The organism is Tautonia sp. JC769, from assembly GCF_040717455.1.
Classification (GTDB): Bacteria; Planctomycetota; Planctomycetia; order Isosphaerales; family Isosphaeraceae; genus Tautonia.
The window spans coordinates 57,672-115,342 of record NZ_JBFEFH010000020.1; the positions used below are offsets into that span (position 1 = coordinate 57,672).

Here is a 57,671-nt window from a genome sequence, read left to right on the forward strand (position 1 = left end):
CGTGCTGCCTCACATCGACCGGATGGCCGGCTACGTCCCCGGAGAGCAGCCGCGCGACCCGGGCAGCATCATCAAGCTGAACACGAATGAGAATCCCTATCCGCCGTCCCCTCGGGTGGCCGAGGCGATCCAGGCGGCCCTGGCCGACGGCCGCCTGAGGCGCTACCCCGACCCCTCCGGCACCGCCTTCCGCGAGGCCGTCGCCCGGCGTCACGGCGTGACCCCGGACATGGTCCTGGCCGGCAACGGCTCGGACGATTGCCTGACCATCCTGACCCGCGCCTTCGTCGGGCCCGGCGACCCGGTCGCCTACCCGACCCCCAGCTACGTCCTCTATCGGACCCTCGCCGAGATTCAGGACGCCCGGCCCGTCGAGGTCCCCTTCCTGCCCGACTGGACCCTCCCCCCCGACGCCTTCGCCGCCACCGGCGCCCCGCTCGCCTTCCTGGCCAACCCCAACAGCCCCTCCGGCACCATGCTCCCCGCCGCCGAGGTCGCCGCCATCGCCCGGCAGTTCCCCGGCACCCTCGTCGTCGACGAGGCCTACGCCGACTTCGCCGACGAGGACTGCATCGGCCTCGTCTCCGAACTGCCCAACCTCATCGTCTCCCGGACCCTCAGCAAGGGCCTCAGCCTCGCCGGCCTTCGAATCGGCTACCTGATCGCCCGGCCCGAGGTGATCGAAGGCCTGAACAAGGTCAAGGATTCGTACAACTGCGACGCCCTCAGCCTGCTCGGCGGCGCCGCGGCCCTGGACGATGCCGACTACACCCGGTCGATCCGCGACCGCGTCCTGTCCACCCGCCGCCGCCTGGCAGACGCCATCCGAGCCCTCGGCTACTCCGTCCCCGACAGCCAGGCCAACTTCGCTTGGTGCGAGGGGGGCCCGCCCGCCGAGGAGATCTATGACGCCTTGAAGGCGCACAACATCCTGGTCCGCCTGATGCGCTACCCGGGCCGCGAGCCCGGCCTCCGCGTCACCGTCGGCACCGACGAGCAGATCGACCGCTTCCTCGACGTCCTCGGCACCATCCTCCAGGCCCGCTGATCGCTCCTAGTGATCACCACGAGTTGTCGCTGATCACCTCGCCGTCGGCCCGATGCCCGAGCAGGCGGAACACCTCGCGCGACACCGTGTCCTTGACGAACCGGACCGAGCCGTCGCCGAACGCGAAGTTCGCCCCGCCCGGGTGGTTGCTGCCGAACCCGCCGACCAGCAGCGAGGCCGGCGGGATCTCCTGAGGGGCCTCCGGCTGCTGCTCGGTCCCGTCGAGGCCCCCATCCCCCAGATCCTCCGGGCTCATCCCCAGCGGGAATTGCACCATCGCGTTCGGGGGCGTCCCCGTGTTGCGCAGGGTCGCCCGCGTCCCGGACGCCCAGCCGAGCGTCGGCACCCCCGTCGCCCGGTATTCGCCGAAGAAGATGGTGTTCGTCAGCCCGTCGGGCACCCCCTGGGGGGTCAGGGCGCTGTTCAGGAAGAACGCCCCGTGGTTCGTCTCGTCGATCGGCGCCTCGACCTCGTGATGGCACCCGGCATAGCTCATCTGCGCCGGGCCGGCGGGGCCGCCGAATCCGATCCGCCCGTCGGACGGACAGAGGAAGATCCGCTTCTCCACCATCCGGATCGTGTCGTTGGCCGCTGCGTACAGCCCCGTCTCGAAATTCATCTTCGCGAAGGCGTTCCGCTCCTCGATGAAGGGGAGGATCTGCGTCGCCCAGCCATAATGCTTGCCGACCGCGAGGTTCGGGATCGGCCCCGACCCCGGATCATCCAGCACTCCGGGCGGGAACACCTCGTGTGCCGACGCGTAATTCTGCGAGGCCAGGATCAGTTGCATCAGGTTGTTCGTGCACTGCACCCGCCTGGCCGCCTCCCGCGCCGATTGCACCGCGGGCAGCAAGAGCGCGATCAGCACCCCGATGATGGCGATCACGACCAGCAGCTCGATCAGGGTAAATGCACGCCTTCGATCGTTGAACATGATCATTCCCGCGATCCTCTGGTCAAAGCGTCTGGGTTGATTGCGAATGTCCTGCTGCGTCGCGCCCGATCCTCGACGAATCCATCGGCCGGATAATCCGCCCGAACCTGCACCCGGACCGGCTCGGCCCCGTCGTCCCCGGCGGGGAGCCTCGTGATGACCACCTCGGCCGATCGGCTGCCCCCCAGCGACTCGCCCGGGATCCGCCAGGTCTCTCCGCCGTAATCCCGATCGGCCCCGAGCCGGGCCGCCGCCCGTTCCAGGCCCGCCTCCACCAGCCAGTCGGCCTGGCACCGCCATTCGACCCGCCGAAGCTGGTCCGATCGGGCCTTGCTCACCCGCAGCAGGCCCACCACCACCACGCCCATCGTCCCCAGGCACACCAGGGCGACCAGCGCGGCCCCTCCCCGACGGCGAACCGCCCGACCTCTCATGAGTCGTCCCCCCCGTAACGATGGTCCCGGCCGATCGTGGCGTCGATCCGGACGACCCGACGATCCCCCCCGACCTCCCCCGTCTCCTCGATCGCCAGCGTGACGACCCGCCACGCCCCCGCCTCCCGCACCTCCCACCGAACCGTCGCCCTCGGCCGCAGCCGATACGATTCCCGCCGACCCGCCTCGCCCGGCCCCCCTCCCTCTCGGATCAACGAACGCCCGTCCCTTCGATACACCGTCCGCCGGTCGCCCGGCCCGGTCAGGACGATCTGCTCCGCATCCTCCCCCTCCTCCACGCCCGACGCCGCGTGCCCATCGGCGCGGAAGTCGGCCGCGAGCGTCCCCCCCGTGATCGTCGCGGCCAGGTCGTCCTGGCCCGTCCGTTCCAGGCGGAACATCAATGCCGTCAGGCTCGCGGTCGTCCCGAACAGCACGGCGATGATCGTCATCGCGGCCAGGACCTCGATGAGCGACGCCACCCCCGATCGCTTCCCCCCGCGATGCGTCCCCCGGGCGATCATGATCCGTCCCCCTCCCGGCCCTCGGCCGTCGTCCCGCCCCGGGGCATCCGCCAGGTCGTCAGGCGGACCGACCGGGCCGTGATCCCCGGCCGGGTTCGATACCGGAGCGTCACCGTCAACCGCTCCATCGCCGGCCCGTCCCCCGTCTCCAGCCGCCGATCGACCTCAATCGTCCCCTCCGGCAGCGCCCGGGTCGCGTCCGGCGAGAGCGTTGCGACCTCATCGGGCTCGACTTCCCGGCGCACCAGCCGATCGAGTGCATGCTCGGCCTCCCGGATCGCCACCGCGTGCCGGTCGAGGGCGAGCCGCTCCCTCGCCATCCACGACACGGCCTGGAGCGTCGCGGTCATGCCGACCATCAGCAGCACGACCGCCACCGAGGCCTCGATCAGGGTGAACCCGCCCCGGGCCCGCCCCGGCCGACGCCCCACAGGGCCGCCACCAGCCCGATCATTCAACGCATGGACGTTCATGATGCCATCGCCCTGATGATGGTCACAAGCGGGAGAAAATACGTGAGCACGAAGACAAGCACCGGGACCGCCAGCCCGATCACGGCGACCGGGTAGAGGATCTGGCCCCAGACCATCACGCGGTAGCCGGACCGGCGATCCAGCCCGTCGGCCTGCTGCTCGAGCGCCCAGGAGAGATTCCCGGCCCGCGCCGCCGCATCGAGCACCGCGCCGTCGGCCGGCCGGATCAACCCCGTCGCCACCAGCGATTGCGTCCACGATTGCCCCCGATCGACGCGGGCCGACGCCCATCGGATCCGCCTGCGCACCACCCGGCTCGTGTGGGCCTGCGCGATCCGCTCGAGCGCCTCCGGCATCGGCCGGCCCAGCGCCACCTCTCCCGCCAACGCACGCAAGACCGTCGCCCCGTGACGTTTCAGCAGGAGCCGGTCCACCGCGGCAACCCCCCAGTCGATCGGATCGAAGGCGAGGAACGTGATCAACGGTAACGCGATCAGCTGCACGAGCAGCGCCCCCGCCCAGGCCGGCCCGACGGCCGGATGGCCGGTCACCGCGAAGGTCCACCGCGTGATCGCCGGCAGCTCGACCCCGAAATCCACCGCGATCGCCTCCAGCTTCGGGGCGACCCAGAACATCATGAACCCGACCACCACCTGCATCACCAGCACGACCCCGATCAGGTAACTCAACCGCGATCCCAGTTGCGCCCGGAACGGCTGCTGTTCCCGCCGCCGACGGCCGAGGGATCGCAGGGCCTTCCCCAGCACCGGACCATCCCACCCCATCCGGAGCAGGACGATCCCCTGGCGGGGGAACGACCCCTTCACCCGGGCGAACGCCTCCCCCATCGGCATCCCCCGCTCCATCAGGGCGACGACGGCCCGGGCCTGACGCTCCAGGACGCCCCCGCAGAGCGCCCCGCACGCCTCGATCCCCGGCTCCAGCGGCAAGCCCCGCTCGACCGCGTTCGAGACGACTTGCAGCATCGGCTCCGACCGGATCGAACGGCCCCGGACGAGCATCGCCACGCCCCCGGCCACCACCGCCAGCACCGCCATGACGACCAGCAGGATCGCCACCCCCAGCCCCGCCGGGATGGCCAACCGCACCAGGACCGCCACGACGACGATGAGGATCATCGCGTCTCGCAGCGACATCGCCCGCGCCTTCGGCAGGGGGCGGCCCGGCTCCCCCGCCGGGATCAGGCCCGGGAGGAGTGGCCCCACCTCGCCGGAATCGGGATTCGAAGGAATGCCCATCGGTGATCGTCACCCCAGCATGAAGAAGGGACCGCCCGTCAGTTCCGCAAGTAATTTGAGCGTGGGCATATAAAGCCCCAGCACGATCAGGACCACCCCGCACAGGACGGCCGCCACCGCCATCGCCGACAGGAAGACCCCCAGCAAGGTCGCCTGCGACCGCGCCCTCGCCAGGGAGATCTCCGAGGCCAGGCGGAGCGCGTCGGGCAGGACCCGGTGCGTCTCGGCCCACCCCAGCAGCCGGTCGAACCCGCTCGGGAACAGGCGATACTGCCGGGCGGCGTCGAGCAGCGACCGGCCCTTCTCGACCTCGTGCGACGCCCCGACGCATGCCGACATCAGGTCCGGGTCACGCACCCCGCGGCCGGCCAGCACCAGCGCCTCGGGGATGGTCAGCCGGGCGTCGATCAGCATCGCCAGCAGCGCCGTGAATTCGGCCATCGCCGCGTTCCGCCAGATCCGGCCGAACCCGGGAATCCCGTTGGCCATCCGCCTGCCCCCCCGCAGGGTCGCCCCCCGGGCGAATCGCCAGGCCAGCAAGACCACCAGCAGGCTCCCCACCGGGATCGCCCACCCCGTCGCGTCCGTCCATCGCGACAGGCTCACCAGCACGAGCGTCAAGCGGGGGAGCTGCACCCCGAAGTCCTCGTACACCGACACGAGGTCGAGCGCGACGAAGCGGGCGATCACCTGGAAGACCAGCGCGAAGGCGCAGAGCAGCATCGTCGGATAGGCGAGCCGGATGAGCAAATGCCGGAACAATTCCCGGTCGGCCCGCTCGAACCGCACGGCCTCCAGCAGCAGCTCGTGCGGACGCCCCGACCGCTCCGCCGCCAGCACGAGGCCCGGCAGGTGGTCCGGCATCCGATCCCGCTCGGCCGCGACCGCCTCGCCCAGCGACGCCCCCCCCTCGATCCGGTCGGCCAGGCGATTCAGGCTGTGCGAGACCCGGGCCGATTCCGATTCCCCGGCCAGGGCCCGCAACCCCTCCGGCAAGGTCACGCCGGCCCCGATCAGACCCCCCACGGCCTCGGCCAGTTCCGCCGCCTCGCGACCGCTCAACGGCGATTGCGACGCCGACGACTCGGATTTCATCGGTTCAGGTCGAGGGTCGGACATGTGTCAAGATTCCGGGGTCGGCCGATGAGAGGAATTGCCCGAATCGCGCCCGAGGGGCGGGCGATCGCCCGCCCCGGGCCCGGTCACTTCACCGTTTCCAGGAGCTCCGTGAACGGGATGAACAGGGTCAGCCCGTAGAGGAAGACCGCGGTCCCCCCGACGCCGACCAGGAGAATCAAGGGGATGACCATGCGTTGCACCTCCCCGCGCGCCGCCGCCCGCTCGCGATAGGTCCGCGCGGCGACCCGGAGCGCCCGGGGCAGGTCGCCCCGCGCGGCCCCCGCGGTCATCAACCAGCCCAGCATCGGCGGGAACGCCCGCGAGGCCCGCGCAGGGGCCTCCTCCTCGGCCCGCTCGCCCCGCTCGATCGACCCGGCCAGCCGTTCGCTCGCCTCCCGCATCCGGGCGTCGCCGATCACCCGGCTCGCCAGCCGCAGCGCGTCGGGCATCGGCACCTGATTCTCAAGTAGGAGCGCGAGCAGGTCTGCGAACAGCCCGCTCCGGGTCAGCGAGACCATGGCGGTGATCCCCGGGGCCAGGAGCCTCGGCCCCCTCCCGGGCTCGGCCCCCAGCGCCGACACCCGCCCCGCACGCAACCAGGCCCAGGCCAGCGCCACCAGGGCCGCCAGGCCCATCGGCCCCCAGAGCCAGGCCCACCGCCCGATCCCGCTGAGCAGGGCGATCGAGCCCGCCGAGGCCCCCAGCGACCGGAACCCGACCTCCAGCCGAGGGGCCATCACCGTCACGAACGCGATAAACAGCCCATAGGCCAGCAGGACGAGGATCGCCGGGTAGATCAAGGCGAGCGTGATCGTCCGGCGCAGCTCCGCCCGGCTCCGGACGAAGGCCGTCAGCCCTTCCAGGGCCGCGGTCAACCGGCCCGACCGCATCCCCGCCTCGATGATCGCCCGGTACAGGTCGGGCATCGGTCGCGATTCGAGCGCCAGCGCCTCGGCCAGCGAGCACCCCTCGGCCTCCATCCGCGTGCCGATCGCCGTGGCCACCCGGCCCAGCCGCCCCTTCCAGTCGCGGCCCAGCCCCGCCAGCCCTTGCTCGATCGGCACCCCGGCGCGGACGATCGCCGCGATCTCCTCGTTCAAGGCGATCAGCTCGTCCAGCGAAAGCCGATCGATCGCTCCCCGGCTCGACATCGTCGACAGCCCTCCCCGAACGGCCCGATGCTCGTCCACCGGGGGGATTCTACGACAGTTGTCACAGGCTGTCGAGGGGCGTCTCGGAAATTCCGGGATCTCAAGGGATTCAGGCGCCCTCGGCCCCGACGCTCCGGATGGATCGCGTTCAGGGTCCGGGCGCGGGCCGACCCGAGCCCGTCGGCGTCTGGACGCCGAGCACCCGCCGCACCTCGGCGGGGCTGGTGACGCCTGCGGCCACGGCGGCCACGGCACGATCCCAGAGGCGGATCATGCCCGAGCCCCGCGCCGCCTCCTCGATCCGATCCACGTCGGCCCGCCCCAGCACGGCCCGGCTCACGAGGCTCCAGCCGGGCAGGAGGAACTCGGCGATCGGCAGGCGGCCCCGGTAGCCGGTCCCCGCGCAGGCGTCGCAGGCCGAGGCGGCCCGGGCCGAGTCCAGGGGGAGGCCCAGCATGGCCGGGTCGTCCCCCGAGATCGGCCTTGCGCAGGCGTCGCAGAGCCTCCGGACGAGCCGCAGCGCCACCACCGCCCGCAAGCCGCTCCGCAGGAGATACGGCTCGACCCCCATCTCGGCGAGCCGGCCGATCGCCCCGCTCGCCGACCCCGCGTGGAAGGTCGTCAGCACGAGGTGCCCGGTCAGCGCCGCCTGGAAGGCCATCTCGGCCGTCGAGGGGTCGCGGATCTCCCCCACGGCGATCACCTCCGGGTCCTGCCTCAGCAGCGACCTCAGGCCCGACTCCAGCGTGAAGCCCGCGGCCGGGTTCACCTGCGCCTGCACCACCCCCGCCACCGCCGCCTCGATCGGGTCTTCCAGCGTGACCAGGCACCGATGCCCCGCCGCCGAGGTCGCCAGGGCCCGCAGGCAGGCGTAGAGCGTGGTCGTCTTGCCGCTCCCGGCCGGGCCGGACACGACGATCAGCCCGGACGTCTCCTCAAGCGCGGATCGGAACGAGGTGAGCAGGTCCCCCGGCAGTCCCAGCCGATCGAGGTCGACCAGCCGCCCCGACCCCGCGAAGAATCGCACCACCGCCCGCTCCCCCAGCAGCGTCGGGAACGTGCTGACGCGCACCTCGGCCTGCCCCGGCCGCGAGGCGATCCGCCCCTCCTGGGGCACGTCGGTCCGGTAGGTGAGCAACTGTGCAAGCACCTTGAGCCGCGCCACGACGTTCGGCGCGACCCGGACCGGGAGCAGGGCCATCGGCTGCAAGACGCCGTCGATCCGGTGGCGGATGTCCAGCCCCTCGGCGGTCGGCTGGAGATGCAGGTCGCTGGCCCCGGCCGCCCGGGAGGACCCCAGCAGCAGGTCCACCGCCTCCGTCGCGAACTGCGGGGAGGCGGGGTCCAGGCCGGCCAGCGCCCGGGCCGGGTCCGATGCCGGCGATCCTCGGTCGGGGGGGGCTGCCATCGTCGCGATCAGCCGTGATGTTCCGGGCCGGGCGCGACCTCATGAGCGTTCAGGCGTGCCTCCAACGCCTCGAGCCGGGCCGACAGGGCCGCGACCTTCGCCGACAGCGTGGCCGTGTCCTCGGCCCGGGCCAGCCCCAATCGTTGCGTCACCTGCTCGACGCGCCGGTCGATCTCCGCCTGGAGATCCTCCTGCGCGGTCGAGGCACGATGTTCGAGTTCGGCCTGGAACTTGGCGGCCTCCGCCTCGCTCAGGTCGGCCTGGCGGGCGACCTCCTTGCCCAGCTCCTCGATCTTCTCCTTCGTCATCGCCGCGAGGCCGACGCCGGTGAACAGGGTTCGCTTCACGAGTTCGAACATCGCTCCATCCTTTCGCGTGATTGTCCGTGGATCGGGCCGAGGCGCTCGGCCCCATCCCCCGGCAATGTCCGACCACGCCGCTCGGGCCTGATCGCGATCCCAGAAGCCCGCCGGGGCAGGCTTCGAACCCCTCCGATTGTCTCATTTCCGGACACGCCACGCGAGGGGCTCCTCCCCGTCGCCGACGGCGTGAATCTCGGGTCAATTCCCTGTACACTCGGTCGATGCCGTCGCGCCTCACGCGCCCCTCCCGCCCCCGACCGCCGAGCCGACCGTGACACGCCCAACCCTCTCCCCTTCGCGGTCGAGAGGGGGGCCGCAGGCCGGGCGAGGGGAGTGCTGGTACGGACGCCATGCTTCGCGATCCGGTCCGGGCCCCTCACCCCGGCCCTCTCCCCGAGAGCGGGGGGAAGGTGGCAGACTCAACCCTCGCCCCCTTCGGGGGAGAGGGTGGCCGCAGGCCGGGTGAGGGGGGCCCCGTTCATCGCTCCAGGCCTTGCGTCATCGGCCTCGGCCCCCTCGCCTCGACGCGTGGGAGCGGCAGTCCCCAGGGTCGGCTCGAACCGCCACACGCCGGCGAAGGCTGCTCCATCACCACCTCGACACGCCCGACTCAACCCCCCCGCGACCGCCCAAGGACCCCCTCCCATGGCACTCCCCGACGACTCCCCGGCCCCCCCCCAGGTCCCGGCCGACCTCTCCTACGGGGGCTACTGGGAACTGCTCGGCATGGTCCCGCTCGAACCGGCCCGCCCGGGGGGGCCGGGTCGCGTCCGGCTCGTCGTGGGAGACCAGCACCTCCGCAGCCTCGGCCTCATGCACGGCGGGGTCGCGGCGTCGATCCTCGATTCGTTCATGGGACGGGCCGCCTTCACCCACTCGCCGCCGGGCCATCACCTGGTCACCTTGCAGCTCAACGTCCACTTCATCGGGGCGGCCCGGGTCGGCGACGCCCTCATCGCCGACGGCGAGGTCCAGCACGACGGCCGACGCACCGCCGTCGTCCGCTCCGAGCTGCGGACCGAGCAGGGACGCCTCATCGCCACCGCTTCGGGCACGTTCATGCACCTGCCGACCGATCCGGGACCCTCGCTCGACGCAAAACCCTAGGGGGATGATCAGACCTCCAGCCCCACCGCCCGCATCAACTCCAGCGCATTGCTCTTCCGGACGACCCCGGGCCGCATGATGTAATCGAACCGCATCTTCCCGCCTTCCAGGTGGTCCTCGAAGTGGACGTTCTCGGCCCGGTGGCCCAGGCCCGCCACGATCTCGGCCAGCGCCAGGTCGTGCGTCGTCACCAGGCCGATCGCCCCCCGGTCGAGCAGGCCTTTGACCACCCCCTGCGCCCCCGATCGCCGGTCGTGCGAGTTCGTCCCGTGCAGGATCTCGTCGAGCAGGAAGAGCAGGGGGGGCGGCGTCGAGGCCAGGTCGACCAGCGTCCTCAGCCGCGTGATCTCGGCATAGAATCGCGACCGCCCCGCCTGCAGCGAGTCCTGCACCCGCAGCGTCGACCCCACGCTCATCGGCGACAGCCGCAACCCCTCGGCCCGGACCGGCGCGCCCGCCAGCGCCAGCACCACGTTCACCCCGACGGATCGCAACAGCGTGCTCTTGCCCGACATGTTCGAGCCGCTCACGAGCAGGACCCTCGGCCCGTCCGATCCTCCCAGGCTCACGCTGTTCCGAACGTTCTGACCGTCCGGGATCAACGGATGCCCCAGCGCCTTCGCCTCGATCACCGGCCCTTCCGCCTCGTCCACGATCTCCGGGAACGGGTCGAGCGGCCGCTCATAGGCATACGCCGCCAGCGCGCACAACGCCTCGAACTGCCCCACGGCGTCGAGCCAGCGCCCGATCGACCGGCCCGACCGGTTCCGCCAGCGCTCGATCGCCAGCCCGAGGTGGACCACCCACAGCACCAGGAACGCCAAGGGGGCGAACAGCTGGTTCCGCCGGAAGTCGAGCAGCATCACCAGCCGGGCCAGCCGGGCAATCTGCCGCGACGGCGGCTCGTGCTCGCCGCCCTGCGCGTCCCGGATCGTCAGCAGGCGGGCCGAGGCGAACGGCTCCTGCTCGATCCTCGCCAGCAGCGATTCGAGCAGGCGAAGCTCCTCGGCCCGCTCATCCACGGCGCCGAGCGTCCGGGCCAGGTCGTCCCGGATCGATCGCGAGAAGATCAGGGTCGCCGCGATCGTCGCAAGCAGCGGGAGGCCCCCCATCCCCGCGATCCAGGCCGTCAGGGCCGCCAGGTTCAACACGGCCAGCAGCCAGGCCCCGATCCGCAGCACGGGCGACTTCAGGGCCGCCGGCGCATCGGCCCAGGCGATCAGGGTCGTCGGGTGCAGGCCCTGCTCGATGTCGTCCCCCAGCAGGGCCAGATCCTCCCGCAGGTCGAGCCGGTCGCGCAGCTCCCGCACCGCCTCGTGCCGCGCCCTGATCTCGTCCGCATCGGCCGGGTGGTGCAGCCAGGCCGCCAGCGTCGTCTTCCCCGACCCCGTCCGGGCCGTGCACAGCCGCTCGAAGACCGACCCCGGGCCGAACAGGTCGAGATCCGCGTCGAACGGGTGATCCTCCTTCAGGAAGCGAGTCCCGGGGTCCCCTTTGCCCGCCCATCGGTCCTCGATCCGCGCCAGCCCCGCCTCGTAGAAGGCCACCCGCCGCTCCGCACGCCGATGCGAGCGCCCGACCGCGTCGTACGCGATCACCAGCCCGGCGAACACGACCGCCGGCGCCAGCAACCACCAGGGCGACCCCCATCCCAGGCCGATCGTCACGACCGCCAGCGCCAGGCCCAGCGCGAAGACCAGCAACCGCCCATCGGCGATCTTCCGGTGCCGGTCGCCCAGCCGGTCCGCCTCCTTGCGTCGGGCGTCGCGGCGTCGGACGTATTCGGCAAGCGGGTCGGAACTCCCGGACGGGGACGAGTCGGGGGGACTCTCGGCCACGGTGCGAACTCCCAAAGGGGGCACAGCTGCTCCGACGCCATGACCCCAATCATGACCGGCTCTCGCCCGACGCAGCGCGAACTTCTGAATTGGATCGACGAGCACGACCCGCGACGCCAATCCTCACGGTCTCGGCCCACCAGCATTCCCGACCATCTTACCAGGACCCGCCCCCCGTTGGGATGCCCGCCTCACCGCCCCTGTCGGCTGCCGTCACGTCCTCGAAAACTCACCTCCCGCGTTCGAACAAACCGCCGGGCATTGCGATGCGGTATCCGATGCGTCTTCGAGGACCCGAAGGCACCGTAAAAACACCGGATTAGGGCCTTGCAATCGTCCCTACCTCACCATCGGGTAGAACCTCGCCAGCGTCTCCGTCGTGACCCCCGCCGCCGCCCCGATCGTCAACGCCCAGTTGCGTAGGCTCTGGCCCGCGATCCCGTGGCTCCGCCACCGCCTCGCCGACACGTCGATCCGCCTCGGCAAGAGCGCAATCCTGCCCAGCTTCCGCAAGCGGAGCATCACGTACACGTCCTCCATCAACGGCAACTCCGGGAACCCCCCGACCCGATCGAACGCCCAGCGCGGGATGAAGAGCCCCTGGTCCCCGTAGGGCACGCCCAGCATCCCCGCCCGCAGGTGCGCCGCCGCGTCGATCGCGCGGAAGGCCCGCTCCGGCCCGTCGACCCGCATCCGGAAGCACCCGCCCGGCACTTTCGGGCACCGGGCGACGAACCGCCTCAGGACCCCGATCGCCCCGGCCTCCAGCCGGCAATCGGCGTGCAGGAACAGCAAGACCTCTCCCGAGGCCGCCGCCGCCCCCCGATTCTGCTGCACCCCTCGGCCCCTCGGCGAGGCCACGACCCGAGCCCCGGCCCGCCTCGCCAGCTCGGCCGAGCCGTCGGGGCTGCCCGCGTCGGCCACGATCACCTCGTCGGCCCCCTGGCCGGCGAGATGATCGAGGCACTTCCCGATCGTCCCGGCTTCATTCAAGGTCGGGATCACCACCGACACCCGGGGCAGCAGCTCGGCCATCAGCGTTGCAGGTCGTACAGGTCGCGCGGCGAGTCGTGCAGGACCTGCTGGAGCAACGCCGGCAGATCCTCCTCCCTGGCGAATCCCGATTCCACCTGATGCGCCAGCGCCGAGGCGATCGCCCGCTTGATCACCTGGAGTTTGCCGTACGCCCACTCGACCGAGTACGCGTCGCTCAGATACGCGCAGAACTTCGTCATCGGCACCACCTGCGACCGCAACGCGAAGTGCCGCTCGATCAGGCTCGGGAAGAAGGTGTGCCACCAGTAGCCCGACGTGTACACGTTCGGGAATTGCCGCGCCAGCACCGCGACCTCCTGCGAGAGCACGTCGGAGGCCATCATGATGTCGAACCGCGCGTTGCCGAACTCGTGGAAGGTCCTCGCCATCTCGCTCGTCCAGTCCGTCTGGAACCGCGGGATGCTCTTGCCATCGCAGATGAAATATTCGGCGCCGACGGCAATCTGGACCGCCTTGCGGTGCTCGTGGTGCCATTCCAAAATCGCCCAGGTGACGGCAGCAACCAGGGCGTCCACGTCGGCGTCGGTCGTGTCCTTCACCGTCTCGATCCGGGCGAGGATCGCGTCGATCGTGGCCGGATCGGGCCGATGGAACCGCTGCCCGATCGGCAAAAACGTGTTCGTGAACCGGACCGGCCCGCTCACGGTCCGATCGAGCCAGTCCTGCACCCCCTGGAACAAGGCCCCCGACGACCCCGGCCGCGTCCCCAGGGCCTCGCTCAGGGCCTCGAAGTAATCCAGCTTCCGGGTCCGGCCGGTGAAGAACGGGTCGAGGTCCGTCGCAACCCCCGGGCAGAACAGGTAATGCGCATCGAGCATGAACAGCGCATCGGGCGCAATCGTGCTCGACGCCTCCCCCTTGTTCCCCAGGCTGGTCACGAAGGTCCGAATATTGCAACGCTCCCGGAGGACGTGGGCCGGCCACGCCGGGTCCTTGCCCTTGGCCTCGACCCGATCGAGCAGGTCGCGGTAGTTCGCCTCCGTGACCTCCGGCTCACTGAATTCGTACAGATCCCAGAGGATCCGGTAGACGCACCACGACATCGCCGTGTTCCGCATCCGCTTCAGGTACGGGATCATCCGGCGGATGCGTTCGTCGGCCGGCAAGCTCGGGTCGAGGTCGCTTTTCGGCATCCCGACGGCGATCAGCTCCGTCTGGACCCAGTGGTAGCCGAACAGGGCGGTCAGGTCCGTCGCCGAGGGCCGGTCGCAGTGGATGTGCGTGTGCGGGTCGATGATCGGCGTGGCGTCGATCAGGCGCTCGATCGACTGGGCCAAACCAGGGAGGCTCGTGAACATGGGGGCGGATTCCGTGAAGTCGTGCCGGCTCGAATCGACGGCCGTTGCCGGGGCCGCGAGCATTCTCGGACGATCCCCCTCGCCTGTCAACGAGACCGCGACCATGCCCTCGGCGAGACGATCCGGTATAATGCAGTGGGACCGCTCCAGCGCCCGCCCACGGACCCGGACCTTTTCCTCCAGTCGCCGAACCGGGAGCGATTATGCGGCGCGATATTGACGAGGCCCTTCGGGGCTGGCCCTACGACCCTGAGTTCGACGAAGTCGAGGCCCGAGAAATCCTGGCACGAGACGGCCGCACCGTCCTCCAGATCCGGGTCGACCTCGGCGTCCTCCAGATGGAACTCGACGGCCGACCCGACGGCGCCCGACCCCGCGGCTTCTTGACCTACCTCGATTACCTGCGCCACCGGTCCAAATTCCGGCGGCGGCGCCGATCGCAGGCCGCCGCCGACCCCGGCCCCGTCGGCTGGTCGATGACCCCCGAGCACTGCGCCGAGGCCGACCGCGAGCTCGTCCAGTTCTACCACCGCCGCGTCGCCTTCCTCACGCTCCAGCACTACGAGCGCGCCCTCCGCGACGCCGAGCACAGCCTCAACCTGATGGACTTCATCGCCGACTTCGGCCCGACCCCCGAATACGTCGAGCGTCACGAACGCCTCCGCGCCGGCATCCTCTTCGACCGCACGCAGGCCTCCGCCGCGCTGGCCCTGGAACGCACCAGCCCCGAGGAGGCGATCGACGCCATCCGCGAGGGAATCGACCGCCTCGAACGCCACGCCCGCACCCTCTTCGACATGGACGAGGCCGACGAACTCGACGCCTTCGACCTCCCCGGCGAGGTCGAGACCCCCACCGTCGCCTACATCGAGCGCCTCCGCCGCCTCGAGACCGAGGTCCGCCACCACTTCGAGGTCCCCAAGACCCTCCGCGAGCAGCTCGACGAGGCCGTCGAACACGAAGACTACGAGCGCGCCGCCCACCTCCGCGACCAGATCCGCTCCCGCAGCCGCTCGTGACGCCTCGTCTCGCTCCGACCGATCGCGAGCCTCAATCCCCGCCCACCCTTCCTCATCCCTCTCCCCCGCCCGCGGGGGAGAGGGTGGCCGCAGGCCGGGTAAGGGGGGCTGGTTCGAACGCCACGCCTTGCGATCGGCACTCAGACCCCTCACCCCGGCCCTCGCCCCGCGCGGGGCGAGGGGGAGGAATCTGCTGCGACCCTCACGCACATGAGCGAATGATCGAGCGATCTCAACCCTCGCCCCCGCTCGCGGGGGAGAGGGTGGCCGAACGCCGGGTGAGGGGGGCCTCATCCGGCGCTCCTGGTTTTGCGTCCGATCCTTGCATCGACCGCCGGTTCCGATGCTCCGGGAAGTTCCGGCGGACGCAATCCGATCAATGCCCGCTCCCCAGCGGCCAGGCGACATCCGCCGCCTTCACGATCGGCCCTTCCACGCAGACCCGCTTCAGGTCGATCGTCCCGTCCGCCATCCGCATCGGCACGACGCAACTGAAGCAGGCCCCGAAGCCGCACGACATCTGATTCTCGAGCGACACATCGCACGGGATCCCTTCCCGATCGGCGATCCCCGCCAGCACCGCCAGCATCGCCGGGGGCCCGCAGCCGACCAGCTTGCTCGGCCGGTTCCCCGACTGCAGCCGCTGCATTAACAGGGTCGTCACGAACCCGTGAAACCCCGCCGAGCCGTCATCCGTCGCCAGCGAGACGCGGATCCCGGCCCGCTCGAAGTCCTCGACCCCCGCCGCCAGGTCGGCACTGCGCACCCCATACAGCAACTCGGTCGACGACGCCACCGGCCCCGACCACCCGGCCGGCTCCGCCCCGTAGGATTGCTGGCCCGTCCACCAGCGGCCGAGCGCGAGAAACGGCGTCTGCCCGATTCCCCCGGCGACGAACGTCACCGGGCCGCCGTCCTCGGGAGGCGCGCCGAACCCGTTGCCGAGCGGCCCCCAGACCTCCACGGTCTCCCCCGCCCGCCGTTCGGCCAGGGCGGCCGTCCCCCGGCCGAGCACCAGGTACACGATATCGATCGCCTCGGGCGTACCCGACACCCCCGCTACCGTGTCATACAGCGCGAACGGCCTGCCGAAGAACGGGTCGGTCGCCCCCCGTCGCGTCGGCCGGATCATCACGAACTGCCCCGGCACGATGCAACGCGCCATCTCCGGGGCCAGCAAGCGGATGCGATACGTCCCCCGAGCAATTTGGACGTTCTCGACGATCTCCACCGCTCGATGCGTCACACAGGCCGGAACGACCCCATCCATCTGCCGACTTCCTCCGAACGCCAGGACCCTTGCAGCCGATCGTCAGGCCCGAGCCCTCTCCCCGCTCGCCCGCGAGGCAGCGTGTGACCTCGGGGTAGGTGAACATGTCTTTACGCTCTGAACCCTCTCCCCCGCTCGCGGGGAGACGGAGAGGGTGGCCGCAGGCCGGGTGAGGGGGGCTTCGTCCGTCTCACAACGCCTCGCGTCCTCTCTCCGGCCCCCTCGCCCCCGACTCGGGGGAGAGGGTGGAAGTTGATTCACCCCTCTCCCTTCGCGAGCGAGCGGCCGTCCATCAGGGCCGGGTGAGCGTGTCGGACGAACACCCGCACCGCACACCCCGACGCGCCACCCTGCCCCGACACGAACCGACCCGATCACTCGCCCGCCGACCCCTTCGACCGCCGCGACTTCGGCAACGGCTTCGGCCGACGCTTGGCGACCTGGCCCGGCGGCTTGATCGCCGGCCGACGGCCGCCGGCAGGGCCGTTGCCGCCGCCGATCGGCGGGCCTCCGGGTCCCCCGCCGCTGCGTCTGGCGCCGCCAGGCCCCGAGGTCCCCCGGCTCCTCGGCGGCCCGCCGCTCGTCGACGGCGCCCGACCCCGCCCGGCCGGCGGTCGCGACCGGGGCCCGGCAGGCCGGGGCGGCCTCCCCGACGGGGGCGGCCCGCCCAGGTCGCCGCCATTGAAGATTGGCGGGATCAGGACCTCGTCCGGGCCGTCCTCCAGGTGCGCGGGGCGCTTCCCCTTCGACCCGGTCGGCGGCGGGGCGAACGAGCCGACGGCCCCTCGCCTCGGGACGCCTCCCGGTCGTCGGCCCCCCTGGTCCCGGTCGCGGCCCCCTTGCGGCGGCGGCCCGCCCGGGCGCTTGCCCCGCGGCCCCCCGCCACCGCCGGCCGAACCGACCAGGTGGCCCATGCCCGACCGGGGCCCTGACGACGCCGGCCCGCCCTCGGACCGTCGCCGAGGCGCCTCACGCCGCTTCGCATCGCGCGGCCGGATCGATTCCCCCGACGCGACCCGGCGGAGCATCGCGATCTCGTCCGGTTCCAGGTAGCGCCACTGCCCGGCCGACAGCCCCTTCAGGGTCACCGGCCCGACCGACACCCGGGTCAGACGCATCACCTTGTGGCCGAGCTTCGCCAGCATCCGGCGCACTTCGCGGTTCTTCCCCTCGGCCAGGGTCAGCTCGATCATCGTGGCCTCGCCGTGATTCGATTTCTCGTTCACGAAGCGGGCCGATCGCGCCCTCGCCTTCCCCTCGGCCAGCCAGACCCCTTCCACCAGCTTGTCGATCACCTCCGGACCCGGCTTCCCGGCGACCAGCACGCGATAGACCTTCTCCACCCCGAACCTCGGGTGCGCCAGGCGGTTGGCCAGCTCCCCGTCGTTGGTCAGGAGGATCAGGCCCGTGCTGTCCTCGTCGAGCCGGCCGATCGGATACACCCGCTGCGGCAGGTCGGGCACGATGTCGATCACCCGGGGCCGGCCGGCCGGGTCGGAATTCGTCGTCACGAACCCCTTCGGCTTGTAGACGGCGAGGTAGACGGTCTTCTCCTGCCGGATCCGCTCGCCGTCGACCGTGATCGTCACCTGGTTCGGATCGACCCGCGTCGCCAGGTCGCGCACGACCTGACCATCCACCAGGACGCGCCCCTGGAGGATCAATTCCTCCACCGCGCGGCGCGACCCCAGCCCGGCCGCGGCCAGGACCTTGTTCAGGCGATCCCCCTCGCTCGGCGCCGCCGATCGCGACGGGCCCGAGAACGACCGGCGCGGCCCCGCGTTCGGTCGCGGCCCCGACGACCTGCGCGGCCCCGACGACGAGGGCAGGGGCCCGGTCGGCAGGCCGGCGGGCCGGGGTTTCCGGGGTCTCTGCGGTCCCGACGGGCCGCCCGATTGGCCGGCGCGTCGAGGAGGCGGGCCACCGCCTCGGCGGGGTGGTCGTGGTGCCATGGCGAATTCACTTCCTGCGTCGGCGGACGCAAATCGAGAGGAATGCACGATGCGAAGCGCCGCCGAGCAAGCCAAAAAGACCGGCGGGTCGTTCCTCATTCGTTCGTTCGGTTCATCCAGTATACGATCGCCCCCGAGAAAGGTTCCAGGGAATTACCGAGAAGTCTCCGGCGCCCCCCGACGCCCGGATCGGCCGGCCCACCCCCCCCGAAACACCCCCGCCCGGAAATTTCCCGCAGGCCAATCGGTTGAATCCCCCGCCTCGGCTTGATATGACGAGAATCCCGGCCCTCTCGGGATCGCCACCCGATCCCGGAAGCTCGACGGAGGGCCGATCGCCCCTCGCCTCCCCCCATCGCCACCCCACGGAGTCGCCTGCTCATGACACGCACCATCGCCCATGTCCTGGCCGCCTTCGGCCTGACCCTCGGCCTCGCCCTCTCGGCCAACGCCCAGGACGAAGGCCTGAAGGTCGGCGACAAGGCCCCCGACTTCACCCTGAAGGCCTCCGACGGCAAGACCTATTCCCTCTCCGACTTCAAAGGGGAGAAGGCGGTCGTCATCGCCTGGTTCCCGAAGGCGTTCACCGGCGGCTGCACCAAGCAGTGCACCGCCTACGCCGAGCAGGGCGACCAGCTCAAGGACCTGAACGTCGCCTACTTCACCGCCAGCACCGACACCGTCGACGAGAACACCCGCTTCGCCCAGTCCCTCAACGCCGACTACCCGATCCTCAGCGACCCCGACGCCTCGACCGCCAAGGCCTATGGCGTCCTGATGCCCGAGCGCCCCCTCGCCCGCCGCGTCACCTTCTACATCGACAAGGACGGCGTGATCCAGGCCATCGACTCCCAGATCAACACCGAGAACGCCGGCGCCGACACCGCCAAGAAGCTCAAGGAACTCGGCATCGCCGAATAACGAATCGCCCCGCCTCTCCCCGAGGCCATCCCAGGTCCGACCCATCACGCGGGGGAGCCGCCGGTCCGCAGGGCCGGGGCTCCCCCGCGTCATTGATCTATTCGTAGGGTGCCGTCGAGTCCTCGAAGACGCACCGATCCGCCTCCGAATCCCCTCCCCGCGCCCCCGGAACGACGCCCCGAATCCGTCGGGACCCTTGTCGCAATCATCGGGCGTCCCGGCGGGGGCTTGAGTCGGCCGGTCACTTTGGCGATGCTACGACCTCCCACGATGCGACTGCAAGGACTCGAAGGCGGAGCAATCATGATCGTCGGTGTCGTCAAGGAGCAGTTCCCCGGAGAGCGCCGCGTGGCCCTGATCCCCGCGTCGGTCCCCTCGCTGAAGAAGGCCGGCTGCGAGGTCCTGGTCGAGGCCGGCGCCGGGTCCGAGGCCGGCTACCCCGACCCGCTCTACGAGCAAAAAGGGGCGACCCTCGTCGCCTCTCGGGATGAGGTCTTCGCCCGGTCCGACGTGCTGCTGAAACTGCTCGGCCTCGGCGCCAACCAGGATCACGGCCGCGACGACCTGGCGCGCTACCGCCCCGGCCAGACCGTCATCGGCTTCTTCCGCGCCCTGGGTGCCCCCGAAGCCGTCCGGGAGGTGGCCGCGACCGGCGTCAACGTCTTCGCCATCGAGATGCTCCCCCGGATCACTCGCGCCCAGAGCATGGACGCCCTCTCGTCCATGGCCACCGTCGCCGGCTACAAGGCCGTCATCCTCGCCGCCGACACCCTCCGCCGCATGTTCCCGATGATGATGACCGCCGCGGGCACCATCTCCCCCGCCCGCGTTTTGATCCTCGGCGTCGGCGTCGCCGGGCTCCAGGCCATCGCCACGGCCCGCCGCCTCGGGGCCGTCGTCTCCGCCTTCGACGTCCGCCCCGCCGTCAAGGAACAGGTCCAGAGCCTCGGTGCCCGGTTCGTCGAGCTCCCCCTCGAATCAAGCGATGCCGAGGACACCGGCGGCTACGCCAAGGCCCAGGGCGAGGACTTCCTCCGCCGCCAGCGTGAGCTGATGGCCAGGGTCGTCGCCGAGAGCGACGTCGTCATCACCACCGCCAACGTCCCCGGCCGCAAGGCCCCGGTCCTCGTCACCGCCGAGATGGTCGAGGCCATGGCCCCCGGCTCGGTCATCGTCGACCTGGCCGCCGAGCTCGGCGGCAACTGCGAGCTGACCCAGCCCGGCCAGACCGTCTCCCCTCACGGCGTCAGCATCGTCGGCACGGTCAACCTCGCCGGCACCGTCCCCTATCACGCCAGCCAGATGTATTCCAGCAACATCACCACGTTACTGCTTCACCTTTTGAAAGACGGCCAGCTCGCGATGGACACGTCCGACGAGATCACCCGCGAGACGCTCGTCGCCCGGGGCGGCGAGGTCGTCCACCCCCGGGTCCTCGAGGCCCTCGGCACCGCCCCCGGCGAATCAGGGAGATCATGATCCCATGGAAATCCTCGTCTTCTCCCTGACGATCTTCGTGCTCGCCCTCTTCGTGGGCTTCGAGGTCATCACGAAGGTCCCCCCCACCCTGCACACGCCGCTCATGTCCGGGTCGAACGCGATCTCGGGCATCACCCTGGTCGGCGCGATCCTCTCGGCGGGCCTGCAATATTCGACCCTGACCTCGGTCTTGGGCGTGCTGGCGGTGGCGCTGGCGACGATCAACGTGGTGGGCGGATTCCTCGTCACCCATCGCATCCTCGGGATGTTTCGACGGAAGAGCTGAACCGTGTCCACATCGCTGATCAACCTGGCCTACCTCGTCGCCTCCGCCCTGTTCATCCTCGGCCTGAAGGGGCTCAGCCACCCCCGGACCGCCGTCCGGGGGAACCTGATGGGCGCGCTGGGCATGCTCATCGCCGTCGTCGTCACCCTGCTCAATCAGGAGATCATCGGCTTCGGCGGCATCCTCGTCGGCCTCGCCCTCGGCTCGATCGTCGGCGCCGTGCTCGCCGTCCGCATCCCGATGACCGCCATGCCGCAGCTCGTCGCCGTGCTCAACGGCTTCGGCGGCGGCGCCTCGATCCTCGTCGCCGGGGCCGCCCTGATCGAGGCCGTCGGCCTGACCGAACGCGACGTCACCTCCCAGCTCACCATCGCCACGGCCGTCTCGGGCCTGATCGGGGCCGTCACGCTCTCGGGCAGCTTCGTCGCCTTCGCCAAGCTGCAAGAGCTGATCTCGGGCAACCCGATCCTCTTCCCCGGCCGCCACGCGGTCAACCTGGTCTTGCTCCTCGCCACGATTGCCCTGGCCGCGGCCGTCGCCGTCTACCCCGACCAACCGCTCGCCTACTGGGGCCTCGTGATCGTCGCCTCGACGCTGGGCGTCCTGGCCGTCATCCCGATCGGCGGGGCCGACATGCCGGTCGTGATCGCCCTCTTGAACTCCTACTCCGGCCTGGCCGCCTGCGCCACCGGGTTCGTGCTGAACAACACGATGCTGATCATCGCCGGGTCGCTCGTCGGCGCCTCGGGCCTGATCCTCACCCGGATCATGTGCGACGCGATGAACCGGTCGCTCACCAACGTCCTCTTCGGCGGCGTCGGCGCCGTCGCGGCCCAGCCGGGCGGCGGCAAGGGAGACGACGTCTACGCCGGCCGGGTCAAGTCGGCCGGATCCGAGGAGATCGCCATGATCCTCGAGATCGCCCAGCGGGTGATGATCGTCCCCGGCTACGGCCTGGCCGTCAGCCAGGCGCAGCACTCGGTCCGCGACCTGGCCAACCTGCTCGAATCGCGCGGCGTCCGGGTCGATTTCGCCATCCACCCCGTCGCCGGCCGCATGCCCGGCCACATGAACGTCCTGCTCGCCGAGGCCGACATCCCCTATGAAAAGCTCCTCACCATGGACGAGGCCAACCCCCAGTTCGAGCAGACCGACGTGGCCATCGTCATCGGCGCCAACGACGTCGTGAACCCCGACGCCCGCACCGACCCCACCGGCCCGATCGCCGGCATGCCCATCCTCGACGTCGACAAGGCCCGCACCGTCATCGTCGTCAAGCGCTCCCTCTCCCCCGGCTTCGCCGGCATCCCCAACCCCCTCTTCGCCGCCGACAACACCCTGATGTACTTCGCCGACGGCAAGAAGGCCCTCGTCGACCTCATCGCCGCGCTCCAGAGCTAACCGGCTCTTTCGTTCCGGCGCTCCGAATTTTCTCGTAGGGTGCCGTCGAGTCCTCGAAGACGCACCTCCGGATTCCAACGCGGATCGGTGCGTCTCCGAGGACTCGACCGCACCCTACAGGACGACTCGACCGACCCTTGCAATCCCCCTTCCCATCCTCAGGCCCACCTTGCCCGATGCCACCCCATTCGGATAGGTTGAACTGATGTTGATCTCCCTCCCGGGGGCCGGCGGGTCGTGGGTCGATCGATCGGGGGGGACGAGTCACGGCGGAGGTCTTGCATGATGCGGGGAGTCAATCGAGGCTGCGCACCGTTCCGATCGGGCCTGCAACGCTCGCGCCGCGAGTTCCTCCGCGCCGGGGGGCTGGGCCTCCTGGGCATGAACCTCCCTACCCTCCTCAACGCCCGGGCCCGATCCGCCTCCGTCATGGCCCCGCCCTCGAGCTTCGGCAAGGCCAAGGCGTGCATCCTCCTGTTCATGTGGGGCGGCCCCGCCCAGCAAGAAACCTGGGACCTGAAGCCCGAGGCCCCCGACCAGGTCCGCGGCGAATTCAAGCCGATCGAGACGAACGTCCCCGGCCTGATGATCTCCGAGCACTTCCCCCGCCTGGCCACCCGCTGCGACAAGCTCGCCGTCATCCGATCCGTGCACCACCGCGACGTCAACCACACCACCGCCACCCACGAGCTGCTCACCGGCCGCCCCATCCCCCGGCCCGGCGGCGGCCCGATGAACGAGGACTGGCCCCACTACGGCGCCGTCCTCGAACACATCGACCACTTCAACCGCCGCTCCCCCTTGCCCCCGTACGTCCAGTTCATGCCCGTCAGCACCGACGGCGCCCCCCGCTTCGTCGAGCAGAGCCACGGCCAGGGGGCCGGCTGGCTCGGCCCGGCCCTCAACCCGTTCTCGATCGACCACGACCCCAGCCTCCCCGATTACGACGTCGGCGACTTCCGCCTCCCCGCCGAGGTCGGCCCGACCCGCCGCGACGTCCGCCAGGGACTCCTCCAACTCGTCGAGCAGCAGGCCCGACACCTGGAGCAATCTCCCCAGGTCGACGCCATGGCCTCCCACTACCAGCGCGCCCACGCCCTGCTCACCGACCGCCGCGCGATGGACGCCTTCGACCTCTCGAAGGAAGACCCCCGCCTCCGCGAGCGCTACGGCATGCACGCCCACGGCCAGGCCGTCCTGCAGGCACGCCGCCTCGTCGAGGCCGGCGTGCCGCTGACGACCGTCTTCTGGCAGAACGACGGCATCACCAACGTCAGCGTCTACTGGGACACGCACAACCGCAACTTCGTCGACCTGAAGGACCGCCTCATGCCCCCGGCCGACCAGGCGTTTTCCGCCCTGCTCGACGACCTGGAGGCCCGCGGCCTGCTCGACGAGACCCTCGTCGTCTGGACCGGCGAGTTCGGCCGCACCCCCAAGGTCGGCCAGTCCGTCGTCGGCGGCGCCGGCGCCGGCCGAGACGGCCGCGACCACTGGGCCCACTGCTTCTCCACCGTCCTCGCCGGCGCCGGCATCCAGGGCGGCACCGTCTACGGGGCCTCCGACCGCTGGGCCGCCCACCCCTCCCGCGACCCCGTCACCCCCGCCGACATCGCCGCCACCATCTACCACTGCCTCGGCGTCGACCCCGAGCTGGAGCTGGTCGACACCCTCGGCCGCCCCCTCGCCCTCTGCCTCGGCCGGCCGATCCAGGGTATCCTCTCCTGATCGATCGATTCATCCCCCGGGCTTCGGGTCGCGGCGACGAGGACGAGGCTGAACGATGACGCCCCCCCCACTTGCCATCGACGCGGTCCTCGCCGCCGAACCTTTGGTGCGGCCTCACGTCTCTCCGGCACCCTTGATCCGATCCTACTCCCTGGAGCGGGCCCTGGGCCTCTCCCCCGACCGCCGCGTCTGGCTGAAGGACTTCGGCTGGACCCCGTCCGGGTCGTTCAAACTCCTCGGCGCCCTCAACTGGATGGCGCACCACCTCGACGCCATCGGCGACCGCCCCGTCGCGGCCCACTCGTCCGGCAACTTCGCCTCGGGAATCGCTTACGCCGGCATGTGTTTCGGGCGACGGGTCATCGTCGTCATGCCCGAGACCGCCCCCCGCGTCAAGTTCGACAGGACCCGTGCCTTCGGCGCCGAGATCCGCACCTACGACATCTCCCGCGACCACGAAACCGGCGAGCGCGACCGCCTGACCCGCGCAATCGTCCAGACCGAAGGGGCCGTCCAGGCCTCCCCCTACGACGACCCGCACGTCATCGCCGGCAACGGCGTCGGCGGCCTGGAGATCGTCCGTGATTTGAAGCACGCCGGGCGTGACCTCTCCACCTTCCTCTGCCCGGTCAGCGGCGGCGGCCTCATGGCCGGCATGGCCCTGGCGATCGCCGACGGCTTCCCCTCCAGCCGGATCATCTCGGTCGAACCCTCCGACGCCGACGACTTCCGCCAATCGCTCGAACTCAACCGCCGCGTCCGCCTCGACCACCCCCGGAGCATCTGCGACGGCCTGCTCTCCTACGACGTCGGCGAGCACAACTGGCCGATCCTCCGGCGCCTCGTCACCCGTGCCGTCTCCGTGCCCGACCCCGCCACCCGCGCCGCCATGCGATGGCTCTACGACCAGCACGGCCTCCGCGTCGAGCCTTCCGGCGCGATCGGGGTCGCCGCCCTGCTCGACGGCCGCGTCGACCCGGGCACCTCCGGCGACCTCGTCGTCGTCCTCAGCGGCCGGAACGTCGATGACGCCTCCTTCCGCTCCTGGATCGACGTCGACGCCCCTCCCGCCCCCGCCTGGAAGGTGGCCACCCCTTGATGGGAACCACCGAAGCCCCCCACGCGAGTCGCCAGCGATCTCGGGTGGCCCGGGATCTCGGGTGGCCCGGGATCTCGGGTGGCCCCGGACGACTCGGGTGGCCCGGACGACGCCCCGCGTCGTCCGGGTCGCGCAGCGACACGAGGCGCCGGTGCTCGCCCGGCGGCCTCGACAGCCCAGGTCCGATCAATTGCCTCGTGCGGCGTTGTCCCCACCTTCGCATTCGCCTCCATCCCATCGAAGTATCACTATGAGCAATAACCCCTCCGTCACCCGTCGCGCCGCCCTCGGCGGCCTCGCCGCCCTCGCCGGCAGCCTGGCCGGGACCTCGCGCGGGGCGACCCCGACGCAGGGCTTCCGCCTCGCCACCTTCTCGACCGACGTCACCATCCCCCTCGGCCACCCCTGCATGGGCGGCGGGGTCGAGCCCGCGTCCGAGGTCGTCGATCCCCTCCTGGCCCGCGGCATAGTGCTGCTCGGCCCCGATCGCCCCCTGGTCGTCGTCGCCGTCGACTGGTGCGAGATCCGCAACGACGCCTTCGACCGCTGGCGATCCCTCCTGGCCGATGCCGCCGGCACCACCCCCGATCGCGTCCTCGTCAACAGCATCCACCAGCACGACGCCCCCGTCGTCGACCTCGCCGCCGAGCGTCTCCTCCGCGCCCACGGCGCAAAAGGCAGCATCTGCGACCCCGACTTTCATGAACACGCCGTCAATCGCGTCGCCGCCGACCTGAAGGCAAGCCTCCCCTCCGCCCGCCCGGTGACGGAGATCGGCCTCGGCAGCGCCCCGGTCGATCGGGTCGCCTCCAACCGCCGCTACCTCCTCTCCGATGGGACCCCTTCCTTCTCCCGGGGCAGCGCCACCCGCGACCCCTACGCCCAATCCCAGCCCGAGGGAGTCATCGACCCCCTCCTGCGCACGCTCAGCTTCTGGCACGACGACCAAGCCCTCGCCGCCCTGCACGCCTACGCCGTCCACCCCATGAGCACCTACGGCCGCGGCCTCGTCTCCAGCGACTTCGTCGGCCTCGCCCGCACCCGCCGCCAGGCCGATGATCCCAGCGTCTTCCAGATGTACTGCTCCGGATGCAGCGGCAACGTCACCGCCGGCAAGTACAACGACGGCTCGCCCGAGCACCGCGACATCCTCGCCGACCGCCTCCACCGCGCCATGATCGCCTCCTGGCAATCGACGGTCCGATCCCCCCTCGAACGGGTTTCTTTCCGCTCCGTCCCCCTCGTCCTCCCCCCCCGAACCACCGACGCCTTCGCCCCCGACGCCCTCCTCGACCGCCTGAAGCACGACCCGAGGCCCTTCGGCCAGTGCCTCGCCGCCCTCGGCCTGAGCTGGCAGCAGCGCTGCGACTCCGGCCGGCCGATCGACATGCCCGCCCTCGACTTCGGCCCCGCCCAGCTCGTCCTCCTCCCCGGCGAGTCCTACGTCGAATTCCAGCTCCTCGCCCAGCAGCTCCGCCCCGACCAGTTCATCATGGCCCTCGGCTACGGCGAGTGCGCCCCCGGTTACATCCCCACCGACCGGGCCGCCTCCGAGTCCGACACCAACCTCTCCGAGTGGTGCTGGGTCGCCCCCGGCGCCGATCCGATCCTCCGCTCCGCCCTCGCCGAGGCCCTCGACGCCTCCCGCTGAACGAACGTTCCGGCCCGGCGTCGACCCCGCCCCGGCCGGCTCCCGGAGGCGACGGACGCGTCCGTCAGACGGCGTTCGGCTCGGTGGGGGACCGGAGCGCATCGATCTGGGCCGTGTACGCCTTCACCAGATCCTTTCGGCCGAGCAGTCCCACCAGCCGGTTCGGCCCGTCGGCGGCGACCACGGGCAACTCGTCGACGTTCAGCTCCGTCATGCGCTTCAGGGCCGTGTGCAGGTCGTCCTCGGGGGTGACGGTCAGGGGGGGGCGGGCGATGTCCTCTGCGATGACCAGCATACTGAGGTTGTCCATGCCCAGCAGGGCGAGGCGCACGTCCCTCAGCGAGAAAATCCCGGTCAGCAACCCCTCGCGGTCGACCACCGGGAACAGCGTCTCGCTCGACCGCGCCACCCGATGCACGACCTGGCCGAAGGGGGTCGCCTCGGGCACGACCTCCAACCCTTCGGTCCGCACGCGCACCTGATCGACCCGGATCCGCTCCAGCACGTCCACCACGAAATCCCCCTGATGCGCCGGGCTGTCCACCGGCGAGGCCACCTGCTCCTCATAAATCGTCCACCGCCGCGAGAGCCCCACATTCAGGCCGCACACCAGCATCAAGGGGACGAGCAGGCTGTACGACCCGCTCATCTCGCAGACCATCACGATCGAGGCCAGCGGCGCCTTCGACACCCCCGCGAAGAACCCCCCCATCCCCACCAGCGCGAAGGCGGCCGGGTCCAGATCCCAGTTCGGCAGCGCGGCGTCGAGCAACTGCCCGAGCGCGCCGCCGAGCATCCCGCCGATGAAGATCGACGGGCCGAACACGCCCCCGCTCCCCCCCGAGCTGATCGTCAACCCCGTGGCCACCGTCTTCAGCAACGCCAGGACCAGGAGCAACAGCACCCCCATGCCCGGCCGGAAAACCTCCTGATCGGGCATCGCCAGCGAGGGGGGCAGGCCGATCGCCCCCCACTGCACCCAGCCGTAGCCGCCAGTCAGGAGCTGCGGGAAGGCCAGCGCCATGGCCCCCAGCAAGAGCCCGCCGACGGCCGGCTTCACGTGCTTCGGCAAGCGCATGGGGCCGAACACATGATCGCGCATCCCGTAGAAGATCCGCACGTACAGCCAGCCGACCCCCGCGCACGCCAGCCCGAGCAGGGCGAACAGCGGCAGCTCCGGCAGCCCGTGGAACTCCAGGTTCGGCACGAGGAAGATCGGCCTCGGCGTGATGAACAGCGCGAAGGTCGAGTACGCCACGATCGCGCTCGCGAGGCACGGCAGGAGCGCCGCCGACTCCATCGCCGCCGTCATGTAGAGGACTTCACATGCGAATAAGGCCCCGCCCAGCGGCGCCCGGAAGATCGCCCCGATCCCCCCCGCGGCCCCCGCGAGCATCAAGAGCCGACGCTCGTCGGGCGTCAGCCTCAGCAACCGGGCCAGGAACGAGCCGAACCCGGCGCCGACCTGGGCGATCGGCCCTTCCGATCCCGCCGAGCCTCCCGATCCGATGGTGATGATCGACGACAACCCCTTGATCAGGGGCACCCGCCCCCGGATCTGACCGCCGCCCCGGTGGAAGGCGCGGACCAGGGCGTCGGTGCCGTGCCCTTCGGCCTCGGGGGCCCAGGTGAAGACCAGCACCCCGGAGACCAGGCCGCCGAGCGTCGGGATCAGCAGGACCAGCCACCAGGTCCCCGGCAAGGCGATCGGGTGCGGCCTCCCCTCGCCCGTCGGCGGCGGCTGCAGCCCCATCCACTCCCCCAGCAACCCCCGCGAGACCTCCTCCAGCAGCAGCAGGAACGCGACCGCCCCCAGCCCCGCGACCAGCCCCACCAGCGGGCTGCACACCGCCACCCGCCCCGACCCCGGCGTCGCCCACCGGGTCGCCAGGTGGTTCATCAGCCGGAGCACCACGTCGAAGCGGCCCGAGGGCCTGGGGCCGGGATCAGGGGCGTCGTCGGAGCCGGGATCATCCATCATTAAATGCCTTGGTTTGCATTTTCTTGGTCGGTTCGCGGTCGAGGATCGGACACGGTCGGCGCGGCCCTCGCGCGCGATCGACCGTCGGGCCGATCGCGGCGCCGGGCTCTCGCGAATCCCTCCCCGCCGCCGGGCCCGCCCCCGATCCGGCGGGGACGTGCCCATCCTACAGTTTCGCCCCCGGGCCGTCGATGAGCCTCGGACCCCCGCGCGTCTCCCCCTCGCCGGGGCACCAACCCGCCCCCCGATCGATCCCCCCGGGCACGCTCCCCGGGAAGCATCTGGCACGCGCCATCGCCGCTCCGTAGACTCTTTGAACTTTGTTGCGCAAACGCACGAGGAGCCCCGAGGCCGCCCGCAATGGAACTGACCGACCTGAACTGGCCCGCCGTGGCCGCCCTCGACCGAGACACCCCGGTCGTCTTCCCCATCGCCGCGCTCGAACAGCACGGCCATCACCTGCCGGTTTTCACCGACAGCCTGCTCCTCGGCGAGGTCCTTCGCCGCGTGAAGGAATCCCCCGTCGCCGACGGCGTCCTCTTCGCCCCCTTGCAGTGGCTCGGCAACTCGCATCACCATCTCGACATGCCCGGGACCCTCTCCGCCTCCCCGAGGCTCTACCTCGACCTGCTCCGCGACCTCGCCGAGAACCTCCTCGTCCACGGCTTCCGCCGATTCGCGTTCCTCAACGGCCACGGCGGCAACATCGTCCCCTCGCAGCAGGTGATCTTCGAACTCCGCCAGACCCACCGCGAACGCGACGACCTGCTGCTCACGGCGCTCACCTACTGGGAGAGCGCCGACCCGGCCGCCTCCATCCCCGGCCTCTCGCAAACCGCCATGGGCCACGCCTGCGAGTGGGAAACCTCCATGATCCTCGCCATCCGCCCCGACCTGGTCTCCCCCGACTACCGCGACGTGCCCGAGGTCCCCTTCGGCGCCGGGGCCTCCCCCGCCTCCCGAGGCTGGACCATGCGCGATCGCAGCCCGATGGGCCACATCGGCCACCCGGCCGCGGCCTCGGCGGAGAAGGGCGAGGCCCTCTTCCGCGCCTTCGCCGAGGGAGTCGGCGGTTATCTCCAACGAATGATCAACTGCTCAGGTGACTCGTGGAATCTCTGACCCCCCCCGCCCTCGGCGCCCGCGTCTGGCTCATCTGCGGCGTCCTGCTGCTGGCCACCATGCTCAACTACATGGACCGGCAGGCCCTCGCCGTCACCCTCCCCACCCTCAAGGCCGAGTACGCGCTGACCGAGGGCCGCGTCGGCATGATCGAAGGCTGCTTCGGCTACGCCTTCGCCTTCGGCTCGATCCTCTTCGGCCTCCTCGCCGACCGCTGGGGCCCGCGCTGGCTCTACCCGATCGTCCTCATCGGCTGGTCCCTCGCCGGCGTCGCCACCGCCGGCGCCGGCCAGCCCTGGATCATCGATTGGTTCGAGACGACCGGCGACGCGCCCGGCACCGGCACCTATCGCTGGCTCCTCCTCTGCCGGGTCGTCCTCGGCGTCTTCGAGGCCGGCCACTGGCCCTGCGCCCTCTTGACCGTCCGCGCCGTCCTCCCGCCGCAGGGGCTCGCCCTGGGCAACGGCATCCTCCAGAGCGGCGCCTCCATCGGCGCGGTCCTCGTCCCGCTCTACATCGAGGCCGCCGAGCGCGCCGGCTTCTCCTGGGAATTCCCGTTCTGGTCGATCGGCCTCGTCGGCCTCGCCTGGGTCCCCGTCTGGCTCATCGTGATCCGAGGCCAGCAACTGCGCCTGCCGCACGGCTATTCCACCGCCCCGGCCCCGACCCCGGGCGACCGCGGCATCCTCCTCCGCCGGCTCGCCGTCCTCGTCGTGGTCATCGCCTCCCTGACGATCAGCTGGCAATTCCTCCGCGCCTGGCTCGGCCTCTTCCTCCAGGACTACCACGGCTACGGCACGCTCGCCACCCGGGGGATCATGTCCGCATATTTCATCGTCGCCGATGTCGGCTGCATCCTCTCCGGCCTGCTCGTGGCCCGGCTCGCGCTGCGCGGCTGGCGCGTCTCCAGCGCCCGACGCCTCGGCTACCTCCTCTTCTCCCTGCTCGCCCTGTGCGCCTCGCTCATCCCCTTCGCCGGCGACGGTGCCCTGATGGTCACGCTCCTCCTCATCGCCGGGGCCGGCATCCTCGGGCTGCACCCGTATTACTACGCCTTCACCCAGGAACTCTCGGCCCGACGCATGGGCATCCTCTCCGGCGGCCTCGCCGCCTGGGGCTGGGTCGCCTCCAGCCTCTGGCAGATCCGCATCGGCAGCCTCATCGAGCAGACCCGCAGCTACGGCCTCGGCCTCGTCATCGTCGGCCTCGTCCCCCTCGTCGGCTGCCTCGCACTGCTCCTCTTCTGGCCCCGCTTCGATCCCAAGCCTGATCCCTCCTGATCCCCGGCCACACGACCGATGCACGAAAGACGATTTCCCATGATCAGACTTGCCGCGTCACTCATCCTCCTCGTCGGCGCCGCCCCCCTGCACGCCCAGACGGTCGACCCGACCTCCGTCCTGGGCGACACCGCCATGCCACCGCCCGACGACGTCTCGCAAACCTTCCCCTACGGCATCACGGGCAAGACGCCGCCATCGCTGACCAAAATCAATTTCGAAGGCCAGGTCCCCCACCACAAGCACCGGATCAACCTGCGCGTCTTCCAGGGCTGCCCGCAGATCGAAATCTCCGAGGGGGGCCGGCTCTGGGCAACCTGGTTCGGCTCGAATACCCAGGCCGAACGCGCGCCGTTCCACGAGGGCCAGTTCTCCGTCATCGCCACCTCCGCCGACGACGGCAAGACCTGGAAGGAGGTCTTCGTCTTCGACCCCAGCGACCTGCTCGGCGCCGGGGCCTCCGACCCGTTGCTCTGGAAGGACCCGGAGGGCAACATCCGCTTCATCGGCCTCAGGAACATCGACTTCAAGGGCCACGACGACGACTTCGCCACCTCCGCCTGGGAATTCACCATGCTCGACCCGGAGGACGAGCACACCGAGTGGAGCGCCCCCCGCCTGCTCGCCAACACGAACATCTCGGTCATGAAACCCTTGATCTTCCCCGACGGCACCATCCTGCGCTCGATGGACGACTTCAAGCTCGTCGGCACGCCCGACGCCGTCCGCATCCGTTTCCTCAAGGAGGACGCCGACGGCGACCCCCTCTTCGTCTCCGAACTCCCCGCCGATCCCGACGCCTCCTTCGCCGAGCAGATGCCCATCATCCGCAAGGACGGCAGCCTCTTCACCTTCTACCGCGCCCGCAGCGGCCAGAAGTTCGCCGAGTCGTTCGACGGCGGCAAGACCTGGGAACCGGGCGGTTACTTCCCGATGCAGTTCTCGATCAACACCAAGTGCATCCTCAAGACCCTCCCCTCCGGCCGCGTCCTGCTCGTCGCGAACGACGTCCAGACGAAGGACGACAACGGCAAAACCATCTACGTCTACCGCGATGAACACGGCCAGGAGCGCGAGATCGAATCGCCCCGGACCCCCCGCACCCGCATGACCGCCTACCTCAGCGACGACGACGGCCGGACCTTCCCCCACAAAATCCTCCTGTGCGACGACGGCCAGATCAGCTACCCCTCGGCCACGATCGGCGACGACGGCTCCCTCTACATCGTCTACGACCAGGGCCGCGGCACCATCGGCCAGCACACCATCTTCCTCTCGAAAATCACGGAGGAAGACATCCTCGCGGGAGAACTCGTCGATGGCGAGAGCTTCCTGAACCGGATCGTCAGCCGCCCCAGCGACCAGGGCGGCGGCCGTCGCGAGGGCGACACTCTGTAGGCCGGACCGCGCTTGCCCGCCCCCTCGTCGGGGGGCGGCGATCCCCCGGCTGCGTGGCGTGACCACGTCCTCGTGGCCATCTCAGGTCGGGAGTCGGCCTTGAGCATGACTGGAATGGCTCCCGGCAACGCGCCCCGGTCGAGTCAGCCTTCGACATCGGGCCCCGCTGCGCGTCGCCCCGGCCATCCCCGGCCTCCCGTGCGTGTCACCGCGTCTCCTCGTCGGCGGCCTCGTCGTCGACCTGCGAAGACTCCTCGGTTTCGAGCATCAGCAACAAGGCCAGTGCCTGTTCCAGCTCCGCCGGCTTGAACCCGAACGGGCCCCGGCCGCTCTTGAAGACGACCTCCCCCTCGCGGTCGATCAGATAGAGCCGCGCGGGCATGCCGCTGTAGAGCGTCCCCACCGGGTCGGAGATTTCGTCGACGACCATCGGCATCCCCAGGTCGAGCGTCCGCTGGCAGAGGCGGGCGACCTCGACCCGGCCGGCGTCGTCGGTCGGCTGGGGCAGGGTGTACCCCTGCCGGAAATTGTCGAACATATGCCAACCGTCCGTCGGGTGCGCCTCCCTCACATAAACCAGCAGGAACCCGGCCCGGTCCCGATAGCGTCGGAACAGCTTCTCGATATTCCCCGCCTGGCTCCGGAACGGGCCGCAGGTGAAGTTGCCGAAGATTAGGACCACCGGCCTGTCCAGCCGTTCCCGGTAGGCCGAGAGCGTCACGTCGCGGTCCCCCTCCACCGATCCCAGGGTGAAGTCGGGCGCAGGTTCGCCGACGGCCGGCCCGGGCCAGATCGACCCGATCTCCTGGGTGAACAGTCCTCGAATCAAGGTGGATTTGCTCGGCCCCTCCGGCGAAGGCGGCGGCCCCTCTCCCTTGATCCCCGGTTCCATCATCAAGCGATTGAACGTGCCTTGATTGAAGACCCCTTTCAGCTCGTCCCGCGAGAGGAACCCGAGATCCCCCCGATCCAGCCTCTCGAACAGCGCCAGGAACTCGGCCCGACCCACCTTCCCGTTCCCATCGGTATCGGCCAGATAGAACAGGGCCGTGCCCGGCCCCCCCGCCAGCGCGTGTTCCGACCAATCGAAATCCTCCCCGGTGATCAGCCCGTCTTCCGTCCGGTCCACCGCCGCGAAGTCCTCCCCCGTGCCCGGCCACTCCTGCTGCGTCACCAATCCATTGGCGTCCTGATCAAGTCGGCCCCGAACGTCCTCCCACGAGAACCGCGCCCCCCCCCGTCGGCCTTCGGAACCACCCATCCGACGCATTCAGTTGGCTCCCCCGCAAGATATCCGCAAACATCAAGAACCATTCCGGCTGCTCCGCCGCCGGCATCCGCTCCATCCGCCCCGCCAGCCAACCCCCCAGCCTCCCGGCCAGCTCCGAATCCCAGAAGTCCCTGGCCGCCGGAGCCATCTCCGGAGCCGCCGACCCTTCCCCCTCCGCATCCTGGGCCCGGGCCTGACCGTTGCACATCAGCACGATCCATCCCATTCCAAGCAACGCGAGCCGCCGAGTCCTTGAAGCAACCCCGATCGGATAACGCTCGTTCATCGCTCCCCCCTCACCCTCGCCCGAAGGGCACTCCGCCCCGATCCCCGTCCCGGACCAATCCATACGTTACCGACCCTCCCTCCCCCATCGCTAGGGACCCTCCCCTCGGCGGGGACAGGGAGCACCCGGCATGGGGCGGAGCCGCATCGATATCGGTGCTCAATTATGCTGTTGTGCAAAATCATTGATCGATGTGTGGCCGGGGCAACGCGCAGCGTGCCCCGGGGTCAGGGGCGTCCGAGCCCGGGGCACGCTGCGCGTTGCCCCGGCCACACGCTGTTGATTCGTGCGACGCCTCAGGGCTCAACGAACGACGACAAGTTCCGGCCTTCGCTCCCGGAGTCGCTCCAGAGCATCGTCGCTGATCGTCGGATTCCCGGCCAGGAAATGGACCTTCCGGAGACTGCGAATCGTGCCGAGGGTCTCCAGCCCGGCGTCGCCGATGTCGGGGGCCTCAGGGCGGGAGGGGCCTCGGGCGCCGCCGAAGGTGATCTCTCGCAGGCGGGGGAGCCCCTTCAAGTGCTCCAGGCCGGCGTCTCGGATCGCCAGATCGTCGCTGAGCGACAAAACCTCCAGGCGATCCAACCCGCCGAGGTGCCTCAACCCCTCATCGGAGAAGCGAGGGCCCGTGAAAATGCTCAGCGTCTTCACCCGGCGGAGTGGCGCGAGGAGACGCAGGTCGTCATCCGCCGCACCGTTGAGGTGGACGGACACGACCGTGCCGAAGACGTCGGGGCCGAGTCGGTCGAACAGCCAACTCGGGGCCCATCCCGGCTTGACGGCACCGTTGTGCGCGCCGTTCGTCTCCTGCCAGTCGTACCGGACGAAGCCGTTGGACCGTTCGATCTCCTCGACCGCCTCCCGCTGGATCCGGGCGGAGTTGATCAGCCAGCCCCAGCAACCCCCGATGAGCAGGACGAGCCCCATCAGCACCCGAACGCTCAAGCGAAAGGCACGACGCCTTTGCCGAAAGTTAAAATTCTCATGAGAATTCATGCTGATAATCTCCGACACGAAAACGCAGCCGCACGAAGGATGTCTCGATCCGACTATTGGCCTGCATTCGAACACTTCGCCCTCGCGACACGGGTCGTGCCAAATCGCAGGGTCGAGACCAGAAACAGGCGAGTGAGCCGGGCTCCCCTATACCGTCCCCCAGAAAATATCCCGCTTCCCCCGGAAAAACGCAATTAAGCCTCCCTCATTTCCTGATCTTATCAGACAGGGGCCTCCGCTCATGCCGCCCCCCCGTACCTCCCGTTGACCTCGCATCCTGGCGCATTCGGAAGACCACCATCATGGCCACCACCCTGTCGCAGACGATCGCCAACCGCCTGAACGCCCTCCTGTCCACCGGGCCGAAGTCCACCGAAGGCAAGGCGCGGTCGAGCCGGAACGCCCAGACGCACGGACTGTCGAAGCTCAGCAGCCGACCGCCGGCCGAGATGGCCGAGGCGATCGCCGAGCGGACCGACCAGTGGCGCGGCGACTACCGCCCCGAAGGCTCCGTGCAGCAGTGGCACTTCGAGCAACTCGTGGCCGAGTCCGTCCGCCTCGATGCCTGCGTGGCCCGGATCTCCGTCGCCAGGGCCGAGCAGGCCGATCGGGCCGTCGAATCGTGGGACGACGACCGCGCCGCCGAGGTCGCCGCCCTCGCCGCCAAACTGCCCCACCAGCCCGACCGCATCCAGGCCCAGTTGCTCCGGAGCAAGCACGGCGTCCGCTGGCTCCTCGACCGCTGGGCCGAGGTCGCCGAGGCCGTCACCCGGCTCGACGGCTGGCACCCCGACACCTGGCAACGCGCCCTCGACCTGCTCGGCGTCCCCGCCTCGGCCCGAGACACCTCCGGCCCCTGGGACCTCCACTCCGACGACCCGACCGCCGCCCCCGGCCTCGACCTCATCGCCCGGGCGACCGCCGCCCTCCGCTCGCGGCTCGATTCTTACCTCAATGCCCGCGACGACCGCGCCCAGGCCGACGCCGCGCTCGGCCTCGACGCTACCGACCCGCCCGCGATCCGACTCCTGGAACGCTACGCCGCCGACGCCCGCCGCCAGTTCTCCCGGCACCTCGACGCCCTGCGACGCCTGCAATCGCTCGTCCCCTCGACCGCCGCCACCGCCGAATCGCGGCCGACCCCCGCCGCCCCTCCCGGCCCCCGGCCCGATCGCACCCGACCCGTCGCCCAGGCCCCGGCCGCCCCGCCCCCGGCCGACCCGATGCCCATTCCCCCCGGCCCGACCCCGCCGGCGCGAAACGAACCCAAATCCGGCCCGAGCCGCCGCCCGGCCCCGCTCCTCCCGAGCCTCCCCGGCACCTCCGCCCCGTTGAATCGCCGCGCCCGCCGTGCCCAGGCCGCCGCCGCCCGACGCTCCTGACCCGCGTCATCCCAATCGTCCGGATCAATGGTCTCGCTCCGTGCCGCGTCCACCCTCGACCCTTGCGTTGCTCCTACTTCTGGGTGGCCCCGGTTGCTCCCCAACCACCCCTTGCACCATTTACGTTTGTTCGTCATTCAGAAAGCGATACATCGAATAATGATGAGGAGCGTTGCCCGAGGTGCCGGGTGCCCCGGGGGCCGCGCAGCGGACCCCGGGCCGGGGGGCGGCGGGCCCATGCGACTCCGCCCGGGGTCCGTTGCGCGGAACCCGGGGCACCCGCCGAGACACCGTGAACCCACCGATTCGGACCGAATCCGATACGCCGACCGGTCCCTGGCCGCTCCGCACCGTCTTCCGCCCCTCGCCATCGCACCCTCATTCCGGTTCAACTTCTGTTGTGCAACGAATTGACGTAAGGCGCCAGAGGCTCTACACTAACCCTCCCTTGCCGTCACCCGTGGACGCACGCATTGTCGTCCGCGAGCCGGTTTCCCCCGCCCGCGGCTTCCGCCCCACCGCCCGATTTCCCTCCGAATCCCGAGTTGCCGCCGCCCCCCTCCGCCCCCCGGCGCGAGGCAAGCCCCGCCCCGGGCGCGAGCACTCAACCTCCCCCCCAAGGAGTCGGACTCGTGATCTCCTCCAGCATCGCCGAACTCGTCGTCAAGGTCCCGTTCCTCATCCCCTTCACCCGGGCGATGATGAGCGGCCTGATCGGCGTCTCCGTCCTCGGCTGGGTCGTCAACCAGGCCGGCGACCCGAACGGCGAGGCGGTGATCCACGTCTCGGAATCGGACGTCGATGTGTCGGTCGGCGGCGTCGTCTACCGGATCGACCAACGCCGCTACGAGCCGATCATCTGCAAACTCCCCGCCGGCTCGTACGAGCTTTCCATGCGCCGCGACGGCCGGGTCGTCTTCGCCGAGCCGTTCGACCTCGACCGCGGCTCCCGCGTCATCCTCACCGCCTGGGACCCCTCCGCCACCCCCGGCCCCCCTCGGCCCCAGCCGGAGCCATGACGCCCCGGCTGCCCCGCCGGGCCGACCGTCGCCGACGCCGCTCCCGGCCGCCCGCGACGCGTCCCACCCTCACCGAATCGTCACCGGCGAATACGTGTCAGCGTAGAACGAATCCCAGAAGGCGAACGGATTGCGCGTCTCCCGATCGATCCCCTCGATGAAGTGCTCAAGTGAAACGGTCATCCGGTACTTCCCCGGCGGGCAGTCCAGCGGGATTATCTTGTAGGAATTCGCATGCGTTGAATCCCCGATGGTGAAGGGGGACGATTCCCAGGAGACGATCGGCTCGGCGGGGAATGGCTGCTTCGCGTCTCGGAAGTCGAACCTGATACGGTACCAGGCCGGGCGGTAGTTGCGAATCTGGTACCTGACGGGGAAGAGCAGCTCCCCCGAGTCGTTTCGCACACCATGTAAGAAGAGAGTGGGAATGTCGGCCCGGGCCAGGCCAATCTTCATGCCGTTCTCCTCGGGCGGGAAGGGAGACATCGGCAGGATCAAGGCGGCCAGGGCGATGGATGTGAATATGGACATCGGAGTTCATTCTCCGGGGTGAGGATGGAGGAGTCCCCTGATCGGGGGGTGGCCGGCGCCGGGTCGCGTCGCGTCCAGCCACCCCGTCGAGCGGGGCGCCACCCAATTAGCCGCGCCTCACTCCGCCTCCGCCTCGCCGGCCGCCTCCGGGGCGATCCGGACGACCTCGGCCCCGCCGTCCGAGAACCGGACGGGCACCGTCCATGAGTACTGCTTGACGGTGCAGAAGCCGCCGACCTCGGCACAGGCGAAGATCGAGGCCGAGACCTTCAGCGTCAGCCCATCGCCGGGCGCGAAGGCTTTGGCCAGGGGGACCGGAATGGGGATCGAATCCCCCTCGGGCAGGACCGTCTCGCCCGTGTCCGAGACGCCGTCGGCCAGGGCGTCGGGCGCCTCGGGGGCCTCGACCAGGAACAGGACCGGCGAGTCGGGCTGGAGCTTGAAGCCGGGGATCGTCAGGCCGAGGTCGATCGTGAACGACTCGCCGGGCCGGACCTCGGCCTCGGGCACGTCGATCGCGGTCGCGTTGGCGAAGGTCGGCTTCCGCTTCGGCGGCTCGGGAGGGTTGATCCCCTCGATCGCCAGCGTCCTCACCTCCTCCGACTCCAGGTCATAGGCGCGGATGGCATGATTATTCGTGTCGGCGATGTACAGGGTCGAGCCCCCCAGGGAGATGCCCCCCGGCTGGTAGAAGGTCGGCCCGGAGTCGGACGATCCGGCCTCACCTGTCCCGACCAGCGACGTGACCGAGCGCTCGTCGGGATCGCATGCCTTGATCTTGTTGTTGTACGTGTCGGCGACGTACAGGGTGCCGTCGCCGTAGGCCAGGCCGAGGCAGTGCTGGAGCCGGACCTCGTCTCCCGTGCCGTCGATGTCGCCGAACTCGAACAGGCCCATGCCGACGACCGTGTCGACCTGCGGCTCCTGCTCCCCCGAGAGCGAGACGCGCCGGATGCCCGAGACCTCGGAGTCGGCCACGTAGAGATACGTGCCGTCGGTCGCCAGGCCGCTCGGCTGGGCAAACGCCCCGGTGTCGTAGGAGCCGTCGGTGATGTCCTCGCGGCCCGACCCGGCCCAGACCGACACCAAGCCCGACTCCAGGTCCAGCTTCCAGAGCTGATGCGGCCCGGCCATGGCGATGATGAGTTCCGAGGTGCCCGGCACCTGGATCAGGTCCCAGGGGCTGTTCAGGCCCTCCGCCGTCCCCTGGAACTCGCCGTTGCGGCGGTACGACTGCTCGCCCGTCCCGGCGATCGTCTCGACGGTCCGGCTCTCCAGGTCCACCTTGCGGATGGCGTGGTTCTCGGTGTCGGCCACGTACAGGGCCCCGTCGACCAGGCGCGTCCCCTGCGGCCGGTTGAACCGGGCCGCGGCGAAGTCGCCGTCCTCCAGCCCGAGCTGGCCGTTGCCGATGACGAACTGCCCCTTGCCGTCCAGGTCGGTCACGACGATCCGGTGGTGGCTCGTGTCGGTGATGAACAGCCGGTCGTTCTCCGGGTCGGCCGTCACCTTGCCGGGGAAGAGCAGGGGGCCGTCGCTCGGCCGGTCGCTCTCGGCATAGACGACGAACGGGGTCTCGTCCAGCACCCCCTCCTCGCGGTGCTGGGCCACGAGCTTGCCGATGATCTCGTCGAGCCTGTCGTAGTGCCCCTCGCCGCTGATCGACCCCCGGAAGTTCCCCTTCGCGTCGATCAGGGCCAGGGTCGGCCAGGCCCTCACGCCGAAGCGCCGCCAGATCGCCATGTCGGCGTCATTCACGACCGGATGCTTGACCTGATACTCCCGGACCTTCTGGCGGATGTTCTCCGAGTCCCGCTCGGCCTCGAACTTCGGCGAGTGGACGCCGATGACCACCAGCTCGTTCGGGTACTTCTTCTCCAGCTTCTCCAGGTCGGGGATGATGTGGTGGCAGTTGATGCAGCAGTAGGTCCAGAAGTCGAGCAGGACGACCTTGCCCACCAGGTCCTGCGTGCTGATCGGCTTGGCCGTGTTGATCCAGTCGATCCCGCCGGCGAAGAGGTCCTGCTTCGCGGCCGGGCCGAGGTCGTCGGCGTCGGCGGCCTCGGCCTCGTCATCCTGGAGCGGCAAGGCGGCGGCGTTCACCGAGGCCCCCGGCTCCTGGGGGGGATTGGCTCCCGGGGTCCTCCCGGCTTTCGGGACCGCGTAGATGGTGATGCCCGCGGCGATGGCCAGCGTCGCGGCCATGGCCGCGACGGTCCGGGGGGCTGAGCGAAGGACTCTCCGTGTGGTCATCGTCTGCGGCCTCTCCTGGTGCTTCGGTCGGTCGGTCGTGCCCGCGGCGGCCTGCCCGGCGGGGCCGGATCGGGTCTCACCGGACGGTTCCATCACTCCCGCTATTGTAGCGGTTCCGGCCCGCCGCGGCACGGGCCCGGCCGAAATCGAGCCGCGGCTCCGCTGGTCCTCCGGGGGGCCCCGGGGTATACTGACAGGTCATCCGTCCTGCCCCCGTGTCGCTGTCTCACCGGGCGGTCTTTGCTCAATCCAGTCGGCCGGCTCTCTCACGAGGTCCCCCCTGTCATGGACCGCTCCTTGATCTGCACGTCGTCCGCGTCGTCCAAGGACCGCGACCCCTACGGGGAGATGAAGATCTTCGCCGGGTCCGCCAGCCGGGGCCTCGCCCAGTCCATTTGCCGGCACCTCGGCGTCCCGTTGGCCCAGTCCGAGACCAAGGTCTTCAGCGAGGGGAACATCTTCGTCCGCGTCCTGGAGAACGTCCGGGGCCGCGACGTCTACATCGTCCAGGGGACCGAGCAGCCCGTCAACGACAACCTGATGGAGCTGCTCTTCTGGATCGACGCCTTCAAGCGGGCCAGCGCCACCCAGGTCACGGCCGTCATCCCCTTCTTCTCCTACGCCAAGGGGGACAAGAAGGACGAGCCCCGCGTCTCGATCCGCGCCCGGGTCATCGCCGATGCCCTCGAGGCCGTCGGGGCCGACCGCGTCCTGACGATGGACCTGCACAGCCCCCAGATCCAGGGGTTCTTCAAGATCCCCGTCGACCACCTCTACGCCGGCCCCGTCCTCACCGCCTACTTCCGCAAGCTGAACATCCCCGACCTCGTCGTCGCCGCCCCCGACGTCGGCTTCGCCAAGGCCGCCCAGCGCTACGCCGACCAGATGCATTGCGACCTCGTCATCGGCAACAAGAACCGGCCCGACCACGAGGAGCGGGCCGAGATCCTCGACGTCATCGGCAACGTCCAGGGCAAGAACGTCCTGCTCGTCGACGACTTCACCATCTCCGGCGGCACCCTGATCGAGATGGCCCACGCCTGCAAGGCCCGGGGAGCCCAGGACGTCTACGCCTGCGTCTCGCACGGGGTCTTCTCCCGGGGCTCGGCCGAGAAGATCTGCAACAGCCCGCTCAAGCAACTGGTCCTGACCGACACCATCGGCCACTGGCCCGAGCCCCTGGCCGAGAACTGCCGGCGGATCAGCGTCTCCCGCCTCTTCGCCGAGGCCATCCTCTCCATCCACCAGCGCGAGAGCGTCAGCCGCCTGTTCGACACCCAGGTCGAGCCCGAGCTGGTCGAGGTCTGCGACGACACCGAGACGACCCTCGACCACCGCTCAATCGCCGGCGCTCGTTGACGCCTGCCCAGGCCACGCCTAGCATGATCCTTGGGAGGGGCGGTCGGGGATCGAATCCCCCCCGCCTTCATCCCGTCTTGCCCCCGCCGATCCGACCCCAAGGACGCTGCATCCATGGCATCTGACCGACCCCGGACCCTGGGCGAGTTGAAGCAGAGCGGCTACCGCGTCGAGTCGGTCAAGGACGAGATGCGCCGCAACCTCATCGCCATGATCCGCCGCGGGGAGCCGTTGTTCCCCGAGATCCTCGGCTACGAGGAGACGGTCGTCCCCCAGATCCAGAACGCCATCCTCTCGAAGCACGACATGCTCTTCCTCGGCACGAGGGGCCAGGCCAAGACCCGGATGCTCCGGCAGCTCGTCCGCCTGCTCGACGACGCCATCCCCATCGTCGACGGCTCGGAGGTCAACGACCACCCGTATCACCCCGTCAGCCGCGAGGCCCGCGACAAGCTCGACAGCCTGGGAGACGCCACCCCGATCGCCTGGGTCGGCCGCGAGCAGCGCTATCAGGAGAAGCTGGCCACGCCGGACGTGACCATCGCCGACCTGATCGGCGAGATCGACATGATTAAGCACGCCGAGGGACGCTACCTCTCCAGCGAGCTGACCATGCACTTCGGCCTCATCCCCCGCACGAACCGCGGCATCTTCTGCATGAACGAGCTGCCCGACCTGTCCCCCAAGATCCAGGTGGGCATGTTCAACGTCCTGGAAGAGCGGGACGTGCAGATCCGGGGCTACCCGGTCCGCCTGGAGCTGGACCTCTGCATGGTCTTCTCGGCCAACCCGGAGGACTACACCAACCGCGGCCGGATCGTCACCCCCTTGAAGGACCGGATCGGCTCGGTCATCCGGACCCACTACCCCCTCTCGCGGGACGTCGGCATCGCGATCAACGACCAGAACGCCTGGGTCGACCGCGTCGGCGAGCAGGTGGCCGTCCCCTTCTTCGTGAAGGAGGTGGTCGAGGAGGCCGCCCGGCTGGCCCGGACCTCGTCGCACGTGAACCAGGCGTCGGGCGTCTCGGTCCGCATGTCGATCGCCAACCTGGAGAACGTCGTCTCCAACGCCGAACGCCGGGCCTTGGTGAACCGGGAGCCTTGGGTCGTCCCCCGGATCGGCGACCTCTCGCACGTCGTCCCCAGCACCCGGGGCAAGATCGAGCTGACGATGGCCGACGACGACGGCTCGGAGGACGTGCTCATCGGCCGGATCGTGGGCGAGGCCGTGAAGAACGTCTTCGCCGAGCGGTTCAACCCGAAGGAATTCCGGGCGGCGGTCGAGCACTTCGACAACGGAGGAGGTGTCGAACTGGCCGACACCTTGCCGACCCGGGAACTCCTGAAGCGGATCGAGAAGATCCCGGGATTGCTCAAGAAGGCCGAGGAACTGGCCAAGGACTCCCTGCCCGACCTCTCCGACCCCGACCTGCACCACGCCACCATCGCCGCCTCGGCCGAGTTCATCCTCGAAGGGCTTCATGTGCACAACCGCTTGAACAAGAACGTGAAGGCGGGCGTGGCGTCATACGAACGCTGATCTGATTACGCCGGCATCCCTCGACCCTCCCCTCGGCCGCGGACCAATGAGGCCCCCATGCCCCAGTACGAATACTCCAAGTGGGACGGGTCGCAGGAGTTCCGGCCCCAGTCGGCGGAGAAGGCGTTCGACGAGCTGAGCGAGTACCTGCTGCATTATGGCGACCAGGTGCTCCGCCAGCTTGACCGGTTCGACGACGACGACAACCCCGAGATCGTGGACTTGCTCCAGCAGGAAGGCTTGATCGAGCGGGACCGCGAGGGGAAGTTCGTGGTCGCCCCCAAAGGGTTGCGACGCATCCAGCAGAGTGCGCTCACCGACCTGTTCCAGACCTTCAACCGCGACGCGATCGGCAAGCACGACTCCCCCCACAAGGGGGACGGCACCGTGCGGCACGAGGACTCGCGGCCTTATGTCTACGGCGACTCCCTGGCCAACCTGAACCTGCACGAGACGATCAAGAACGCCTACACCCGCCAGGGGGGGGGCGTGCCGATCCGGGTTGAGCGCGACGACTGGGTCGTCTACGAGACCGAGCACCAGACCCGCGCCGCCACGGTCGTCCTGATCGACATGAGCGGCTCGATGGGCCGGTACGGCAAGTACGGCATGACCAAGAAGGTCGCCCTGGCCTTGCAGGCGATGGTCCGCGCGCAGTACCCGACCGACTCGCTGGAGATGGTCGGGTTCTACACCCTGGCCAGCAAGATGACCGAGCGGGAACTGTTGAACTCGGCCCCGAAGCCGGTCGGCCTGTTCGACCCCCGGGTGCATTTGAGGATCAGCCTCGACGCGCCGCTCCCGAGGCAGGTGCAGCACTTCACCAACATCGACGCCGGCCTGAAGCTGGCGCGGAACATGCTGGGCAAGCAGGCGGCCGAGAACAAGCAGATCATCGTCATCACCGACGGCGAGCCGACGGCCCACATCGAGGGGCGCGAGGCCGTGCTCATCTATCCCCCTGCCGAGAAGACCGCCGCCGCCACCCTGGCCGAGGCGAGGCGGTGCGCCTCGGCCGGCATCCGCGTCTCGTCATTTGCACTGATCGAAGATTACTTCTATCTGGGCCTGGTCAATTTCGTCGAGGAGATGGCCCGCGTCACCCAGGGGGTCGCCGCCTACTGCTCGGCCGACGACCTGGGCAAGTACGTCTTCGACAGCTTCGTCGGCGGCCGCCGCCAGCGGAAGATGACCCGCTGACGGATGGGGTCGCTCGCCGTGGTCACTCCCAGGCGTTCGGCCTGGGGTTGGCGACCGGGGCGCGGAGGAAGCCGGAATCCTCGGGGGCGTCGTAGTCGATGGAGGCCAGTTCGGGGGTTTCGATGCGTACCGAACCGCGGATCCGGCTCTCCAGGGCGACGTCGAGGATGCCGCCGGTCAACTGGGTGCGCTCGGCGGGGTAGGGGGGCCGGCCGGTCCGGAAGAAGTCCTCGATCCGCAGGACCAGGGGAGTGAAGAAGTCGGCGCCGGGCGGGGCGGGGAGGTAGACAAGCGTGGAGACGTCGGTGGGCGTGCCGTCGTCGTTCGCGACCCGAGCGGCGATGGTCGTGTCGTCGACGTGGCCGTTGAGGATGAGGACGGTCCCCTGGAAGCCGTCGGCGTATTCGACCAGGAAGGCGACCGGCTGGAGGAAGGTCGGCCGGCCTGCGGGGTGGACGAAGTCGCGGGTGTTCTGCCGGACGTCGCCGGGGTTCCGGGTGTAGCTGCGGCTCAATGCCTCGTCGAGCAGGTCCCACGACCAGCGGCCCGCGTCGCCCGCCTCCCAGACGGCGTCACCTTCGAGGTAGGTGACGGCCACGACCCCCTGGGGCTTCCCCTGCCGGTCGCGGCGTTCGACCATGCACTGGAGGGTTTCGAGGGCGTGGAATCCGAAGATCTCGATCTCGCCGCGAGAGGCGACCAGGGCATCGTTCCAGGTCTTGCCCAGGGGGACCTCCAGGTGCGGCAGCCGCCAGGTGACGGGCAGGCTCGAACCGGCCATGAGCGGCACCCCGAGTTCCCGGGCCGAGGCGACCATCTCGGCCGCCTCCGACCGATCGTAGGAGAGGTGCTTGTCGATGAAGACCGGCACCCCGCGACCCGAGCGGCGGACGACGTCGAGCACCTCGCGGAAGTAGGCACCTCGCGGGTAGAGCTTCTGGAGCTTCGCGTTGATCGGGTAATCGCCGTGCTCGGCGATCAGCAGCACGGCATCGACCGCCAGGTCTCCCGAGCCGAGCGTCAAGGCATCCTCGATCGTCGGGCTGAGCCGGACGCCGTACTGCTCGGCCTTGGCGCGGCCGAGATCGCCGACCCCCGAGGGGGCGACCCCGCCCGGGAACTGCTCGATGTAGAGGCTGCTGACCTCGACATCGGGCCGGTAGTGCCCGCGGCCGTCGTGCACGACGAATCCGTCGAGGAATCGTCCGACGATATGATAGGCGTGAGAGAGGTAATAGTACGTTGATGCCAGGGCGGCGACCTTCAGGCGGCCTTGCTTCGGTTCAGGAGCGGGGCCGCCCAGCGCGTGAGGGATCGCGGCGGGGCTGGGCCGGTCGGCCGCGGCGGCGGCCCCCGCGGCGGGCAGCATGACCGAGAGGCTCGCGGCGTTCAGGAATCCTCGACGGGTCAGGTCGTCTCGCATCAGCCCCTCCAACCAGTCAGTGAGTCAGTCAGTCGTCCGGGAACCGGCCAGGCCGTCGTCAAGAGCCATGACGATGGCCGCTCGGGTCGGCGGCGTCAAGCGTGGACCGAGGATCGCAGCACGTTTGGCCTGGGATTGGCGGTCCTGCCGAGGGTGAGTCGACGCCGCAACGAGTGCCGGGGAGGTGCGTCTTCGAAGACTCGACGGCACCCTACTCCCGGGTCCCGTCGGAATCGGTGGATTCACGGTGATTCGGCGGGTGCCCCGGGTTCCGCGCGGCGGACCCCGGGCGGAGTTACTTGGGCCTGTCGCCCTCCGGCCCGGGGTCCGCAGCGCGGAACCAAGGGCACCCGGAGCCCACCAGGGTTGACGGGAAGCGGTACTACACGGAGTGTCGGCCGAGGCGGATCGCGATGCCATCGACCCGGGAGACCACCCGGCCGATGAGGGCGGCGGCCAGCGTCTCCCGCTGGTTCAATTCCCGGATCAAGGAATTGAGATGGGCCGGATCGACGGCCAGGAGCAGGCCGCCCGAGGTCTGGGCGTCGAACGCGAATTCGAGGCGGGCGGATTCGAGATCGGGCGGGAGGTCGAGCCGACCGGAGAGGAACGCGCGATTGGTGGCGCTGGCCCGGGTGAAGTTTTTGGGGACGGCCAGGGGTTCGGCCCCTTCGATCACAGGGAGGGCATCGAGGTCGAGCTCGATGGTGACGCCGGAGCCGTCGGCCATCTCGGCGGCGTGCCCGGCGAGGCCGAAGCCGGTGACGTCGGTCAGGGCATGGATGCCGCCGGAGGCGCGGCCGGCCTCGATCGCGTCGGCGTTCAGGCGGATCATGCCGGCGATGGCGCGGTCGAGCACCTCGGCCGGGCAACGGTCCTTCTTGGCGGCGGTGGTGACGAAGCCGGTGCCGAGCGGCTTGGTCAGCACCAGCAGGTCGCCCGGCCGGGCCCCGGCGTTGGTCAAGACGTCGTCCGGGTGGACCAGGCCGGTGACGCTCAGGCCGAACTTGATCTCGGCATCGCGGACGGTGTGCCCGCCGACGACCGAGGCCCCGGCCGCCGCCACCCGTTCCCCGGCCCCGGCGATGATCTGCCCGAGGATCTCCAGGGGGAGCTGGTCGTCCGGGAAGGCGGCGATGTTCAGGACCGTCAAGGGTCTGCCGTTCATCGCATAGACATCTGAGAGTGCGTTCGCGGCGGCGATCTGGCCGAAGACGTATGGGTCGTCGACCAGGGGGGGGAAGAAGTCGACGGTCTGGACCAGGGCCAGGTCGGGCGCAATGCGATACACGCCCGCGTCGTCGCACGTTTCGGTGGCGACGAGCAGGTCGGCGGGTCGGGTCGGTGTTGGCAAGCCGCGCAGGACCTGCGCGATCCCCTCGGGGGAGAGCTTGCCTGCTCACCCGGCGCAGTTGGCGTAGTCGGTCAGGCGTTTCTGTCGTCCGAACATGGCTGGCTCAAGGGGCTCCGCGGCCGGTGGTCCCGGCATTGGGGCGAACAAAAAGGGTCGGGTCGTCGGTCGGCCGAGTGCGCCGGTTGCTCAGCGAGGGAGCAGGCGATCGACCTCCTCGATCAGCGTGGTCTCGTCCGGGAACTGGCCGGTCTCGAGCTTCGAGTAGACGAGGGTCGAGCCCACGGTCAGCTCGAAACACCCCCCCTTCGAGGGGACGAGGGTCAGCCGTTCGATCCGTCGCTTGAAGCGGGGGAGCAGCAGGGCCGTCAGACTGAGGGCCTGGGGCTCGTAGTTTCAGAGGGCGCAGTATTCGAGCGTGATGGTCACGGGATCGGTCTCCTCGGGTCGGGGGAACGGGGCCCGAGACTCCTGCGTCTCGGGCGGTCGGGTGGGTGGATCGATCGGATCAGTTGGGATTCGACCTCCGGGCCAGCAGCCACCGGCGCGCGGTCGGGGAGACGGCGGAGGGTTCGTCGGCCGCGTCGTGTTCGGGCGAGGATTCCGCCAGGCTCATGAGGTCGGCCCAGTGGCGGAGCGAGGGGACGTGGTGGAAGACCAGCTTCAGGCTGACGGTGATGGGGATGGCCAGGATCAGGCCCATCATGCCCCAGAGGAACCCCCAGAACAGGCAGGAGATGAGGACCGTCGTGCCGTTGAGGTCGAGCGACCGGCCCATGACGTAGGGCATGACCAGGTAGCCCTCGACGGTGACGATGACCAGGAAGACCGAGGCGACGATCAGGCCGTCGGCGATGGAGCCGCGCTGGCCGAGCGTGACCAGGACCGCCAGCCCGCCCCCGGCCACGCTGCCGACGTAGGGGATGTATTTCGTCACCGCGGCGAACACCCCGAGCGCCACGGCGAACTCGATCCCCAGCAGCATCAGGGAGGCGGCCGTGGCCACCCCCAGGCCGATGTTCAGGACGGTCCGGGCGAGCAGATACGCCCGAATTTTGCGCGTGAGGTTCTTCAGGGTGCGCTCGACCGCCTTCGACTCGCCGGACTCGACCGAGATCAGGTGGACCAGCCGCGGGACGAGGGCGTCCCCCTCGGCCAGCAGGAAGAGGACGAGGAAGAGGACGATCACCCCGTAGCCGACCCAGGTGGTCAGGTCGGAGAGCCGGTAGTTCAGGGAGTTGAGCAGCAGCTCGCGATTGGTATAGCCGAGGATGTCGATCGTGCCCGGCTCGGGCAGGACGTTGGCGAGATAGGGGTGGTCCTTGCCGGCCTCGTTGATCAGGTCGCTGACCTTCGAGGCCAGGCGTTCCACGTCGGCCGGGAAGGTCGCGGCGGCCTGGACGAGGCTCTCGGCGGTCAGGCTGGCCGCGTACAGCCCGGCCACGGCCAGGAGCAGGAACAGGATGACCGCGGCGCCGAAGGGGCCGACCGGCAGGAGTTTCCGCAGCAGGTGGGTCGCCGGCGACAGCAAGGAGGTCAGCAGGATCGCCAAGGCGATCGTGACCAGGATGGGCTTGAGCAAGTAGAGCGCGGCGATGACGGCGAGCGTGGCCAGGATGGTGAGGGATGAGCTGGCCGGCTTGGTCGTGGAATCCATCCGGCCTCCTCCCGCGCGGACCTGTTCGGAATCAGCAACACGATCGCTTCACAATTCAATCTTCGGGAAGACGGGCCGGCAAGACAAGGGCTCCCCGGAGAGTCGACGCAATCTTGGGGGCGGGGGGACCGCTCTTTCGTCCCGGGCCGGGTGGCCGGCGGCCGAGAGCCGGGGCGTCAGAAGGCGAACGGCCCCTCGCAGACGCTCTGCCCGACGGGGCGGCGGTCGGAGGGGACCTCGCGGCGGCGGAGGTCGTCGGGGAGGGTGTCCGGGTCGCCGGGGCGGCCGAGGGCGATCATGGCGGCCACGTCGAAGTCCTCGGGGACCTGGAGCGCGGTCCGCGCCTTCTCGTAGTCGAACCCGGCCATGCCGTGCACGACCAGGCCCATGGCCGCGCCTTGCAGGGCCAGGTTCTGCCAGGCGGCCCCGGCGTCATACAGATGGACCGGGTTGGGCGCCCCGGTGTTCGAGAAGAACTTGTGGGCGACCACGACGACCAGGACCGACGCCTTCTCGCACCAGCCCCGGTTGCCCGCCGCGAGCAGGTCGAAGAAGGTCTGCCAGTGGGCCGATCCGTTGTGGGCGAAGAGGAAACGCCATTCCTGCTCGTTGCGGGTGGAGGGGGCCCAGCGCGCGGCCTCGAAGAGCCGATTCAGCTCGGCGGCGGTGATCGGCTCGCCCGTCATGGCGCGGGGGGACCAGCGCTTGAGGAAGAGCGGCTCGATGGGGTGGTCGGCCTTGCGGACGGTCAACGGGTTGGGAAGCTGTCCCATGAGTGGATCGGCTCGATGGTAAGGGGGCCGGGGTGGGGGGCGGCGGGCTTGACGTGCCTCGCCGCCGCGATCGGATCGGAGGCGACTCGCGCCCGGGGACGCGTCTGGGTCAGTCTGCTTGGCCCGAAGTGGTTATGACGAAGAGGGATGCGGCCTCCTCGGCCGACAAGGCCCGGTCGAAGACGGCCACCTCGTCGAGCTTCCCTTCCAGGCCGGCGAACCCGTCGCTCCGGCCCCCGAGCACGAGCACGTCCTCGGCCTCGGCGCGGGTGACGGGGAGCTGGGCGTCGATCTCGGGCTCGGGATCGCCATTGAGGAAGACGCGGACGCGGTCGCCGTCGCGGACGAGGACGACGTGGCACCATTCCCCTCTCGGTAATTCGCTCCGGCCGACGCGCAGGTCGCTCGCCTCATAGCCGTTGAAGACGAAGAGGCGGCCGGGCTGGAGGTCGTGATGCGTGCCGCCGATCCCCAGGTGGTCGCCGGGGGTTTTGGGAGTGCCCTGGGGGCCGACCGACGCCAGGTACCCGGTGATGGCCCGGGCGTCGTGCGGCAGGCCGTTCCAGAACCAGAAGGAGAGGCTGTAGGCGTCTTCCAGTTCGATCGAGTCGGCCACGAGCCGGCCGCCGGCGCAGTGGATGGCGCGGTTCGGCCCCCGGTCGTCGGGGCCGAGGAAGGCGGGGCCTCCGGGGCCGGTCAGGGCCAGGGCGATGCCCGGCTCGACGCGGGCGGGGGCGGCGCCGGTGATGTTGGTCGGCCGGTCGCCGTCCAGCTCGTCGAGGCGGTAGTAGGCGATCGGGCCGAGCCCGACGACCGCTTGGGCGTACGAACCCCCTTGAGGACGGGCGGCTCGCCGGGAGCTGCCGGAGACCTCTTCGAGCAGCTTGACCAGGGAGGCGACGATCTTCGGCTCGGCCTGGACTTCGAGGCCCGCCGTCCGGGCCGGCCAGGTGGTGTAACCGCCGAGGGCATGCTGCTCGGGGGGGGGGATGTAGCCGTCGGCGCCGTTGGCCAGCTCGATGTTCATGGTGATCGGCAGGGGGCTGGCCGCCTTCAGCTTCAGGCCGGTGATGCCGTAGACCTCGTTCGGGATGGCCGTGATGCCGAGGTCGCCGATGCGGAGGGCCTGGAGCTTCAGCTCGCGCTCGGGGACGTCGAGCAGGTGGAACTGTTCCAGGGCGTAGACCTCGGGGATGGCCCGGGGTTCTTCCGATTCCATCTGCGAACGGACCGAGCGGGCCCAGGCCTGGCGGTCGTCGTCGGGCAGGCGGCGACCGAGCGTGAGGGTGGCCTCGGCCATGGCCAGGGTGATGTCGGATCGATAGGTGATGTTTTGAAGGGCGCCGAGCGCGACCTCGGCCACGGCATCGGCGTAGGCGATTACGTCGCGATCGGGAGTCGGGGAGCCGTAGTCCATCCACATCAGGTCGCCGCTGGTGCCTTGCGACATGGAGACGACAAGGTTTTCACCGCCGCCGAGGGCCTCGGCCACGGTGGAGGCGAACCGGCCGAAGTAGTCGGAGGAGATGGCGTCGGTGCCGTAGTAGTGCATCGAATAGTTGGCGAGGACGCCCATCGGCGTCCCGTCGGCGGCCTGGATGGCGAGGACCGAGAGCGCGGGGTCGACCGGGCCGGAAGGGCCGATGGCGTCGGGGTTCTGGTGCCCCGGGTGCATGTTGGCGCGGACGGTCGGGTGGCCGAAGGGGTCGGTGAGCATGCGGTCGGACCGATAAATCCATCGACGGCAGAACGTATGATCGAAGTCGTCGACGACCGCCGCGCCGAGCTTGGCCGGTTCGAGGCGGTCGGCGGCCGTGACGATGGCCTCGGCGATCTTCGAGGGGAGCGACGCGGCATAGGCCGGGTCGACCGGGCAGCCGAGGCATCCCATGGCCGCGGGGGCGGTGTGGGTGTGGGTGGCCGAGACCAGCATCCGATCGGCGGGGATGCCGGCGCGGTCGCTGGCCCGGGCCTTGGCCTCGTCGATCAGCTCGCGGGGCATCATGCACGTATCAACAATGCAGAGGGCGATCCGGGTCTGGCCGTCGTCGAGGACGAAGGCCCGGGCGAACAGGGGGTCGCGGACCTGGTCGGCGTCCCTCCTCAGGAAGCCGCCGTTGATGATGGCGGGGAGGGTCTCCGGGGAGATGTCGAGGGCCGCGACCCCGGCCCGGAGGTCGGCCGCCTCGGCCGGCGCCCGGGACACGCCGAGGCAGGCGACCAGGACAGCAAGCGAAACACCGTATCGCATCCGATTATGCTCCGATCTAGAGAAAAGGCGATCAGCCTGCGATCCCCGGCCGGGCGGCGCGCACCTCGCCCGGCTCCTCGGAGAAGCTGTCGAGGCATCGGCGGAGTTCCGGGGCGAGGTCGTCGAACCGTTTCGATTCGAGGGTGAATTTCGCCTCGTAGGAGAAGCGGTCGCCCTGGAAGCGGCGTTCCAGGACGGTCATCGAGAAGGAGCCCCGCTGGGTCCGGACGACGGTCTCGACGGCCGGGCCGGCGCCGGGCTGGTCGACGACCTGGCACGAGAGGACCTCGCACCCCGGTTCCTCGCGTTGCAGCAGGGCGGGGATGTCCTGGACGAGCCGATCGGGGTCGAACCGCTCGGAAGGCCGGGCGATGACCAGGAAATTGTCGGACCAGATGCCGAAGGCCGGGCCATTGGCGAAGAGCAAGGCGAGCTGGCTGGGGGCCAGGGCGGGTTGCCACTGGTCGGGGAGGTCGATGCTGAATTTGAACTCATTCTGAATCCAGCGGTTGGTATCGTCCTGGTCGTCGCGGGTCGCGCCGGTGTCGGGCGGGGAGAAGGAGGCGCGATCGACCATCGCCTCGAAGGCGGCGAACGTCTCGTCGTGGCCGGGGTCGTCGAGGTTGGAGTTGATCTTGAAGACGTACATCTGTCGATGGGCCACGCGGCGGACGGTCGTCTCCCGCCAGGTGCCGCCGAAGGGGGGGCGGAACTCGGTGACGGTGATCAGGCGGGGCTCCCCCTCGTGGTCGCTCAGTTCGTTGCGGACGAGTTCGCCGGGGATGCGCCCGCGCTCGGCGTTGGCGTCGATGCGGGTCCGGTACTCGTCGAGCGATTCGGGGGCGAGGGCCAGTTCGCAGCCGACGGCGCCCGGTCGGTCGGGATCGGCCTGGGGGACCCGGGCGACGAAGATCAGGTCGTCGCGCTCTCGGATGACCACGTCCCAGGCCGGGGAAAGTGGGCAAGTGATTCCGTATTTCTCCGAGGAGAACGCATCGGCCTGGGCCGCGGTGGCCTCGTCGTCGGCGATCGGGGCCGAGACGAGAAGGATCGCGATCCCGTGAATCATCATCCCCATTGGCTTCCCCTTGATCTCGAAGTCGGACCGGCAGGCATCGGCGTGCGTCACATGTCTCGGATGAAGTCGGCCGCGTACGAGCGTACATGCTTGCCGTTGAGCACGTGGAAGGTGCGGAGGCGCTCCAGCAGTTGGCCGCTGAATCGTTTGATGGGGAGGTGGATGAGCTTGCGGCCGTGGCGGCGGGCCAGGCGTCGCCAGGCGGCCGGCGGCGGCTTCGGGCTGACCAGGGCGACGTGGCGTTCCTTGCTGTGTAGGAGGGCGCCGCCGAGCAGGCGTTCCTCCAGGGTCTCGAGCCGGTCGAGCCGAGGGTCTTCCCAGACGTCCGGGATCAATCGGGGCGGGTAGAGGAACAGGGCGCCGCCGTATTCGGCCTGGGCGATCCCCGGGCCGATCATGTTCTGCATGGGGTCGGTGGCGAAGAAGGCGAGGGTCGATTCCTCGGCGTGCTCGGCGAACCAGGTGGCGCGATGGACATAAACGCTCGGGTCGGCCGGGACGTCGAACAGGAAGACGACGGCGTCGATCGACCCCCGGCTGGGGGGGATGACCTTGACATAAAGGTCGCCTTTATGAGCGTTCCTCAGGGTCTCGCGGATGTCGATGCCGTCGCGGACGCTCGTGGTGAATTTCTCGGAGCGGGCGAGGTCGGCCCCCAGGATCGCCCGGGCCTGCTCGGCCACGTGTCGCTGGAAGCTCTCGATGCGATGGTCCTCGGGGGGCCAGGAGCACATCCCGTACGGGTTCCATCGCTGCTTCCATTTCTTCTGGTCCGGCTCGTCCGGTTTCGGGCGCAGCTCGCACGATCGCCAGGAGATCGCCTGGCCGGGCAGGCGGCTGGTCAAGGCGGCGGTGCCCCAGGCGGGGACCTCGGCGCGGCCGTCTCCCATGCGGAGGTTCGGCTCGTCCCACCACCAGGGGCGCTCGCCCCGGTCGAAGACCTCGGCGTAGGGATACGCTCGGGCGACCTCGCCGATCGCCAGGGCGAAGTCGTCTCCTGCCGTCTGCTTCGCCGCGATGACGAGCGAGTACAGATCAGGAGTCAGGCGTTGTTCGATGAGGGAGAGGTTGCGGACGTATCGGATGTAGACCGAGAGCAACTGGGGGGTGATCCGGTGCGCGACCTTCGGCCGATCCTTCGAGAGCCGTTCCCGGGCGGCCAGGGCCATTTCTTTCACGCCGTCGACGGAGAGGTTCTCGTCATCGGTCAGCTCGCGCCGGCCGCGCTCGTACAGGCCGGAGATGAAGGGCAATTCCCCGAGCAGGAAGATCAAGGTCTGCGGGTCGACCCGGCAGGTCCTCATCTGCGGCAGGAACCACTCCGGTTGCGGGGCCTCGTCCTGGCGGCGGTAGGCGTCGCGGACCCAGGGCCAATCCATGAGCGAGCAGACAAATAAAATGGAGTTGTGCTCTTGTTCCAGCTCGCGCAGCTTCGCGGCCATCCAGGCGAACCGGGCCGCCTCGGGGCCGTCCGGGTCGGGCGGGGGGATGGACGGGAGCATGGCGGCGGCGAACCCCTCGACCCGGACCCGCTTCAGGGCGTACGGGTCGGGGTAGTAGCCGGTCCGCCCTTCGAACCGGGGGGATTCCCGATCGACGAACGCACGGGGAATGCGCTCTCCCATCGCCGTGCGGATGGCCGCGATGACCGGCTGGCAGGGGTCGATCGGCACGTACGTGAATCCGCCGGTCTCCCCCTCCGCGTCGCGTTGCAGGACGACCGAGATCGACGGCAGGGCGTCGACCGCCTCCTCCACCTCGTCCCGGAAGGACGGGGGCAAGGGGATCGCCAGGCAATCATACGGGTGCGCCAGCAATTCTTCCCGGACCCGGATGGCGCAGTCTCCCGAGCCGTGGATGATCGGCAAGGCCCGGATCTTCGGCCCGATGGCGAGGACGTCGTCGGAATGTGCTCGGTGTTCCCCACTCATGGGATGGCGGACCTTGGGTTCTGTGAGGGGCCTCGGTTACGCGAATCCTCGATGCAGGAGTTCCTCGTCGGTGATGATGCGGTCGATCTGATGCTGAAGCAATGAACCGTCGGCCTTCGAGAGCGAGAACTCATAGTGCGCGGCCGGCCGGTTGGGGAAATACGCCTGAACGATCATCCGAGGCCGCTTCTGTGACGAGTCGTTGGGCCTCAGGGTGCCGTCGTCGAGGAGCTTGTACTCCTCGACGGGTGCGTACTCCGGCGATTCCCCGTTGATCCTGAGATCGTCCTCCCTGGACCGAAGCCGGTCATGGTCTCCCACGATCCAGAGGATCGGGACACCCTGCACGTGATGGCAATGACGATCGAAGCCGAGCAGTGTCGTGAATCCGTCGCGCAATGCAACCGATCGGGCCGCCGGGATCATCGCTTCCAGGGCAGCAATCTGACGGCGGAGCGGGCCGTAGCGATGTTCGTGGTGCTCTCGGACCCGGGATACCCACTTCTGGTACAACGGGTCGTCGTCGGTCATCGTCCCGTGAACGAGTCCATCGTCCTTCCAGAAACCATCGTCGAACTCACCGACCCGGATCCCTTCGGGATATATCCCGAGAACGAGGTGTTCATGCATCGCATTGACCCGCCAGAGCGGGAAGGATTCGGCGAGCAACCGCTGGATTCGGCGGATGAGTTCGGGCGTGATCGCCCGGGGATGGTCGAGGTAGAACCCCAGCTCGCGCGTGTCCGTGGATTCTCCGATCGCGAATGTTCCGAAGACGGGCCGACGGACGTCATTGACTTCGGGCAATCCCACGTCGATCAGGAACCGCGTGATCAAGTCCCGGAGACGGGGGACCAGCAGGCGGCGCTCCTGCTCCTGCGCACCGACCGGGGGCAATTCGGCGACGCTCCAGACGATCGAGTCACCGAACGCGTCCTCGTCCTCCCGCTCCTCGGGCAGTACGCCGACTTGGTATTCCTCGGCCGAGACGTTGTAGATGTTCCCGAGCGGGGGAAGCGGTTCGACGCGGGGCATAGTCGGGTTCGATCCTCCTCGGTTGCATCATCCGAGCGTGTCGTGACGCGGAGCCTCACTCGAACAGGATGCCACTCAGGTCGAGGACGAAGCCGGGCAGCACGTCGCCGCCGTCGAGGCGCTCGGGCCGGGTCAAGGTTTCGGGTTCCTGGCCGGGCCGATAGCGTTCGACCGTCCCGTCGAGCGGGTCGATCAGCCAGCCGAGCCGGGCGCCGTTGGCGAGGTATTCCCGGAGCTTGTCGCGGAGCTTCCGCTTCGCGTCGGAGGGGGAACGCAGCTCGGCGACGAAGTCGGGGCAGATGGGGGGGAAGACGCGGCGTTGCTCGGGCGTCAGGGCGAGCCAGCGGTCGCGGGCGATCCAGGAGGCATCGGGGCCCTTTGTCGCCCCGCTCGGGAGTTTGAAGCCGGCGGAGGAATCGAAGCAGACTCCCGCGTCCTCACCTCGGCCCTCGTTCCAGACACCGAGTCTCATCGCGAGCGTGAAGTTCTGCCGAGAGGATTCGCCGCCGGCCGGGTACATGATTTCCAGGTTCCCTTCGGCGGTCCGCTCCAGGCGAAGCTCGGGGTTGGCCGCGCAGATCTTCCAGAACAGGTCGTCGGTCAATTCGACTTCGGGGGCGAAGCAGAGCGTCAGGGGGGAGGGGTTCGACATCGGCAGGTCGCCCTCCGGCCCGGGGGAGGCGGTCGGGGGGAGTGCCAGGGTGTCCTGGACATCGTCCGACGGAGGCAGGTGCGGGCGGGCCTCAGTAGACATCGTCGTCGTCCTCCTCGTCGTCGTCGTCGTCGTCGTCCTCGTAGTCGGCGTCGGGGTGGAGCGGGTCGTCGGGGGAGAAGAAGAGGTCGCCGAGGCCCATCGGGGTGGCCTGGCCGCCGAGGGCGCGGCGACGGCGGTGGGCGAGGGCGTCGAGGTCGGCCGCCTCCTCGCCGAGGACGCAGAGGATCGCCTCGGCCCAGGCGCGATCGCGGCCGAGGGGGTGGTCGGGGTCCTGGGCCATCCGCTTGATGGCGAAGCGGAGGATGTTGATGCCGTCGCGGGGGGAGAAGTCGAGCCGGAGCTCGTGGGCCTTCTGCAGGAAGTCGACGGTGATTTCGAGCAGCTCGGAGGCGGCGAAGGGGAGGTGGTACTTGAGGATCGCCATCTCGTCGTCGCGCTCGGGGAAGCCGAGGGCGAGCTGCGGCTGGAGCCGGCTGAGGATGTAGTCGGGCACCTCGTAGGTCGACTCGTCCTCGTTCATGGTCACGCAGCAGCGGAACTCGGGGTGCGCCTTGATGGTGATGCCGGCGATGATGCTCTCGACGTAGCGGCGGTGGTCGAGCAGGGGGGCGAGGCTCGCCCACGACTTCTCGTTCATCCGGTTCCCCTCGTCGAGCACGCAGACGCCGCCGACGATCATCGCCGTGACCAGGGGGGAAGCGTGGTACGAGATCTTGCCCTGCTCGGAGAGGACCGGGGTGACGAGTAAGTCTTCCGGCCGGGTGTCGGCCGTGCACTGGTTGATGTAGAGCGCCTGCTTGCGCAGCTTGGCGGCGGCCATCGCCAGCGTCGTCTTGCCGATGCCGGGGGGCCCGACGAGACGGGGGGAGAGGGGCAGGTCCTTCGGGTCGACCATCAGCCAGCAGGCGGAGAGTTGGCGGAGGATCTCGTCCTGGCCGATCCATTCCTGCTCGGTCGTGTCGGGGGCGCTGAGGTGGAGGGTCACGCCGCCGATCTCGACTGTCTTCGCCTGCTGGGCTGA

General features: G+C 69.8%; 45 protein-coding genes and 3 pseudogenes (1 of these 48 only partly in view). 18 read left to right on the forward strand and 30 right to left on the reverse strand.

The genetic code is table 11. The features are described from left to right. Position 1: 1 nt before the first annotated feature. Positions 2–1,048: a histidinol-phosphate transaminase gene (hisC, locus tag AB1L88_RS18635; protein WP_367098194.1), complete on the forward strand. Its 1,047-nt coding sequence runs from the start codon at positions 2–4 to the stop codon at positions 1,046–1,048. Between the two features lie 13 nt (positions 1,049–1,061). On the opposite strand, the gene AB1L88_RS18640 is transcribed toward hisC, so the two are convergent. The 9 genes from AB1L88_RS18640 to AB1L88_RS18680 all read right to left on the reverse strand — a co-directional run bounded on the left by AB1L88_RS18640 (position 1,062) and on the right by AB1L88_RS18680 (position 8,709). Beyond that, complete coding sequence (locus tag AB1L88_RS18640; protein WP_367098195.1) at positions 1,062–1,988, reverse strand: DUF1559 domain-containing protein; 927 nt, start codon at positions 1,986–1,988, stop codon at positions 1,062–1,064. Continuing rightward, complete coding sequence (locus AB1L88_RS18645; RefSeq protein ID WP_367098196.1) at positions 1,985–2,416, reverse strand: hypothetical protein; 432 nt, start codon at positions 2,414–2,416, stop codon at positions 1,985–1,987. The genes AB1L88_RS18640 and AB1L88_RS18645 overlap by 4 nt, the downstream gene beginning before the upstream one ends. Then, complete coding sequence (locus AB1L88_RS18650) at positions 2,413–2,940, reverse strand: hypothetical protein (protein ID WP_367098197.1); 528 nt, start codon at positions 2,938–2,940, stop codon at positions 2,413–2,415. The genes AB1L88_RS18645 and AB1L88_RS18650 overlap by 4 nt, the downstream gene beginning before the upstream one ends. After that, the gene (locus AB1L88_RS18655; RefSeq protein ID WP_367098198.1) at positions 2,937–3,413 is read right to left on the reverse strand and encodes a prepilin-type N-terminal cleavage/methylation domain-containing protein; all 477 of its coding nucleotides are present in this window, start codon (positions 3,411–3,413) and stop codon (positions 2,937–2,939) included. Before AB1L88_RS18655 ends, AB1L88_RS18650 begins: the two co-directional genes overlap by 4 nt. Further along, entirely contained in the window at positions 3,410–4,672 is a 1,263-nt protein-coding gene (locus tag AB1L88_RS18660) for a type II secretion system F family protein (protein WP_367098199.1), read from the reverse strand. Before AB1L88_RS18660 ends, AB1L88_RS18655 begins: the two co-directional genes overlap by 4 nt. A gap of 9 nt (positions 4,673–4,681) precedes the next feature. Beyond that, positions 4,682–5,767, reverse strand: coding sequence for a type II secretion system F family protein (locus AB1L88_RS18665; protein ID WP_367098200.1), 1,086 nt, complete (start codon positions 5,765–5,767; stop codon positions 4,682–4,684). A gap of 107 nt (positions 5,768–5,874) precedes the next feature. Then, positions 5,875–6,942 (reverse strand): type II secretion system F family protein, encoded by a 1,068-nt coding sequence (locus AB1L88_RS18670; RefSeq protein ID WP_367098201.1) that lies wholly within the window; start codon positions 6,940–6,942, stop codon positions 5,875–5,877. Between the two features lie 148 nt (positions 6,943–7,090). After that, positions 7,091–8,350: a GspE/PulE family protein gene (locus AB1L88_RS18675; RefSeq protein WP_367098202.1), complete on the reverse strand. Its 1,260-nt coding sequence runs from the start codon at positions 8,348–8,350 to the stop codon at positions 7,091–7,093. A gap of 8 nt (positions 8,351–8,358) precedes the next feature. Continuing rightward, positions 8,359–8,709 carry a hypothetical protein gene (locus AB1L88_RS18680; protein ID WP_367098203.1) on the reverse strand — a complete coding sequence of 117 codons (351 nt, stop codon included), beginning with the start codon at positions 8,707–8,709 and terminating at the stop codon, positions 8,359–8,361. A gap of 648 nt (positions 8,710–9,357) precedes the next feature. Between AB1L88_RS18680 and AB1L88_RS18685 the strand changes: the two genes are divergently transcribed. Further along, positions 9,358–9,819 (forward strand): PaaI family thioesterase, encoded by a 462-nt coding sequence (locus tag AB1L88_RS18685; protein ID WP_367098204.1) that lies wholly within the window; start codon positions 9,358–9,360, stop codon positions 9,817–9,819. An 8-nt stretch (positions 9,820–9,827) separates the two neighbouring features. On the opposite strand, the gene AB1L88_RS18690 is transcribed toward AB1L88_RS18685, so the two are convergent. The 3 genes from AB1L88_RS18690 to AB1L88_RS18700 form a co-directional block, all read right to left on the reverse strand. Then, positions 9,828–11,657 carry a DNA mismatch repair protein MutS gene (locus AB1L88_RS18690; RefSeq protein WP_367098205.1) on the reverse strand — a complete coding sequence of 610 codons (1,830 nt, stop codon included), beginning with the start codon at positions 11,655–11,657 and terminating at the stop codon, positions 9,828–9,830. Between the two features lie 339 nt (positions 11,658–11,996). Next, positions 11,997–12,692 carry a TIGR04283 family arsenosugar biosynthesis glycosyltransferase gene (locus AB1L88_RS18695; RefSeq protein WP_367098206.1) on the reverse strand — a complete coding sequence of 232 codons (696 nt, stop codon included), beginning with the start codon at positions 12,690–12,692 and terminating at the stop codon, positions 11,997–11,999. Continuing rightward, complete coding sequence (locus tag AB1L88_RS18700; RefSeq protein ID WP_367098207.1) at positions 12,692–14,011, reverse strand: hypothetical protein; 1,320 nt, start codon at positions 14,009–14,011, stop codon at positions 12,692–12,694. The genes AB1L88_RS18695 and AB1L88_RS18700 overlap by 1 nt, the downstream gene beginning before the upstream one ends. A gap of 203 nt (positions 14,012–14,214) precedes the next feature. Between AB1L88_RS18700 and AB1L88_RS18705 the strand changes: the two genes are divergently transcribed. After that, entirely contained in the window at positions 14,215–15,030 is an 816-nt protein-coding gene (locus AB1L88_RS18705) for a UvrB/UvrC motif-containing protein (protein ID WP_367098208.1), read from the forward strand. 376 nt (positions 15,031–15,406) lie between these two features. On the opposite strand, the gene AB1L88_RS18710 is transcribed toward AB1L88_RS18705, so the two are convergent. Both AB1L88_RS18710 and AB1L88_RS18715 read right to left on the reverse strand, forming a co-directional pair. Beyond that, positions 15,407–16,300 (reverse strand): dihydroorotate dehydrogenase electron transfer subunit, encoded by an 894-nt coding sequence (locus tag AB1L88_RS18710; protein ID WP_367098209.1) that lies wholly within the window; start codon positions 16,298–16,300, stop codon positions 15,407–15,409. A gap of 374 nt (positions 16,301–16,674) precedes the next feature. Further along, positions 16,675–18,351 carry a pseudouridine synthase gene (locus AB1L88_RS18715; RefSeq protein ID WP_367098210.1) on the reverse strand — a complete coding sequence of 559 codons (1,677 nt, stop codon included), beginning with the start codon at positions 18,349–18,351 and terminating at the stop codon, positions 16,675–16,677. Between the two features lie 282 nt (positions 18,352–18,633). On the opposite strand from AB1L88_RS18715, the gene AB1L88_RS18720 reads away from it, so the two are divergent. The 7 genes from AB1L88_RS18720 (at position 18,634) to AB1L88_RS18750 (ending at position 26,817) form a co-directional block, all read left to right on the forward strand. Further along, positions 18,634–19,173, forward strand: a complete 540-nt coding sequence (locus AB1L88_RS18720) for a peroxiredoxin (protein WP_367098211.1) — start codon at positions 18,634–18,636, stop codon at positions 19,171–19,173. A 270-nt stretch (positions 19,174–19,443) separates the two neighbouring features. Next, positions 19,444–20,652 carry a Re/Si-specific NAD(P)(+) transhydrogenase subunit alpha gene (locus tag AB1L88_RS18725; protein ID WP_367098212.1) on the forward strand — a complete coding sequence of 403 codons (1,209 nt, stop codon included), beginning with the start codon at positions 19,444–19,446 and terminating at the stop codon, positions 20,650–20,652. A gap of 4 nt (positions 20,653–20,656) precedes the next feature. Then, a complete protein-coding gene (locus AB1L88_RS18730) occupies positions 20,657–20,938 on the forward strand; it encodes an NAD(P) transhydrogenase subunit alpha (RefSeq protein WP_367098213.1) in 282 nt (93 codons plus the stop codon). Between the two features lie 3 nt (positions 20,939–20,941). Then, positions 20,942–22,339: an NAD(P)(+) transhydrogenase (Re/Si-specific) subunit beta gene (locus AB1L88_RS18735; protein ID WP_367098214.1), complete on the forward strand. Its 1,398-nt coding sequence runs from the start codon at positions 20,942–20,944 to the stop codon at positions 22,337–22,339. Between the two features lie 282 nt (positions 22,340–22,621). Further along, a complete protein-coding gene (locus tag AB1L88_RS18740) occupies positions 22,622–24,067 on the forward strand; it encodes a DUF1501 domain-containing protein (RefSeq protein WP_367098215.1) in 1,446 nt (481 codons plus the stop codon). A 55-nt stretch (positions 24,068–24,122) separates the two neighbouring features. Then, complete coding sequence (locus AB1L88_RS18745) at positions 24,123–25,166, forward strand: threonine/serine dehydratase (RefSeq protein WP_367098216.1); 1,044 nt, start codon at positions 24,123–24,125, stop codon at positions 25,164–25,166. 250 nt (positions 25,167–25,416) lie between these two features. Beyond that, positions 25,417–26,817, forward strand: coding sequence for a hypothetical protein (locus tag AB1L88_RS18750; protein ID WP_367098217.1), 1,401 nt, complete (start codon positions 25,417–25,419; stop codon positions 26,815–26,817). A gap of 64 nt (positions 26,818–26,881) precedes the next feature. Here the strand turns inward: AB1L88_RS18750 and AB1L88_RS18755 are convergent, their stop codons facing one another. Then, on the reverse strand, positions 26,882–28,798 hold the full coding sequence (locus tag AB1L88_RS18755; protein WP_367098218.1) for a chloride channel protein: 1,917 nt from the start codon (positions 28,796–28,798) through the stop codon (positions 26,882–26,884). A 360-nt stretch (positions 28,799–29,158) separates the two neighbouring features. Here AB1L88_RS18755 and AB1L88_RS18760 point away from each other — a divergent pair, with 360 nt between their 5' ends. Genes AB1L88_RS18760 through AB1L88_RS18770 form a run of 3 tightly spaced genes read left to right on the forward strand, consistent with a single transcriptional unit; the run spans position 29,159 to position 32,598 of the window. Next, complete coding sequence (locus AB1L88_RS18760) at positions 29,159–29,920, forward strand: creatininase family protein (protein ID WP_367098219.1); 762 nt, start codon at positions 29,159–29,161, stop codon at positions 29,918–29,920. Further along, complete coding sequence (locus tag AB1L88_RS18765; RefSeq protein WP_367098220.1) at positions 29,908–31,200, forward strand: MFS transporter; 1,293 nt, start codon at positions 29,908–29,910, stop codon at positions 31,198–31,200. Before AB1L88_RS18760 ends, AB1L88_RS18765 begins: the two co-directional genes overlap by 13 nt. A 39-nt stretch (positions 31,201–31,239) precedes the next feature. Further along, entirely contained in the window at positions 31,240–32,598 is a 1,359-nt protein-coding gene (locus AB1L88_RS18770) for a sialidase family protein (RefSeq protein WP_367098221.1), read from the forward strand. A 205-nt stretch (positions 32,599–32,803) separates the two neighbouring features. Here AB1L88_RS18770 and AB1L88_RS18775 read toward each other — a convergent pair. Continuing rightward, a pseudogene (locus tag AB1L88_RS18775) lies at positions 32,804–34,154 on the reverse strand (deiodinase family protein). A 303-nt stretch (positions 34,155–34,457) separates the two neighbouring features. Then, positions 34,458–35,099, reverse strand: coding sequence for a hypothetical protein (locus AB1L88_RS18780; protein ID WP_367098222.1), 642 nt, complete (start codon positions 35,097–35,099; stop codon positions 34,458–34,460). 353 nt (positions 35,100–35,452) lie between these two features. Between AB1L88_RS18780 and AB1L88_RS18785 the strand changes: the two genes are divergently transcribed. Next, positions 35,453–36,532 (forward strand): hypothetical protein, encoded by a 1,080-nt coding sequence (locus AB1L88_RS18785; protein ID WP_367098223.1) that lies wholly within the window; start codon positions 35,453–35,455, stop codon positions 36,530–36,532. A 632-nt stretch (positions 36,533–37,164) separates the two neighbouring features. Then, positions 37,165–37,551: a hypothetical protein gene (locus AB1L88_RS18790; protein ID WP_367098224.1), complete on the forward strand. Its 387-nt coding sequence runs from the start codon at positions 37,165–37,167 to the stop codon at positions 37,549–37,551. A gap of 69 nt (positions 37,552–37,620) precedes the next feature. Here the strand turns inward: AB1L88_RS18790 and AB1L88_RS18795 are convergent, their stop codons facing one another. Together AB1L88_RS18795 and AB1L88_RS18800 are read right to left on the reverse strand one after the other, a co-directional pair. Next, positions 37,621–38,082 (reverse strand): hypothetical protein, encoded by a 462-nt coding sequence (locus AB1L88_RS18795; RefSeq protein ID WP_367098225.1) that lies wholly within the window; start codon positions 38,080–38,082, stop codon positions 37,621–37,623. Positions 38,083–38,199: 117 nt separating this feature from the next. After that, complete coding sequence (locus AB1L88_RS18800; protein ID WP_367098226.1) at positions 38,200–40,335, reverse strand: thioredoxin-like domain-containing protein; 2,136 nt, start codon at positions 40,333–40,335, stop codon at positions 38,200–38,202. A gap of 285 nt (positions 40,336–40,620) precedes the next feature. Here AB1L88_RS18800 and AB1L88_RS18805 point away from each other — a divergent pair, with 285 nt between their 5' ends. The 3 genes from AB1L88_RS18805 (at position 40,621) to AB1L88_RS18815 (ending at position 44,436) form a co-directional block, all read left to right on the forward strand. Then, the gene (locus tag AB1L88_RS18805) at positions 40,621–41,694 is read left to right on the forward strand and encodes a ribose-phosphate pyrophosphokinase (RefSeq protein WP_367098227.1); all 1,074 of its coding nucleotides are present in this window, start codon (positions 40,621–40,623) and stop codon (positions 41,692–41,694) included. Between the two features lie 114 nt (positions 41,695–41,808). Next, positions 41,809–43,236 carry a sigma 54-interacting transcriptional regulator gene (locus AB1L88_RS18810; RefSeq protein WP_367098228.1) on the forward strand — a complete coding sequence of 476 codons (1,428 nt, stop codon included), beginning with the start codon at positions 41,809–41,811 and terminating at the stop codon, positions 43,234–43,236. A 57-nt stretch (positions 43,237–43,293) separates the two neighbouring features. Further along, the gene (locus tag AB1L88_RS18815; RefSeq protein ID WP_367098229.1) at positions 43,294–44,436 is read left to right on the forward strand and encodes a VWA domain-containing protein; all 1,143 of its coding nucleotides are present in this window, start codon (positions 43,294–43,296) and stop codon (positions 44,434–44,436) included. A gap of 22 nt (positions 44,437–44,458) precedes the next feature. Here the strand turns inward: AB1L88_RS18815 and AB1L88_RS18820 are convergent, their stop codons facing one another. The 11 genes and pseudogenes from AB1L88_RS18820 to AB1L88_RS18870 all read right to left on the reverse strand — a co-directional run. Further along, positions 44,459–45,859, reverse strand: a complete 1,401-nt coding sequence (locus AB1L88_RS18820; protein ID WP_367098230.1) for a hypothetical protein — start codon at positions 45,857–45,859, stop codon at positions 44,459–44,461. Positions 45,860–46,241: 382 nt separating this feature from the next. Then, a pseudogene (gene selD / locus AB1L88_RS18825) lies at positions 46,242–47,252 on the reverse strand (selenide, water dikinase SelD); the annotation flags it as partial. A 147-nt stretch (positions 47,253–47,399) separates the two neighbouring features. Beyond that, positions 47,400–47,594: pseudogene (locus AB1L88_RS18830) on the reverse strand (Rdx family protein); the annotation flags it as partial. A gap of 124 nt (positions 47,595–47,718) precedes the next feature. Continuing rightward, the gene (locus AB1L88_RS18835; protein ID WP_367098231.1) at positions 47,719–48,867 is read right to left on the reverse strand and encodes an AI-2E family transporter; all 1,149 of its coding nucleotides are present in this window, start codon (positions 48,865–48,867) and stop codon (positions 47,719–47,721) included. A gap of 176 nt (positions 48,868–49,043) precedes the next feature. Continuing rightward, the gene (locus AB1L88_RS18840) at positions 49,044–49,640 is read right to left on the reverse strand and encodes a nitroreductase family protein (RefSeq protein ID WP_367098232.1); all 597 of its coding nucleotides are present in this window, start codon (positions 49,638–49,640) and stop codon (positions 49,044–49,046) included. Positions 49,641–49,749: 109 nt separating this feature from the next. Next, positions 49,750–51,891 carry a LamG-like jellyroll fold domain-containing protein gene (locus AB1L88_RS18845; protein WP_367098233.1) on the reverse strand — a complete coding sequence of 714 codons (2,142 nt, stop codon included), beginning with the start codon at positions 51,889–51,891 and terminating at the stop codon, positions 49,750–49,752. Positions 51,892–51,922: 31 nt separating this feature from the next. Further along, complete coding sequence (locus AB1L88_RS18850; RefSeq protein ID WP_367098234.1) at positions 51,923–52,963, reverse strand: hypothetical protein; 1,041 nt, start codon at positions 52,961–52,963, stop codon at positions 51,923–51,925. 53 nt (positions 52,964–53,016) lie between these two features. After that, a complete protein-coding gene (locus tag AB1L88_RS18855) occupies positions 53,017–54,900 on the reverse strand; it encodes a hypothetical protein (RefSeq protein WP_367098235.1) in 1,884 nt (627 codons plus the stop codon). 36 nt (positions 54,901–54,936) lie between these two features. Continuing rightward, entirely contained in the window at positions 54,937–55,935 is a 999-nt protein-coding gene (locus AB1L88_RS18860; protein ID WP_367098236.1) for a hypothetical protein, read from the reverse strand. Positions 55,936–55,990: 55 nt separating this feature from the next. Next, a complete protein-coding gene (locus AB1L88_RS18865; RefSeq protein ID WP_367098237.1) occupies positions 55,991–56,689 on the reverse strand; it encodes a Uma2 family endonuclease in 699 nt (232 codons plus the stop codon). Next, on the reverse strand, positions 56,679–57,671 hold the 3' portion of the coding sequence (locus AB1L88_RS18870; protein ID WP_367098238.1) for an AAA family ATPase. It continues 9 nt past the right edge of the window; 993 of the gene's 1,002 nt are visible here — the last part of the coding sequence; its start codon lies beyond the right edge, outside the window — the gene reads right to left on this strand; its stop codon occupies positions 56,679–56,681. The genes AB1L88_RS18865 and AB1L88_RS18870 overlap by 11 nt, the downstream gene beginning before the upstream one ends.

What these genes read in the sequence shown, in the direction of transcription:
- AB1L88_RS18660 (WP_367098199.1), bottom strand. Translation starts at nt 4,672, where the DNA reads ATGGGCATTCCTTCGAATCCCGATTCCGGCGAGGTGGGGCCACTCCTC.
- AB1L88_RS18665 (WP_367098200.1), bottom strand. Translation starts at nt 5,767, where the DNA reads ATGAAATCCGAGTCGTCGGCGTCGCAATCGCCGTTGAGCGGTCGCGAG.
- AB1L88_RS18865 (WP_367098237.1), bottom strand. Translation starts at nt 56,689, where the DNA reads ATGTCTACTGAGGCCCGCCCGCACCTGCCTCCGTCGGACGATGTCCAG.
- AB1L88_RS18750 (WP_367098217.1), top strand. Translation starts at nt 25,417, where the DNA reads ATGAGCAATAACCCCTCCGTCACCCGTCGCGCCGCCCTCGGCGGCCTC.
- AB1L88_RS18720 (WP_367098211.1), top strand. Translation starts at nt 18,634, where the DNA reads ATGACACGCACCATCGCCCATGTCCTGGCCGCCTTCGGCCTGACCCTC.
- AB1L88_RS18845 (WP_367098233.1), bottom strand. Translation starts at nt 51,891, where the DNA reads ATGCGATACGGTGTTTCGCTTGCTGTCCTGGTCGCCTGCCTCGGCGTG.
- AB1L88_RS18725 (WP_367098212.1), top strand. Translation starts at nt 19,444, where the DNA reads ATGCGACTGCAAGGACTCGAAGGCGGAGCAATCATGATCGTCGGTGTC.
- AB1L88_RS18640 (WP_367098195.1), bottom strand. Translation starts at nt 1,988, where the DNA reads ATGATCATGTTCAACGATCGAAGGCGTGCATTTACCCTGATCGAGCTG.
- AB1L88_RS18805 (WP_367098227.1), top strand. Translation starts at nt 40,621, where the DNA reads ATGGACCGCTCCTTGATCTGCACGTCGTCCGCGTCGTCCAAGGACCGC.
- AB1L88_RS18710 (WP_367098209.1), bottom strand. Translation starts at nt 16,300, where the DNA reads ATGGATGGGGTCGTTCCGGCCTGTGTGACGCATCGAGCGGTGGAGATC.
- AB1L88_RS18815 (WP_367098229.1), top strand. Translation starts at nt 43,294, where the DNA reads ATGCCCCAGTACGAATACTCCAAGTGGGACGGGTCGCAGGAGTTCCGG.
- AB1L88_RS18670 (WP_367098201.1), bottom strand. Translation starts at nt 6,942, where the DNA reads ATGTCGAGCCGGGGAGCGATCGATCGGCTTTCGCTGGACGAGCTGATC.
- AB1L88_RS18855 (WP_367098235.1), bottom strand. Translation starts at nt 54,900, where the DNA reads ATGAGTGGGGAACACCGAGCACATTCCGACGACGTCCTCGCCATCGGG.
- AB1L88_RS18860 (WP_367098236.1), bottom strand. Translation starts at nt 55,935, where the DNA reads ATGCCCCGCGTCGAACCGCTTCCCCCGCTCGGGAACATCTACAACGTC.
- AB1L88_RS18705 (WP_367098208.1), top strand. Translation starts at nt 14,215, where the DNA reads ATGCGGCGCGATATTGACGAGGCCCTTCGGGGCTGGCCCTACGACCCT.
- AB1L88_RS18840 (WP_367098232.1), bottom strand. Translation starts at nt 49,640, where the DNA reads ATGGGACAGCTTCCCAACCCGTTGACCGTCCGCAAGGCCGACCACCCC.
- AB1L88_RS18755 (WP_367098218.1), bottom strand. Translation starts at nt 28,798, where the DNA reads ATGATGGATGATCCCGGCTCCGACGACGCCCCTGATCCCGGCCCCAGG.
- AB1L88_RS18745 (WP_367098216.1), top strand. Translation starts at nt 24,123, where the DNA reads ATGACGCCCCCCCCACTTGCCATCGACGCGGTCCTCGCCGCCGAACCT.
- AB1L88_RS18785 (WP_367098223.1), top strand. Translation starts at nt 35,453, where the DNA reads ATGGCCACCACCCTGTCGCAGACGATCGCCAACCGCCTGAACGCCCTC.
- AB1L88_RS18795 (WP_367098225.1), bottom strand. Translation starts at nt 38,082, where the DNA reads ATGTCCATATTCACATCCATCGCCCTGGCCGCCTTGATCCTGCCGATG.
- AB1L88_RS18680 (WP_367098203.1), bottom strand. Translation starts at nt 8,709, where the DNA reads ATGTTCGAACTCGTGAAGCGAACCCTGTTCACCGGCGTCGGCCTCGCG.
- AB1L88_RS18675 (WP_367098202.1), bottom strand. Translation starts at nt 8,350, where the DNA reads ATGGCAGCCCCCCCCGACCGAGGATCGCCGGCATCGGACCCGGCCCGG.
- AB1L88_RS18760 (WP_367098219.1), top strand. Translation starts at nt 29,159, where the DNA reads ATGGAACTGACCGACCTGAACTGGCCCGCCGTGGCCGCCCTCGACCGA.
- AB1L88_RS18695 (WP_367098206.1), bottom strand. Translation starts at nt 12,692, where the DNA reads ATGGCCGAGCTGCTGCCCCGGGTGTCGGTGGTGATCCCGACCTTGAAT.
- AB1L88_RS18700 (WP_367098207.1), bottom strand. Translation starts at nt 14,011, where the DNA reads ATGTTCACGAGCCTCCCTGGTTTGGCCCAGTCGATCGAGCGCCTGATC.
- AB1L88_RS18655 (WP_367098198.1), bottom strand. Translation starts at nt 3,413, where the DNA reads ATGAACGTCCATGCGTTGAATGATCGGGCTGGTGGCGGCCCTGTGGGG.
- AB1L88_RS18715 (WP_367098210.1), bottom strand. Translation starts at nt 18,351, where the DNA reads ATGAGGAACGACCCGCCGGTCTTTTTGGCTTGCTCGGCGGCGCTTCGC.
- AB1L88_RS18770 (WP_367098221.1), top strand. Translation starts at nt 31,240, where the DNA reads ATGATCAGACTTGCCGCGTCACTCATCCTCCTCGTCGGCGCCGCCCCC.
- AB1L88_RS18800 (WP_367098226.1), bottom strand. Translation starts at nt 40,335, where the DNA reads ATGACCACACGGAGAGTCCTTCGCTCAGCCCCCCGGACCGTCGCGGCC.
- AB1L88_RS18810 (WP_367098228.1), top strand. Translation starts at nt 41,809, where the DNA reads ATGGCATCTGACCGACCCCGGACCCTGGGCGAGTTGAAGCAGAGCGGC.
- AB1L88_RS18730 (WP_367098213.1), top strand. Translation starts at nt 20,657, where the DNA reads ATGGAAATCCTCGTCTTCTCCCTGACGATCTTCGTGCTCGCCCTCTTC.
- AB1L88_RS18740 (WP_367098215.1), top strand. Translation starts at nt 22,622, where the DNA reads ATGATGCGGGGAGTCAATCGAGGCTGCGCACCGTTCCGATCGGGCCTG.
- AB1L88_RS18820 (WP_367098230.1), bottom strand. Translation starts at nt 45,859, where the DNA reads ATGCGAGACGACCTGACCCGTCGAGGATTCCTGAACGCCGCGAGCCTC.
- AB1L88_RS18835 (WP_367098231.1), bottom strand. Translation starts at nt 48,867, where the DNA reads ATGGATTCCACGACCAAGCCGGCCAGCTCATCCCTCACCATCCTGGCC.
- AB1L88_RS18850 (WP_367098234.1), bottom strand. Translation starts at nt 52,963, where the DNA reads ATGATGATTCACGGGATCGCGATCCTTCTCGTCTCGGCCCCGATCGCC.
- AB1L88_RS18645 (WP_367098196.1), bottom strand. Translation starts at nt 2,416, where the DNA reads ATGAGAGGTCGGGCGGTTCGCCGTCGGGGAGGGGCCGCGCTGGTCGCC.
- AB1L88_RS18650 (WP_367098197.1), bottom strand. Translation starts at nt 2,940, where the DNA reads ATGATCGCCCGGGGGACGCATCGCGGGGGGAAGCGATCGGGGGTGGCG.
- AB1L88_RS18685 (WP_367098204.1), top strand. Translation starts at nt 9,358, where the DNA reads ATGGCACTCCCCGACGACTCCCCGGCCCCCCCCCAGGTCCCGGCCGAC.